Here is a 55,767-nt window from a genome sequence, read left to right as displayed (position 1 = left end):
CATGGACGTGATGATGGCGCGCGATCCGAACGTGGTCGTGATGGGCGAGGATGTCGGCTATTTCGGCGGCGTGTTCCGCGCGACTGCCGGGCTCCAGGCCAAATACGGCAAGACCCGCGCCTTCGACACGCCGATCACCGAGATCGGCATCATGGGCGTGGCGATCGGCATGGGCGCCTATGGCCTGCGCCCGGTGCCGGAGATCCAGTTCGCCGACTACATCTATCCGGCGCTCGACCAGCTCGTCTCCGAAGCGGCGCGGCTGCGCTATCGCTCGGCGGCGGACTTCACCGCGCCGATCACGATCCGCTCGCCCTATGGCGGCGGCATCTTCGGCGGCCAGACCCACAGCCAGTCGCCCGAGGGCATCTTCACGCACGTCTCGGGCATGAAGACGGTGATCCCCTCGACGCCGTACGACGCCAAGGGGCTCCTCATTGCGGCGATCGAGGACAATGATCCCGTCCTCTTCCTCGAGCCCAAGCGCATCTATAACGGCCCGTTCCACGGCCATTACGATCGCCCGGCCAAGACCTGGGCCGATCATCCCGGCGCGCAGGTGCCCGAGGGCCATTACCGCGTCGAGCTGGGCAAGGCCTCGGTCGTCCGCCCGGGCGAGGCGGTGACGATCCTCTGCTACGGTACGATGGTCCATGTCGTCGCCAACACGGTCGAGGAAATGGGCATCGATGCCGAGATCATCGACCTGCGCACGCTCGTGCCGCTCGACATCGAGACGATCGAGGAATCGGTGAAGAAGACCGGCCGCTGCCTGATCGTTCATGAAGCGACGCGCACCTCGGGCTTCGGCGCCGAGCTTTCGGCCCAGGTCCAGGAGCGCTGCTTCTACCATCTCGAAGCGCCGATCGAGCGCGTCACCGGCTTCGACACGCCCTACCCGCACAGCCTGGAATGGGCCTATTTCCCCGGCCCGGTCCGCATCGGCACCGCCCTCAAGAAGATCCTGAAGGACTGATCCGCATGGCACGCTTCACGTTCCGCCTGCCCGACATCGGCGAAGGCATTGCCGAGGCCGAGATCGTCGCCTGGCACGTCAAGGTCGGCGACAAGGTGTCGGAGGACCAGCAGGTTGCCGACATGATGACCGACAAGGCGACGGTCGAGATGGAATCGCCGGTCACCGGCGTGGTCGTCGAACTGGCCGGTGAAGTCGGCGAGATGGTCGCGATCGGCTCAGGCCTGATGGTGATCGAAGTCGAGGGCGATGCCGAAGTGGTGGCGCCTGCGGCTGACGAGTCCCCGGTCGAGGAGCAGGTCGAGGCCGAGACGCCCGGCGTCGAGGAAGTCGTGGAAGCTGCTCCGGCACCTACGCCCGCTCCCGAGCCGGCACCGGTCGCGGTGCCCGAGCCCGTCGCGCACAAGCAGGTCCTCGCGTCCCCCGCGGTCCGCGCGCGCGCCAAGGATCTCGGCATCGATCTCTCCACTGTGAAGGCGGACGGCAACCATGTCCGCCACGCCGATCTCGACGCGTATCTGCGGTACGGCAGCGCCCAGGGCTATCACGCCCCCCATGCCAGCCGAGCGCGCGAAGACCAGCCGATCAAGGTCATCGGCATGCGTCGCCGCATCGCGGAGAACATGGCCGCGTCGAAGCGTGCCATCCCGCACTTCACCTATGTCGACGAGATCGACGTCACCGCGCTGGAAGCGATGCGCGGCGACCTCAACGACAATCGCGGCCAGCGCCCCAAGCTGACCATGCTGCCCTTCCTGATCGTCGCGATCTGCCGGGCGCTGCCCGATTTCCCGATGATCAACGCGCGCTATGACGACGAGGCCGGCGTGGTCACGCGTCACGGCCGCGTCCATCTCGGCATGGCGGCGCAGACGGACGCGGGACTCATGGTCCCGGTGATCCGCGACGCGCAGGACCGCAATGTCTGGCAGCTCGCCACCGAGATCAGCCGCCTCGCCGAAGCCGCGCGCACCGGCAAGGCCAAGTCGGAGGAACTGTCCGGCTCCACCCTCACCGTCACGTCGCTCGGCCCGCTCGGCGGCATCGCCACCACGCCGGTGATCAACCGTCCGGAAGTGGCGATCATCGGCCCGAACAAGATCGTCGAGCGCCCGATCTTCCAGGGCGACGAGATCGTTCGCGCCAAGCTGATGAACCTGTCGATCTCGTGCGACCACCGCGTGGTCGACGGCTGGGATGCGGCGAGCTTCGTCCAGGCGGTGAAGAAGCTGCTCGAGACCCCCGTGCTGCTGTTCGCCGACTGATGCGCTGGCGGGCGATGGAAGCGGGGGATCTCGACGGCGTCGTCGCGGTCGCCCGCATCGCCTTTCCCGATCACCCGGAGAGCCGCACCTGTTTCGAGGAGCGGCTGGCGCTCGCGCCGGGCAGTTGCTTCGTGCTCGAAGGCGAACGGGGCGTGGCCGGCTATCTGATCGCCTATCCCTGGCCCCGCGGCGCGATTCCGCCGCTCGACACCTTGCTCGGCGGCCTGCCCGAGAACCGCGACAGCTGGTATCTCCACGACCTCGCCCTGCTTCCCGAGGCGCGCGGCGGCGGCAACGCCCGGGCGGGCCTGGCCCTGTTGTTCGGCCAGATCGACGCGCCGATCGCACTGGTCTCGGTCAACGAATCCGCCGCTTTCTGGCAGGCCCAGGGTTTTGTGCCCCAGGACAGCCCCGAACTCCGCGCCAAGCTTTCCAGTTATGGCCCGGATGCACGTTACATGGTGCGGGGCGTCACAAAACCGGGCTAGGAGGCGGCCATGCATTTCGATCTCCTCCAGTCGATCAGCCTCACCGGCGATATCTCCGTCCCCAATGACGACCGCACCGGCAATGCCCGCCATCATGGCTGGGTGATCGACGGCGCCACCGATCTCGGCCCGCCTGGACTGGTCGGGACCCAGGGCGGCGCAGCCTGGCTGGCGAGCGTCGCCCAGGCCGCTTTCACCGCCTCCACCGCCACCAGCATCGAGGCGCTGTACAACGACGTCGCGCTGCAGATCCTTACGGCCTGGGAGCGCGACCGCACCCGCGATCCCGAGGACCGCTGGGAATATCCGCTCGCCTCGTCGCTCGCCGTCCGGCTGGGCGAGCAGCTGGAAGTGGGCTGGCTCGGCGACTGCGCCGGCTTCCTCTGGTCGGCGGGCACGGTCACGCGGATCGGACCGGAAAAGGAGATCCGCAATTCCGAGGCCGAGCGCGCCGCCAGCCTGGCCGAGCATGGCCTGGGCAGCCCGAAGAAATCCGCCCCGATCCTCGCCAATCTCCGTGCCACCCGCGGCCGCACCGGCATGCGCGTGCTGAGCGTCGATCCCGAACACATGATGGCGGTCGACACCGCCCGCATTGCCTGCGCGCCCGGCGACGAGATCTTCCTGATGTCCGACGGCTATGCCGCGCTGATCGACAGCTACGGCGCCCATGACGACGCCTCGCTGGTCGAGGCGATCCGCGACAGGGGCCTCGCCGCCGTCGCCGAAGATCTGCGTGCGATCGAGCGCGAGGATGCGGCCTGCACCCGGTTCCCGCGGTTCAAGCGATCGGATGATGCCACTGCCCTGTGGCTGCGCATCGGAGGCTGAGATGCACTGGCTCCTGCGCTACACGACCACGCCCGACTATCTCGAGCGCCGCGCCGCTTTCCGCGAAGCGCATCTCGCGCTCGCCTGGGCGGCGGCGGACTCGGGTGACCTGATCCTGGGCGGCGCCGTCGGCGATCCGCCCGAAAGCGCGCTGTTGCTCTTCGCGAACGCGGCCGCGGCCCGCGCCTTCGCCGAAGCCGATCCCTATGTCGCGAACGGACTGGTCGCGCGATGGGAAGTGCTGCCGTGGAACACGGTGGTCGGCGCACAGGCGGCAAACCCGATCCGGCCCTGAGATCGTGTGGCAGGTCCACGCCGTGCACGCATTGCGGACCCCGTTCCCAAGCGTCTGAAATCGACGCCGCGGAATGACGATTGACTCTCGGTCAATAAGGAACAGAATAGGAACATTCTGTTTTCCGAGTCGTGCGCCCTATGGCCGATCCTGCCGTCCTGAAGCAATTGCGCGAGACGCTTCGCGGTCTCGAGACCGGTGGATTCCGCCGGCGCCCGTCGTTGCCATTCGGCATCGAGGCGCTCGATTCGCGCCTCGCTGACGGCGGCCTGAGGCTCGATGCGCTGCACGAGGTAGCGGCGGGCACCAGCGACATGGCCGATGATTGCGCGGCGACGCTGTTCCTCGCCGGCCTCGCCGCACGCGCCTGGGGCCCGGTGCTGTGGGTGGTGCGGCGGCGCGACCTGTTCGCCCCGGGGCTCGCCCAGTCGGGGCTCGATCCCAAGCGACTGATCTATGCCGAGGCGAAGGATGATGCCGAGCTGCTCGCGGTGATGGAGGAAGGGCTGCGCCATCGCGGGCTGGGCGCGGTGATCGGCGAGGCCAAGCGCGCGGACATGACCGCGACGCGGCGGCTGCAGCTGGCGGCCGAAGGCGGGAGGACGATCGCGCTGCTGATGAAGCGCGCGGCACGCGAAGGCAGCGATCCGATCTCGTCCCCTTCCGCGGCGGTGACGCGCTGGCGAGTGACTTCGGCCCCCTCGACGCCGCTGCCGGTGGAAGGCGTCGGGCGATCGCGCTGGAAGCTGGAGCTGGCGCGGCAAAAGGGGGGTGAGGGTTTCGAACTTATCGTGGAGGCATGCGATGCAACGGGTCGCTGCGCTCTTCCTCCCGTTATGGCCCATCGAAAGGCTGTGGCGGGCGGAACGGCGCCCCGCCGCGCGGCCTGACCCGCGCCGCCTCCCCGCGCCCCAGGCACCGCTGCGCAAGCCGGCCCAGCATGAGGGCCATTGGCGGCCGGGTGCGAAATGGGCGCGGGAGGATGACATCCAAATCCTCCCCGAGCTTGCTCGGGGAGGGGGACCGCGCCCGAAGGGCGTGGTGGAGGGGCGGCGACGTCAGTCGCCGGCTTCGCCGACGCCCCTCCACCACCGGCCTGCGGCCGGCGGTCCCCCTCCCCCAGACAAGCTGGGGGAGGAATTATATGCCCCCCTCGTCACTACCCTCCGCAACGGCAGCCGCATCGAGATCGCCGCCGCCTGCCCCGCCGCCCAGGCGCTGGGGCTCAGGCCCGGCATGGCGGTCACCCAGGCGCGGGCGCAGGTGCGCGGGCTCGATGTCCGGCCGGCCGATCCCGAGGGCGATCTCGCCGCGTTGAAGCGCCTCGCGATCCTCGCCGCACGGCGCTGGTCGCCGGTGGTCGCGCTGTCGGATGCGGACGGGCTGTTCCTCGACCTCTCCGGCACCGCGCATCTGTTCGGCGGCGAGGCGGCGATGGCACGGCACATCGTCCGCCTGCTCGCCCGCGCCGGCTTCACCGCGCGGATCGCGATCGCCGACACGCCGGGCGCCGCCTGGGCGCTCGCCCGCCATCACGGCCATTGCATCTGCCCGCCGGGCGAGCAGGCGGCCGCGCTCGCCGAGCTGGCCACGCCGGCGCTGCGCATCGGCGAGGCCGCGGTCGAGCTGCTCAAACGGCTCGGCATCGATCGCATCGGCCAGCTTTCCGCCCTGCCCCGCGCGCCCTTGGTCCGCCGCTTCGGCGCGGCGACGGTGCTGCGGCTCGACCAGGCGCTGGGGCGGATCGCCGAGCCGCTCGATCCGGTGATCCCGCCGGAGAGCATCGCCGTGCAGCAGCGCTTCGCCGAACCGATCGCCACCGCCGAGACGATCGAGCACTGGCTGGGCGAACTCACCCCCAGGCTCGCCGCCGCGCTCGAGGCCGAGGGGCTGGGCGTGCAGGCGCTGGAATGCGTGGCCGAGCGGATCGACGGGGTGCCGCAGCGCATCCGCATCGGCCTGGCGCGGCCCAATCGCGATCCCGCGCATCTGCTCCGCCTGCTCAGGCGCCGGATCGAGGATGTCGAGCCGGGCTATGGCATCGACGCGATCACGCTGCATGTCCGCCGCGCGGCGCTGCTCGGTCCCGAACCGGTGGTCGAGCGACTGGACGAGGAAGCGGCACCCGACATCGCCACCTTGGTCGATACGCTGGCGACGCGGATCGGCCTGCGCGCGATGTGGCGGATGCAGCCGGTGGAGAGCGACGTGCCCGAGCGTTCGGAGGCGCGCGGGCCGGTGCTCGATCCCCCGGCCCGCCCGGCGCAACGCGGCAAGCGCGACGATGTCCGCCAGCTCGACCGCAACCCGCCGCTGCCGCCCTGGCACCCCGGCTGGCCGCGTCCGGCTCGGCTGCTGCGCCGGCCCGAGCGGCTCGATCACGTCATCGCCGAGCTGCCCGACCAGCCGCCCCGCCGCTTCACCTGGCGCGGACAACCTCACCGCGTGATCCATGCCGACGGGCCCGAGCGCATCCAGGGCGAATGGTGGAAGCGCGACGCCGAGCGGCTGAGCGTGCGCGACTATTTCCGCGTCGAGGACGAGGCCGGCCGGCGCTACTGGCTGTTCCGCGCCGGCGACGGCGAGCGCGCGGCGACCGGCGATCTCAGCTGGTATCTCCACGGGGTGTTCGGATGACCTATTCCGAGCTCCAGGTGACCACGCATTTCTCGTTCCTGCGCGGCGCTTCCTCGCCCGAGGACCTGTTCCAACAGGCCGCACTGATCGGGCTGCCCGCCTTGGGGATCGTCGATCGCAATTCGGTCGGCGGCGTGGTTCGCGCGCTGGTCGCTGCCGAGAAGATCAGCGACCTTGGCCTGAAGATCCGGATGATCGCCGGCTGCCGGCTCGATCTGGTCGATGGCAGCTCGGTGCTGGTCTGGCCCGAGGACCGCGCCGCCTGGAGCCGACTCACGCGCCTGCTCACCCTCGGCAAGAGCCGCGCCGATGCGCAGAAGGGCGAGAAGGGCCAATGCTTCCTCCATTGGGACGACCTGGCCGGCGCGGCGGAGGGCATGGTCGGCGCGCTGGTGCCCGGTCTGGCGGACACCGGCGATCCGCAGGCGCTGCGCTGGATGGCGGATGTGTTCGGGACGCGCGGTCATGTCTGCCTCACCCAGCATCGCCGCCCGGGCGACGCGATGCGGCTGCACGAACTGGACCTTGCCGCCCGGCGCTTCGGGCTGACGGGACTGGCGACCGGCGACGTGCTCTACGACACGCCCGACCGGCGCATGCTGCAGGACGTGGTCACCGCGATCCGCGAATGCTGCACGATCGACGAACTCGGCTTCCGTCGCGAGCGCAGCGCCGACCGGCATTTGAAATCCCCGCAGGAAATGGCCCGCCGCTTCCGCGATTATCCCGAAGCGATCGCCGCATCCGCCGCCATCGCCGAGCGCTGCACCTTCTCGCTGCGCGAGCTGAAGCATCAATATCCCGAGGAGCATGTCATCCAGGGGCGGACCGCGCAGGAAGCACTCGCCGCGCTCGCCTGGAACGGGCTCAAGCAGAAGTTCGCCGGCAAGCCCTCCCAGGCGCATCAGGACTTGCTCGAACACGAGCTCTCGCTGGTCGAGCAGATGGACTACGCCCCCTATTTCCTCACGGTCAATTCGATCGTCCAGTTCGCGCTCAGCCAGCAGATCCTGTGCCAGGGGCGCGGAAGCGCCGCCAATTCGGTGATCTGCTTCGCGCTGGGCATCACCTCGATCGATCCGATCGTCCACCAGCTGCTGTTCGAACGCTTCATCTCGACCGAGCGCAAGGAACCGCCCGACATCGACGTCGATTTCGAGCATGAGCGGCGCGAGGAAGTGATCCAGTGGATCTATGACAGCTATGGCCGCGACCATGCCGCGCTGACCGCGGTGGTGATCCGCTTCCGCTCGCGCAGTGCGCTGCGCGAAGTCGGCAAGGCGATGGGGTTGCCCGAGGACATGACCTCTGCGCTCTCTTCGCAGGTCTGGGGCTGGTCGAACGATGTCGACGACAAGCATGCCGATGCGCTCAACCTGGACCGGACCGATCCACGCCTGGCGCTGACGCTCGAGCTGGCACGCCAGCTGGTCAACACGCCGCGGCACTTGTCCCAGCATCCCGGCGGTTTCGTGCTGACCCGCGACAAGCTGCACGACCTGATCCCGGTCGAGCCCGCGGCGATGGTCGAGCGGCATGTCGTCGAATGGGAGAAGCTCGACATCGAGGAGCTGGGCTTCATGAAGGTCGACATCCTCGGCCTCGGCATGCTCGGCTGCATGCGGCGCACCTTCGACCTGCTCGCCGAGCACAAGCAGACCTACCTGACGCTCGCCTCTCCGCTGATGCAGGACGAGGACACGCCGACCTTCGCGATGATCCAGCAGGCCGACACGCTCGGCGTGTTCCAGATCGAGAGCCGCGCGCAGATGTCGATGCTGCCGCGGATGAAACCCATCTGCTTCTATGACATCGCGATCCAGGTCGCGATCGTCCGCCCCGGGCCGATCCAGGGCAACATGGTCCACCCCTATCTGAAGCGCCGGCAGAATCCGGACCTGGTCGACTATCCCTCGCCCAAACTGAAAGCCGTACTGAAGAAGACGCTTGGCGTGCCGCTGTTCCAGGAACAGGCAATGCAGGTGGCAATCGTCGGTGCCGACTTCACCCCGAGCGAAGCCGACCGCCTGCGCCGGGCAATGGCGACGTTCAAGTCGAGCGGCGACATCGGCGAGTTCGGGCCCAAGCTGATCGAAGGCATGCGCAGGAACGGCATCAGCGAGACCTTCGCCGCGCAGATGGTCGAGCAGATCAAGGGCTTCAGCAATTACGGCTTTCCCGAAAGCCACGCCGCCAGCTTCGCCAAGATCGCCTACGCCTCGTCCTGGATGAAATGCCATCATCCGGACGTGTTCTGCACCGCGCTGCTCAACGCGCAGCCGATGGGCTTCTACGCGCCGGCGCAGCTGATCCGCGATGCGCGCAACCACGGGGTCGAGGCACGGCCGGTGTGCATCAACGACAGCGACTGGGATACGCGGATGGTGCCCGCGGGACCGAATTTGCGCGAGCAGGATGCGCGCTTCTGCGGCACCGAGGAGGACTGGAAAAGCCTGCAGCCGATCCGGCTCGGCATGCGGATCGTGCAGGGACTCTCCCAAGACGATGCCGAAGCGGTCCTGCGGGCACGCCGGCAAGCCCCCTTCACGTCGATCGAGGACATCTGGCGTCGTTCCAGGGTGAAGCCCGCCGCGCTCGAGCGGCTGGCGCGGGCGGATGCATTCCAGGCGCTGGGGCTCAACCGGCGCCAGGCGCTCTGGGCGATCAAGGGATTGAGCCAGGCGCCGCTCGACCTGTTCGCCGCCGCCGATGCCCGCGAAGGCGCGACCGTGGCCGAGGTTATCGAGCCCGAAGTGACGCTGCAGCCGCTCAGCGCCGGGCGCGAAGTGGTGGAGGACTATCGCGCCACCCAGCTCTCGCTGCGTGCACATCCCCTCATTTTCCTGCGCGACCGGCTGGCGGCACGGCGGATCGCGAAATGCTCGGACCTGCTGGACATGAAGGACGGGCAGCGCGTGGAAGTGGCCGGGCTGATCCTCGTCCGCCAGCGGCCGGGCAGCGCCAAGGGCGTGGTGTTCGTCACGCTGGAGGACGAGACCGGCATCGCCAATGCCGTGCTCTGGGCGGACCGGTTCGAGGAGAACCGGCGCACGGTGATGTCCGCCACGATGCTGGCCATCAAGGGCAAGGTGCAGCGCGAGGGGATCGTCATCCATCTCGTCGCCGAGCAGATCACCGATCTCACCCCCTGGCTGCGCGAAGTCGGCGAGCTCGAGCTGCCCGACATGACCATGCCGGGCGACGGCGCGCGGCATGGCGGCGAGATCGATCCGCGCGACCGGCTCCGGGTCCCCCGCCAGCGCGCGCTCGAAAGCTGGCCGCCCCGCCGCAGCCTCAAGGCGCCGGACCTGATTCCGGTGCGCTCAAGGGATTTCCACTGATGCCGAGGAACCGCTTCTTCTACGCACTTCGCCCCTCGCCGCTGGCCCGCAACCTGATCGGCGTGCAGCGCGACCAGCTGGGCCTTGCCGAAAGCGTGGTCGAGAATGACCGGCTGCACATCACGCTCGGCATCACCGAGGATTTCGCGCGCCAGCCCTATGCCGAGATGAAGCGGCTGATCGAGATCGGCGCACAGGTCTCGGCCGCGCCGGTCCCGGTGCGGCTCGACCGGATCTCCGGCGGGAACGAGACGATCGCGCTGCGCCCCAGCCGCAGGATCGATGCGCTGGCCGATCTCGGGCGCAAGCTGCAGCAGGGCCTGGCCCATGCCGGGCTGCTGCGCGGTGCATGGGATTTCCACCCGCACATCACCCTGCTCTATCGCAAGGGCCGCCCCTTCACCCGGACGATCCCGCCGATCGGATGGGACGCGACCGATTTCGTGCTGATCCACTCGATGCTCGGCGAGCACCGGCATGTCGAGCTGGGCCGCTGGCCGCTGATCGACCGGCAGGGCGGGTTCGGCTTCTAGAAGCCCAGCCCCAGCTGCGGCACGTTCCGGGTGACGACGCCATCGCGCACCTCGACGCCCTCGATCTCGAGCATGCGCGCCTTGGACAGCGATCCGCCGGGTGCCGAGAAGCCGCCGATCCGCCCGTTCGCCGCGGTCACGCGGTGGCAGGGGATGATCAGCGGCACCGGATTGGCCGCCATCGCCTGGCCGACATCGCGGGCGAATTCCGGACCGGCCGCGAGCTGCTTCGCGATCGCGCCATAGGTCGCCGTCTCACCCCAGCCGAGCGCGCGCACGGCGATGTAGACGCGATCGAAGAACGGCTCCTGCGCACCGAGATCGACCGGCACTCGCGCGAAATCGACACGCTCGCCGGCGAAATAGCGCAGCGCGTCGTCGATCACCGCCTGTACCTGGGGAGGGGCCGGCGATACCGGCCGGGCATCGGGCAGCCGCCGCAGCAGCGCGCGCTCGGCTTCCGCCGCAGTACCCGCCGGCAAGCGGAAGCTGATGACGCCCTTCGCACTCCAGCCGATCGCGGCGAAGCCCGCCACGGTCTCGAACAGGGTGTAGAAGCGCTCGCCCGTCATGCTGCAGAGATCGGTACGCGATCCACCATTCGCAACCGGCTCAGCGCTCGCTGCGACGCCAGGGCCGGCCGCGTCCGATCGCCTTCGCGTCACCAAAGGGCAAGCGCGTCTCGAACCGGTCGAGCTCCAAACCGGCGTCGTTATCGCCCAGCATCTGGGCACGCCGCAACCACAGACGGTAACCGTGCAAGTCCCCGATGTTGAACCGGCTCATCGCGAGGTTCTGCGCGGCAAGGCTCGCATAAGGGCCACCTCGCACCCACACGCGCCGATAGAACCATGCCGGCGTTCCCGCCCGGGACATCATGCCCAGATTCGCTGGATCATTGCCCCGGCTGAACAGCCCGGCCAGTTCCAGCATTGCATGCGCATGGCCACGCCGTGCGAGATGATCGAGGATCGGCATGTAGAAGCCATTGGTGCGCCGCTCCATGATCGCGCGGGCGCGCTCGAACAGCCGATCCTCTCGCGTCATTCAGCCCCCGACGGTCTGCTCGATCACCCCGAAGATCGGGTGGTGCCTGTCGTCCTCGGCCCAGATGCGCACCGTGTCGCCCGCCTTGAGGAAGGGGGTTTCGGGCTTGCCGGTACGGATCGTCTCGATCGTGCGGATCTCGGCGATGCACGAATAGCCGACGCCGCCTTCGCTCACCGGCTTGCCCGGGCCGCCATCCTCGCCACGGTTCGAGACGGTGCCCGAGCCGATGATCGTGCCGGCGCCGAGCTTGCGGGTCCTGGCGGCGTGGGCGACCAGCGTGCCGAAGTCGAAGGTCATGTCGACGCCCGCTTCCGCCCTGCCGAACGCCTTGCCGTTCACGTCGACCATCAGCTTGCGGTGCAGCTTGCCGTCCTTCCACCAGTCGCCGAGCGAATCGGGCGTGGCGAAGACCGGGGAAAAGGCGCTGGCCGGCTTGGACTGGAAGAAGCCGAAGCCCTTGGCCAGCTCACCCGGGATCAGGTTGCGCAAGCTCACGTCGTTGGTGAGGCCGACCAGCCGGATCGCGGCAAGCGCCTCTTCGCGGCTGGCGCCAAGCGGCACGTCGCCGGTGACCACCACCACTTCGCCCTCCAGGTCGCAGCCCCAGGCCTCGTCGGCGAGGGGGATCGCGTCGCGCGGCCCCAGGAACCCGTCGCTGCCGCCCTGGTACATCAGCGGATCGTGCCAGAAGCTGTCGGGCATCTCGGCATTCCGCGCCTGCCGGACCAGCGCGACATGGTTCACATAGGCCGAGCCGTCCGCCCATTGGAACGCGCGCGGCAGGGGCGCAGCGGCGAGGCGCTCGTGGAAGCGCTCGCGCGGGATAACCTCATGGTCGAGATCGGTCGCCAGGTTGCGCAGATCGGTCTCGACCCGGTCCCAATTGTCGAGCGCCGCCTGCAGCGTCGGCGCGATCATGTCGGCGCTGGCATACCAGGCCAGATCCGTGGAAACGACGACCAGCTTGCCGTCACGGCCGCTCTTCAGGCTTGCGAGCTTCATTCAAGTCTCTCCTTTACCCCATCCATAACCGCCCGGGCGGCCAAGTCGAGTTGACTCAGTTGGTTGACTCGGGAGGCCGTGCCCCGCATCGGTTGGCGCATGGGGGCTGCGCTGCGCTTTCTGGATCATGAAGGCGAGATGGCGGCGCGAATCCGCGATTTCGACTGGTCCGCGCATCCGCTCGGCCCGCCGGAACACTGGCCCGATGTGCTGAAGTTCGCGCTCGACGTGGCGCTGGGCTCGACCTTCCCCACCGCGGTCTATTGGGGGCCCGAGCTCTATCTGCTCTACAACGATGCCTGGGCCACGATCCCCGCCGATCGCCATCCCTGGGCGCTGGGCCGGCCGGGTGCGGAGGTGTGGGCGGACATCTGGGACGTGGTCGGCCCGCAGATCGTCGGCGTGCTGGAGAGCGGGCGTGGCTTCGCGATCTACGACCAGCAGCTGATGATGATGCGCGACGGACGTCGCCAGGAGACCTGGTGGAACTACAGCTTCACGCCGCTGCGAGGTAGCGAGGGCGAAGTCGCCGGCATGCTCAACCAGGGCAACGAGACCACGCGGATCGTCTTCGCCGAGCGCGCCCGCCTGGCCGAGGTGGCGCGGCTGCGTGACCTGTTCGAGCAGGCGCCGGGCGCCACGGCGCTGCTCCACGGGCCCGAGCACCGCTTCGAATTCGCCAATTCGGAATATCTGGCGCTGATCGGCGGCCGCCCGGTGCTGGGCATGACGGTGGCGGAGGCGCTGCCCGAAGTGGTCGAGCAGGGCTTCGTCGCCCTGCTCGACACGGTCTATGCCAGCGGCGAGACCTTCCGGGCGGACGGCGTGCCGGTGCTGCTCCAGCGCCGCGCCGACGGCCCGGCCGACACCCGCTTCCTCGATTTCGTCTACCAGCCGATCAAGGACGCGAACGGCAACACCACCGATATCTTCGTCGCCGCGAACGACGTGACCGAGCGCACCGCCGCCGAGGAGGCGCTGCGCCGGAGCGAGGAGCAGCTGCAACTTGCGCTCAACGCCTCGCTCGGCGTCGGCACCTGGGTGTGGGACGTCGCCGCCGATCGCGTCACCGCCGATGCGCGCTTCCTGCGCCTCTACGGCGTCGACGAGGCGCTGGCGGGCAAGGGCACGCCGATCGCCGACTTCTTCGTCAACGTGCATCCCGGCGACCGTGCCCGGCTCGAGGCGAGCATCGCCCGCACCCTCAACGAACGCGTGCCGTTCAACGAGGAATATCGGCTGGTCCAGAGCGACGGCACATCGCGCTGGGTGAGCGCGCAGGGCCGCGCAACCTTCGACGAGGAGGGCAGGCCTTCGCGCTTCCCGGGCGTCGCCTTCGACATCACCGAGCGCAAGCTCGCCGAGGAAGCCGCCCGCGACACGGCGGAGGAACTGCGCGAGGCGAACGAGGCGCAGGCGTTCCTCGGCGCGCTGTCCGACCAGCAGCGCGCGCTCGATTCGGCCGATGCGGTGATGCGCTTCACCGCCGCGGCACTGGGCGAGCAGATGGGGCTCGACCGGGTGGTCTTCTACCGGGTGCAGGGCGAGAACGTGCGCTTCGGCCCCTATTGGACCAGCGGCCGGCTCGCCCCGCTCGAAGGCACGCTGCCGATCGCGGCGCTGGGCGACAATGCCCGATCCTATCGCACCGGGCGCACCGTGGTGCTGGGCGACACCGCGCACGAGGCTCCGGGCCTCGCGCATCTCGCCGGCGCCGGGGTGGGCGTGCCGCTGCTGCGTGGCGGGCAATGGGTCGCGGTGATGTCGATCAACACCGCCGAGCCGCGCCGCTGGAGCGCCGAGGAAGTCGCCTTCATCGAGGCGGTGGCGGAGACGACCTGGGACGCGGTGGAGCGGATCGAGGCAGTGGCAGCGCTGCGGGAGAGCGAGGCCAAGTTCCGCGCCATCGCCAACTCGATCGACCAGATGGTCTGGTCGACCCTGCCCGACGGCTATCACGATTATTACAACGACCGCTGGTACGAATATACCGGCGTGCCGCACGGCAGCACCGATGGCGCAGCCTGGAACGGCATGTTCCATCCCGACGACCAGGAGCGCGCCTGGTCGGTGTGGCACCAGAGCCTGGCGACCGGCGAGCGCTACCGGATCGAATATCGCCTGCGCCACCGCTCGGGCCGTTATCGCTGGGTGCTCGGCAGCGCCCAGCCGGTGCGCGACGAGCGGGGCGAGATCACCCGCTGGTTCGGCACCTGCACCGACATCCAGGACATCGTCGACGCGCGCGAAGTGCTCGCCCGTTCGCGCGAGGCGCTGGAGGCGGCGGTGCGCGAGCGGACCGAGCAGCTGATGGCGGCGGAGGAACGGCTGCGCCAGGCGCACAAAATGGAGGCGGTCGGCCAGCTCACCGGCGGCATCGCGCACGACTTCAACAACATGCTGGCGGTCGTGATCGGCGCGCTCGACCTGCTCGAGCGGCGCGTGGCGCAGGGGCGGCTCGATCTCGACAGATACATCACCGCCGCACGCGACGGCGCGACCCGGGCGGCGGCGCTCACCCAGCGGCTGCTCGCCTTTTCGCGCCAGCAGCCGCTCGCGCCCGTGGCGATCGACGCCAACGAGATGGTCCGCGGGATGATCGAGCTGCTCGTCCGCACGCTGGGCGACGATGTGACGGTGGAGACGGTGCTGCCGGCCGGCGTCTCGCCGCTGCTCGCCGACCCCAACCAGCTCGAGAATGTGGTCCTGAACCTCTCGGTCAATGCGCGCGACGCGATGCCGCATGGCGGCAAGCTGGTGCTGACGACCGCCAATGCCCGGTTCGAGGCGGAGGAGGCCCGCGAGCTCGAGCTGCAGCCGGGCGACTATGTCGAGATCGCGGTGACGGATACCGGCATCGGCATGACCCCCGAGGTAGCCGCCCGCGCCTTCGATCCCTTCTTCACCACCAAGGGCGTGGGCAAGGGGACCGGTCTGGGGCTCAGCCAGGTGTTCGGCTTCATCCGCCAGTCGGGCGGGGCGGTCGGCATCGATACCGAGCCGGGCCAGGGCACCACCGTGCGGCTCTATCTGCCCGCCCATGAAGGCGCCACGCCGGCGCCGCGCGCCGATGCGCCGATCGCGGTCCCGATGGGCGCCCGCAGCGGCGAGACGGTGCTGGTGGTCGAGGACGAGGAGCGGGTGCGCAACTATTCGATCGAGGCGCTGCGCGAGCTTGGCTATCAGGTGACCGGCGCCCGCGACGGGCCCGAGGCGCTGCGGCTGATCGAGGGCCAGCTGCGCAATGGGCGCGCGCCCTTCTCGCTGCTGTTCAGCGATGTGGTGATGCCCGAGATGACCGGGCGCGAGCTCGCCGAACGCGCCCGGACCAGGCTGCCGGGCCTCAAGGTGCTGCTGACCAGCGGCTATGCCCCCGAAACCGCGCGGGTGGCGGGGGAGACGATCCTCGCCAAGCCCTTCGATCTCGATCGGCTGGCCGCGGCGGTGCGGGCTGCGCTCGACGCATAACCCCTTGACCGAATCACCCGCGCGGGCCATGCGCCCCGCGGCTCCGGCGCCTTGCGCCACCGCCCCCGTAAAGCCCAGCCGCCGAGTCCTGTCGAAGGGCGGCTTGTGGCCCGCCCCGGCAGGCGGAGACGTGTATCCATGGCAAATGTAGCGGTTATCGGCGCCCAATGGGGTGACGAAGGCAAGGGCAAGATCGTCGACTGGCTCGCCGAGCGGGCCGACATGGTCGTGCGCTTCCAGGGTGGCCACAATGCCGGCCACACGCTCGTCGTCGGCGAGAATGTCTACAAGCTCTCGCTGCTCCCCTCGGGCATCGTCCGCGGCACCCCTTCGGTGATCGGCAACGGCGTGGTGCTCGATCCCTGGCACCTCAAGGCCGAGGTCGAGAAGCTGCGCGGCCAGGGCGTCGAGATCACCCCCGACAAGCTGATGATCGCGGACAATTGCCCGCTGATCCTGCCCTTCCACCGCGACCTCGACGCGCTGCGCGAGGATGCCAGCGGCGCCGGCAAGATCGGCACCACCCGCCGCGGCATCGGCCCGGCCTATGAGGACAAGGTCGGCCGCCGCGCCATCCGCGTCTGCGACCTCGCCCATCTCGACGAGCTCGGCCCGCAGCTCGATCGCCTGACCGCGCATCACGACGCGCTGCGCGCCGGCTTCGACCAGCCGCCGATCGACCGCGAGGCACTGATTGCCGAGCTGCGCGAGATCGCCGGCTTCGTCCTGCCCTTCGCCCAGCCGGTATGGCGCGCGCTCAACGCTGCGCGCGAGCGTGGCCGCCGCATCCTGTTCGAAGGCGCGCAGGGCGTGCTGCTCGACATCGATCACGGCACCTATCCGTTCGTCACCTCGTCGAACACCGTGGCGGGCACCGCTTCGGCCGGTTCGGGCATCGGCCCGGGCGCGGTCGGCTTCGTGCTCGGCATCGCCAAGGCCTATACCACCCGCGTCGGCTCGGGCCCGTTCCCCAGCGAGCAGGACAATGACGTCGGCGAGCGGCTCGGCACGCGCGGCCATGAGTTCGGCACCGTCACCGGCCGCAAGCGCCGCTGCGGCTGGCTCGACGCGGTGCTGCTGCGCCAGTCGGCCGCCGTCTCCGGCATCACCGGCATCGCGCTGACCAAGCTCGACGTGCTCGACGGGTTCGACGAGATCCAGGTGTGCACCGGCTACCGGCTGCACGGCGAGGAGATCGACTATTATCCCTCGAACGCCGCCGACCAGGCCGCGGTCGAAGCGGTCTACGAGACGATGCCGGGCTGGCAGGAAACCACCGCCGGCGCGCGCAGCTGGGCCGAGCTGCCCGCCGCCGCGATCAAGTATATCCGCCGGGTGGAAGAGCTGATCCGCTGCCCGGTGGCGCTGGTTTCGACCAGCCCCGAGCGCGAGGACACGATCCTGGTCCGCGATCCCTTCGCGGACTGATTTCGGTCGGTCCGCGATCGCTTCGCGGACTGCAGACAGGGCAATGCGCTACCCGTCCGGCCAGGGCGGGCAGCGCATCTCCTGCGTCAGGAGCCCTTAATGGGGCTTCTTCTTGCCTTCCTTCTTGGCATCACGCTTGTCTTCGGACGAAGCCGCAGGATCCTGGCTGGGGGTTGCCGAATCGGGTGCGGGCGTGGCCGTGCTGGTATCCGGCGCAGGCGCCGGGTTGGCGCTGGGGTCGGGGGCCGGCGCAGGAGCGGTGGTTTCCGTCGGCGGAGTGGCAGACGGGTCCGTGGGCGTAGTGGTCTGGGCGAAGGCCGCCGGAGCGGCCAGCAGCGCCGCGGCGCCGATCAGGGTTTTAAGCAACATAACAGGGCAATCCTCCTTACGGTTTTTGCCGAGGTCCTTTCGAGCGGTTAGGCATGTCTGGATTGTTTCCAGACGTTTCAGCCAACCCTGCCTCGCGCACGGCTGAGCAATGAGGTGAGCCCCTCGAGGGGCGGGCCGAAACCGGCGCACATGCAAAAGGCAGCCACACCATCGGGTGCAGCCGCCTTTTTGCCTGGCCGGACGTACCCCGGCTCTCGGGAAACGACTCAGCCGATCTGGGCGCGGTGGAGCAGCTTCTGGTCGGCGAGGACCAGCGCGACCATCGCCTCGACCACCGGCACGCCGCGGATGCCGACACAGGGATCGTGGCGGCCCTTGGTCATGATCTCGGTCGCCTCACCTTCGCGGGTGACCGTCTCCACCGGGGTCAGGATCGAGCTGGTCGGCTTGAACGCCACCCGCACGCGCACCGGCTGGCCGGTCGAGATCCCGCCCGCGATGCCGCCCGCATGGTTGGCGAGGAAGACCGGCTTGCCGTCATTGCCCGGGCGCATCGCATCGGCATTCTCTTCGCCGGTCAGCGCCGCCGCCGCGAAGCCGTCGCCGATCTCGACGCCCTTCACCGCGTTGATCGACATGCACGCCGCCGCCAGCTCGCTGTCGAGCTTGGCATAGAGCGGCGCGCCCCAGCCCGGCGGCACGCCGGTCGCCTCGCAGGCGACCACCGCGCCCAGCGACGAGCCTGACTTGCGCGCGCCATCGACCAGCACCTCCCAGCGCTTCGCAGCCTCGGCATCGGGGCAGAAGAACGGGTTGTTGCCGATCTCGCCGGCATCGAAATTGGCATAGTCGATCGCGTCGCCGCCGATCGCCTCGACCCAGGCGAGGATCGACACTTCGGGGATCACTGCCCGCGCGACGGCCCCCGCCGCCACCCGCGCCGCGGTCTCGCGCGCCGAGCTGCGCCCGCCGCCGCGATAGTCGCGGAAGCCGTATTTCGCGTCATAGGCATAATCGGCATGCCCGGGGCGATAGGCCTTGGCGACTTCCGAATAGTCCTTGGAGCGCTGGTCGACATTGTCGATGTGCAGCGCGATCGGCGTGCCCGTGGTGCGCCCTTCGAAGGTGCCCGAGAGGATGCGGACCTGGTCCGGCTCCTGCCGCTGGGTGGTGAAGCGCGACTGGCCCGGACGGCGCTTGTCGAGAAAGGGCTGGATGTCGCCCTCGGACAGGGTCAGCCCCGGCGGGCAGCCATCGACCACGGCGCCGAGCGCCGGGCCATGGCTCTCGCCCCAGGTGGTGAACCGGAAGACTCGTCCGAAGGTGTTGTAGCTCATCGCCAGCCTCCTCGCCCAAGTCGCCGCGATTTGGAAGAAAGAAGCATCACCAGTCCGCCAAAGCCGGAGACACGGCGGCGGTCAGCCATCCTGGCCGAGCGCGGCGAACGCCGGTGCGTGCGTCGCGGCGCCGCGCATCCCGCACGGCATCGCGCCACCCTGGAGCGGCAGCGCCATCAGATATTCGCCGGCATAGGGCGAGGCAAATCCCTGCGCCCATTCCGCCGCGAAGCCGAAGCGCTCATAATAGCCGGGCTCGCCGAGCACGAAGGCGAGCATCGCGCCCGCCGCGCCCAGCTGGGCGATCCCGGCCTGGACCAGCGCCTCGCCGACGCCCTGCTGGCGCCAGGCCTTGTCCACCGCCAGCGGCGCGAGCGCGACCGCGGCAATCGCCTTGTCGGCGATCGTGACGTCCATCCGGCTGAACGCGATCATCCCGGCGAGCGCGCCGGTCTCCTCGTCGTCCGCGACCAGGGTCAGCACCATGTCGCCATCGATGCACAGCCGCTGGACCAGCCGCGCTTCGTCCTCCGCCGGAAAGGACCGGCGCAGCAGCGCGTCGATTGCCGCAACATCCCCGCCATTGGCCGGGCGCACCACGATGCTCACGCCAGGAACCTCAGGAAAGCGCGATGTCCGGCGCGTCCTCGGCCTTCATGCCGATCACGTTATAGCCCGAATCGACATGGTGGATCTCGCCGGTGACGCCCGACGACAGGTCCGAGAGCATGTAGAGCCCGGCACCGCCGACATCCTCGATCGTCACGGTGCGGCGGAGCGGCGAGTTCAGCTCGTTCCACTTGAGGATGTAGTTGAAGTCGCCGATGCCCCGGGCCGCGAGGGTCTGGATCGGGCCGGCCGAGATCGCATTCACGCGGATGTTCTCCGGGCCCATGTCGACCGCGAGATACTTCACGCTGGTCTCCAGTGCGGCCTTGGCGACGCCCATCACGTTATAGTGCGGGATCACCTTCTCGGCACCGTAATAGGTGAGCGTGAGGATCGAACCGCCGTTCGGCATCATCTCGCGCGCACGCTTGGCGACGGCAACCAGGCTGTAGGCCGAGATGTTCATCGTCATCAGGAAATTGTCGAGCGTGGTGTCGTAGAACTTCCCGCGCAGCTGCGACTTGTCCGAGAAGCCGATGGCGTGGACGAGGAAGTCGATCGTCGGCCATTTGGCCTTGAGCGTGTCGAACGCGACATCGAGCGCGTCCATGTCGGCCACGTCGCAATCGATCAGCGTGTCCGAGCCCAGCTGGTCGGCCAGCGGCTTCACGCGCTTGAGCAACGCGTCGCCCTGATAGCTGAATGCCAGCTCGGCACCCTGTTCGGCGAGCTTCTTCGCGATGCCCCAGGCGAGGCTCTTGTCATTGGCGAGGCCCATGATCAGCCCACGCTTGCCCTGCATCAATCCGGTCACGACGCGCTATTCTCCATTCTTACCCGGTTCCTCTAGACTCGTTTCGGGCGTTTCCGCCAGAGCCGCATTCAACTCGGCGCCGACTACCAGACCGAGGCCGACGAGGAAGAAGAAGATCAGTGCGATCATCACGCCTGCAAGGCTTCCATAGGTCAGATCGTAATTTCCCAGCGTACCGAGGATTTTGGGCAACAGGGCGGTAACCAGCAGCCACCACGCCGCGGTGAACAGCGCGCCGGGCCATTTCGGGCATTTGCTCTTCCGGTAGCGACTGGGAGTCAGCGAGTAGAACAGGATGTAGAGCGCGCCGAACAGCGCCACCGCCGGCGCGATCTTGCTGAGCGAGACGATGCGCTGCGCCTCGGATGCCCAGGGGAAGATGTTGTAGAGAAACTGCTCGACGCCGGTCAGGATCACCTGGAAGCTGAATGCCGCCATGGTGATGATCACCGAGGCGATGATCATCCCGATCGCGCCCAGCCGATATTGCCAGAACGGCGTGTTCGAGCGGACGCCGTACGCCTGGCGCAGGATGCCGCGAATCGTCTCGATGAAGCCGGCCACGGTCCACAGGCCGACGATCGCGCCGAACCACAGCAGATTGCCGGTCCGCGCCATCAGCACGTCCGACACCGGCTTGCGCAGCAGCGTCGCGACATCGGGCGGCACGGTGCGGAGGAACGCCTCCAGCGTGTGGATCCCCTCCGAGCTGCGGCCGAACAGCTGGGCGATCGCGGCAGCGACGATGAAGAAGGGGAACAGGGTGACCAGGCTCAGATAGGCAAGGTTGCCGGCATAGGTGAAGCCGTCCTGGAAGGTGCCGACCACCACCCGCTTGACCACGTGCCAGAATCGGGGGCCGAGGCCGATCCGGGCAAGCAGGCCGAGAATGCGGGAGCCAAGCCCCGGCCTCGCTTCCGCGGCGCCCGTATCTTCCCCTGTCGTCACAAAGCGTTAGACGCCCATGCGGCCACGCGGGTTCCCCTTGTCGTTCCAGCCCTTGGCGAACTCGATCAGCGCATCGTCGTCGACCGGCAGATCGACCATCAGCGTGACGAGCAGGTCGCCCCGCCCACTCGGCTTCTTGTGGAAGCCGCGGCCCTTGAGGCGCAGGGTCTTTCCGGACGAGGAGCCCTTGGGAACCTTGAGCATCACCGCGCCGTCCGGCGTCGGCACGCGTATTTCGGCGCCGAGCACGGCTTCCGAGAGCGTCACCGGCAGCTCGAGGCGGATGTCGTCGCCGCTGCGCTCGAAGAAGCGGTGCGGCTGGATCTCGATCGTCACGATCGCGTCGCCGGGGCCGCCCGGGCCTTCCTCGCCCTTGCCGGCCAGGCGCATCTGGGTGCCGGTCTCGACACCGGCGGGCAGCTTGAGGTCGATCGTCTTGCCGTCGCGCAGCGTGACGCGCTGGGGCGCCAGCTTCGCTGCATCCTCGAAGCTCACGGCCAGACGATAGGGGACATTGGCGCCCTTGGCCGCGCCGCGCCGGCCGAAATCGCCGAAGCCGCCCGAAAAGCCACCACCGCCGCCTGCGCCGCGCCGGCCGCCCATGCCACCGAACAGCCCTTCAAAGATGTCGCCGAAGCCGCCGCCGTCACCGCCGCCGAAATCGGCGCGGAAGCCGCCCTGGCCGCCGCCCATGCCACCCATCCCGCCGGGGCTGAAGCCGCCGAACGGATTGGTCGGGTTGCCCTCGCCGTCGATCTCGCCGCGGTCGAAGCGGGCGCGCTTGTCCTTGTCGGTCAGCAGGTCATAGGCCTGGGTGACCTGGCTGAACTTCTCCGCCGCCTTGGGATTGTCCTGGTTGCGGTCGGGATGCAGCTCCTTGGCGAGCTTGCGATAGGCCTTCTTGATGTCGGCCTCGCTCGCGCCACGCGCAACGTTCAGAACGGAATACGGATCAGCAGCCATCAAAACCCCTTTGGACGCGCCGTATTTCGGCGCGTCCGCCCGCTAACGCAAGGGTCCGGCACAAACTCGCGGTTCCGGCCCCTGCACAGCGGAAAGGGAAGGGCGCTCAGCGCACGAAGGTCAGCGTCGAGATGTGCATCACGCTCGCCACGTCCTGCCCGCCCAGCTTCGCCGGCGCGGTTTCGGTGTGCGAGGCGCTGAGCAGATAGCGCCCCTTGCCGAGCTGCGGCGCGTCGATCCGGCCCTGGGCATCGGTGGCGAAGGCCTTTTGCCAGCGATCGGGCGTGATGATCGTGACCTTGGCATCGGCCAGCGGCTGGCCGCGGAAGAACAGGGTGAACTTGTCCGCGTTCGCCGCCACCGGCACCAGCTCCAGGTCGAGCTTGTGGCTGGTCTCGCTACGGCCGGCGCGGGCGTAGAAGATCGCGCCCTGCTTCGCGTCGCCCGACTGCCAGGGCTCGAACACCGCATCGTCGCGCACGCGCACGTCGCCGGCGCCCGGGATCGCCGCCTCGATATGGTTGGCGCGGCGAGTCAGTATGGCCGTCGCGCCGACCAGCTGCGGCTTCTGCAGCTTGGGGAATTCGGGGTCGCCATTGGCCGGCACCGCCTCGTGCGGCTCGCCCAGATAGATGCGCGCCGGTCCCTTGCCGTCATGCTCCACCCAGATCTCGTGCGCGGCGACCGGCGCGGCGATCAGCATCGCGGCGGCGGCAAGCAGAAGCGTCTTCATCGATCTCTCTCCTCTCAGAAGCGATAGCTGGCGCTCACCGTGAAGTTGCGCGGCGCGCCGTAGCGATACTGGCTGAACGTGCCCATCTGGCTGTAATAGGTCTTGTCGAGCAGGTTCTCGACATTGGCCTGGAACGACAGGGCGTCGCTCAGCGCATAGCGGGCCATCAGGTTGACCAGCGCGAAGCCGCCCTGCTCGAAGCGGAACGGTGCGGCGGTGACCGGGTTCGGCGCGATGGTGAAGGCCTCGCTGCGATAATTGACGCCGCCACCGAAGGTCAGGCGATCGACCGTGTAGGTGGTGAACAGCTTGAGCAGGCGCCGCGGCTGATCGGTGTTCGCCGCCACCCCGTCGCGGTCCTCGGCCTTGAACTGGCTATAGCCGAAATTGATGTTCCAGCCGGGCAGCAGCTTGCCCGTCGCCTCGATCTCGAAGCCCTTGCTCGTCACGCCCTGCGCCGCGACATAGGTCTGCTGGGGCAGGCCGCCGCCCGGCGGCACGACCATGATGTCGGGCTGGCCGACATTGTCCTGCTCGATGCGGAACAGCGCGACCGAGGTCTGCAGCGCGTCGTTGAAGAAGGCGCTCTTCAGGCCGACCTCATAGGCCTTGCCGTCGAGCGGCGCGATCAGATCGAGCGTGCGGGTGCGCAGGTTCTGCGGCTGGAAGATCCGGGTGTAGCTCGCATAGAGCCGGTGGTTCGGCGTGATGTCGAGCAGCGCGCCGACATAGGGGATGAACTCGTCGCTCGCGCCATAGTCGCTCGCCCCGCTCCAGGCGAAGCCGCGCTGGTGCCAGCTGGCGAGGCGGCCGCCCGCAATGATCTTCAGCGGATCGGCGATGTTGAGGCGGACCGCGCCGTAATAGCCGGTCTGCTCGATCCGCTCCTGCTCGTTGCGCACCGCGGTGGTGCCGAACACCGGCTCGGGGAACGCCGCGCCCTCGCGGCCGAGGACCGGCACGTTCGATGCCCAGGAATTCAGCCCGGTGCCCCAGGCCGGATTGTTCTCCGTATAGGGCGCCACGAAATTGTCGGTGTAGCGGTTGAGCACGCTGTGCAGCGCGCCGAGCACGACTTCGTGGTCGCGGCCGAACAGCTTGACGCTGCCCTTGATCTGCCCGTCGAAGCTCTCCTGCTCGCTCACGCCCTTCGACTTGTAGGGGTTGCTGCTCTGGATCGTGCCGGTCGCCCGGTCGGCGGTGCCGTACAGATAGAGCAGCTGGGTATCGCCGGTGTTGCGCAGCTGGTTGTAGTTGACCGTCACGCTCCAGCGATCGCCGATCTCCTGGCGGATCGTGCCGAAGATGTTCCGGTTGGTGGAGTTCCAATAGGTCCAGTCGGCCGCCGTGGTCTGCGAGCGCTTCAGGTCGGTGGTGACCGATCCGTCGCTGTAGAAGGTCGGCAGCGCACCCCAGGTCGCGCCCTTCGGCTTGGTGTCCTGATAGCTGATGCCGGCACGGACCAGCGTCGTGTCCGTCACATCCGCGTCGACCACGCCGTAGAGCACGTACTTCTTGGTGTGCAGCAGGTCGGTGAAGTTCTTGCCGTTCTCGTAGCGGCCGACCGCACGGACGCGGACCCGGCCGTCGGAGGTGAGCGCGCCGCCGACATCGGCTGAGACCCGATAGGTATCCCAGCTGCCGGCGCTGGCGTTGACGTAACCGCCCCAGTCCCTGGCATCGGCATGCTTGCGGACGAGGTTGACCGAGGCCGAGGGATCGCCCGCGCCGGAGAGCAGGCCCGTCGCGCCGCGCACGATCTCGACGCGCTCATAGATCGACACGTCGATGCTGGTCTCGCCATTGCCGCCGGCCAGCGTCCAGGCTGCCGGCACGCCGTCCACCTGGGTGTTGCGGATCTCGAAGCCGCGGGCGAAGAAGGTGTTGCGGACATCGTCGACTTCATTGACCGACACGCCCACGCCATTGTTGATGACATCGGCGACGCTGATCAGATTCTGGTCGAGGATGCGCTGCGCGGTGACGATACTCACCGACTGCGGCGTCTCGCGCACCGTGAGGCCCAGGCCCGTCGCCGTGTCGATCTTGTCCGGGATGGTATAGCGACCACTGACGACGATCTCCTCGCCCTCCGGCTTCTGCGCACCCTCGGTCTGGGCGAAGGCGGGCGTGGCGGCGAGCGCGGCAAGTGCCACGCCCAGGCGGAGAGAAAGCTTCAACGTCACTATGGGAGACCCCCGATGGTTCGAGCGGATTGATGCGCGGCGCTGCAGGTCGCTTGCGCGGGCCTTAAATCTATTGAGAATGAGTTGCAACTAAGAAGCGTGCATCTGGGGATTGCCCGGCACGCAAGCCGGGTCGTGACGGGGAAACCCTTGGATGATTGGGCCGGGGCGATCCCCGGTGCATAGTCGCCAGCATCCCGTCATCCGATCCGGAGATGCGTCATGTCGCTCGACCGTCGCAGCTTTTCCCGTGCCGCGCTCGCCTCGCTGGCCGTCGCACTGTCCCCCACGGCCCTCGCCCGCCCGGCCGGGCCGAAGACCCGCAACATCGTGCTGGTCCATGGCCTGTTCGCCGACGGCTCCTGCTGGTCCGAAGTGATCCCCCTGCTCCAGGACCACGGGCTCAACGTCACCTCGGTGCAGAACCCGCTCACCACCCTGCCCGATGCGGTGGCCGAGGCGACCCGCGTGCTCGATCGGCAGGACGGCCCGACCGTGCTCGTCGGCCACAGCTTCTCGGGCATGATCGTCACCGAGGCGGGCATGCACCCCAAGGTGTCGTCGCTGGTCTATGTCGCGGCCCGCGCGCCCGATGCGGGCGAGGATTATGCCGCGCTCGCCACGAAATATCCGACGCCACCGGCGACGGCAGGCATCGTCTTCGACGGCGACGAGGGGCGGCTGAGCGAAGCGGCCTTCCTGCGCGATTTCGCCGGCGACCTGCCGGTGCGCAAGGCGCGGGCGCTGTTCGCGGTGCAACAGCCCTTCCACAAGCCGCTGCTCACCGGCCGCGTGACCAACGCCGCCTGGCGCAGCAAGCCGAGCTGGTACGCGGTCTCGACCGAGGACCGGACGATCAACCCCGATCTCGAGCGCTTCATGGCGAAGCGGATGGGTGCGACCACGATCGAGCTCAAATCGAGCCATGTCTCGATGATTTCACACCCCCACGAGATCGCACGGCTGATCCTGGATGCGGCGGGGCAGGCCTAAGGCCGAGAGCATCTGAACCGGTTCCGTCATCCCCGCGAAAGCGGGGATGACGATGGAAAAGGGAAGCCCTCCTCCGAGCCCGCTTGACTCATTTAGACATTTAGCTAAATATCATCACCATGAACGCCGTCTTCAAAGCCCTAGCAGACCCCACGCGCCGCAAGGTGCTCGAGCTGCTGCGCCAGGGCCCGATGACTGCGGGCGAACTGAGCGACCGGTTCCCGGTTTCGCGCCCGACCATGTCCGCGCATTTCACCATACTCAGGGAAGCCGGGCTGGTCGCCACCCACAAGGACGGCAAGTCGGTCGTCTATCGCCTCCAGCTCTCGGTGCTGGAGGATGCGCTGCTCAGCTTCGGTCAGTTGTTCGGTATCGGCGGCACCGCGCCCGCCCCTCGGGAAGGATCGTCCACATGAAGATCGGTATCGCCACTTCGATCGCCGCCGCCCTGTTCATCCTGGTCGCAACGCTGGTGCTGCGCGAGCTGGTCCATGCCGGCACGCTCGACGGCAGCGTCGGCACGCGCGCGATGATGGTGGCCAATGGCGTGATCGTCGCCTTGTGCGGCAATCTCGTCCCCAAGACGCTCGCCGCGCCGCGCGCCTCGTTCGCCGCCGAGCGCCGCATGCAGGCCGCCCTGCGCAGCGCCGGGCTGGTGATGACGCTGGCCGGGGTGACCTATGCCCTGCTGTGGCTGGCCGCACCCGAGGCCATCGCCCAGCCGCTCTCGCTCGGCGCGCTCGGGCTGGCGTTCCTCTACACCGTCTACCGCATCCTGCGCTGCAAATGGGGCCGCGCCGACCTGACCGCCTGACCGGTTCGGGCTTGCGGTTTCCGCCCGGGCCCGACACCACGCCGCGCAAACAGGGCGGAGAGGCCAGTGACGGAAATCGCAGGGACGCAGGCGACGGCGCCCGACCGGACGACCACCGGCAAGGAGCATTTCGAGGTCCTGGACGGCCTGCGCGGCACCGCGGCGCTGATCGTGGTGATCTTCCACATCCAGGGCATCACCGTGATGTGGGACGGCGCCAAGGTGGTGCTCCACCACGCCCCGCTCGCGGTCGATTTCTTCTTCGCGCTGTCCGGCTTCGTGATCGGCTATGCCTATGACGATCGCTGGGGGCGGATGGGCACCGGCCGCTTCCTCGCACTGCGGCTGGTCCGGCTGCACCCGCTGGTGATCCTCGGCGCGCTGCTCGGGCTGGCGAGCTATCTGCTCGATCCCTTTGCCGGCCGGGCCCAGGCGGTCCCGCTTTCCTCGGTGCTCGGCGCCTTCGCGCTGTGCCTGTTCGCGCTGCCCAGCTGGTCGCTGCCCAATCGCTGGACCGACACCCATCCGCTGAACGGGCCGATCTGGACGCTCTTCCAGGAATATGTCGGCAACCTCGCCTATGCGCTGGTCCTGCGCCGGTTGCGCACCCGCTGGCTCGCGGTGCTAGCCGTGCTGAGCGGCGCGGTGCTGGCGGTCGGCGCAGCGATGGCGGGCACGCTCGACCAGGGCTCCTATTGGGAGACCTTCTGGATGGCGCCGGTGCGGCTGTTCTTCCCGTTCCTCACCGGGCTGTGGCTGTACCGGGTGCGCGATCGGCTGCCGAATATCCGGCTCGGCTGGCTGCCGCTATCACTGGCGATGCTCGCCGCGATCGCCGCGCCGACGATGCCGGTGGTCGGCGGGGTGAAGCTCAACGGGATTTACGAGGCCGCGGTCGTCATCCTGCTGTTCCCCGCGATCCTGGTCGCCGGGCGCCATTCCGAGCCCGGCCGCGGCATGCTCTGGCTGTGCAAGGCGAGCGGGCGCATCTCCTACCCGATCTACATCACCCATTTCCCCTTCCTCTATGTCTGGATGAACTTCGTCGCGGGCGGCAAGGCGTCACAGGCCGAGCTGCTCGCGATCGGCACGGCGCTGGTGCCGTTCCTGCTGCTGGTCGCCTGGGCCGCCTATGCCTGGTGGGACCTGCCGATCCGCGCGCGCCTCGGCGCCTGGCTGCGCCGGGATCAGACGTCGGGCAAGGTCTGATCGGCCACGCCCCAGCCCTGCAGCGCGCGGCTGGTGGCACGTTCGAGCAGCGCGGCGGCGTCGCGGATGGTGAAATGCCTGGGGCTGTCGATGTCGCGCAGCTCGGTCCAGGTGACCGGCGCCGCCACCGGCGCGCCTTCGCGGGCGCGGGCGACATAGGGCAGCACCGCCGTGGATCCGCGCTGGTTGCGCAGATAGTCGATGAAGATCTTGCCCTTGCGGCTCGCCTTTTTGAGGTTGGCAGTGAACCGCTCGGGCTCGGCCTCCGATAGCGCGCGGGCGAAGCGCTCGCAGAAGCTCCTCGCCTCGGGCCATTCGGCTCGGGGCGCCAGCGGCACCACGACATGCACGCCCTTGCCGCCCGACAGCAGCGGCCAACTGGTCAGCCCGATATCGGCGAGATGGTCCTTCAGGTCGGCAGCGGCCTTCTTCACCGCCTCGAAATCGAGCCCCTCGTCGGGATCGAGGTCGAACACCAGCCGGTCGGGCTTCTCGATATCGGCGACCAGGCTGCCCCAGCCATGGAACTCGATCGTGCCCATCTGGACGCAGGCCATGATCCCGTCGGCATCGTCGATGTAGAGATAGGGCTCGAGCGACCCGTCCTTCTCGCGGACGTCGACATGGTGGACCTGCTCGCCGAACGACCCGGCATCGTGCTTCTGGAAGAAGCAGGCGCGGGCGCGGCCCTGGGGGCAGCGCACCAGGCTGATCGGCCGGTTGGCGAGCCAGGGCAGCGCGATCGGCGCGACGGCGAGATAATAGTCGGCCAGGTCGCCCTTGGTCAGGTCGTCGCCGGGGAAGATCACCCGCTCGCGGCTGCTGATCCTGATCGCCGACTGGGCCGGTTCGGGCGCCGCGACCGGCTTCTCGGCGACCACCTCCCTCGCCTGCTTGTCCTCGCGCAGGCCGAGGAAGCTGGCATGGCGCACGACATTGTCGGCGGTGAACTCGCTGAACGCCACCTCGGCGACCAGCTGGGGCTTAACCCAGTGCGCGCCCCGCGCCTCGGCCCGGGGCACCTCGGCGGCGGGCTGTTTCGCGGCGATCTTGTCGAACCGCTCGCGCAGGTCCTGCAGCGTCTCCATGCTGAACCCGGTGCCGACCCTGCCGGCATAGACCAGCCCCTCTGGCCCGTTGAGCCCGAGCAGCAGCGATTTGAAGCCCCGTCCCTTGGCGCTGGAGGGCGACCAGCCGAGGATCACGAACTCCTGGCGGCGGATGCACTTGGTCTTGAGCCAGGCCCTGGTCCGCGTCCCGCGATAGGGCGCATCGGCGCGCTTCGAGACCACGCCCTCATAGCCTTCGCGGCACATCGTCTCGAACAGCTTCTCTCCGGCGCCCAGCACATGCTCGGAGAACTGGATTCGCGCATCGACGCCGTCGAGAAGCGCGCGCAGCCGTTCCTTGCGGGCGAGCTGGGGCAGCTTCGACAGGTCCTCGCCATCCGCTTCGAGCAGGTCGAAGGCGAACATCGTCAGCCCCTCGCCGCCGCCGGAAAGTGCGTCCTGCAGCGTCGAGAAATCGGGCTTCCCGTCCTTGAACGCGACGATCTCGCCGTCGATCAGCGCCGGGCCGGGCAGGTTCGCGGCGGCTTCGGCGATGCCCGGGAAGCGATCGGTCCAGTCGAGCCCGGTGCGGGTATAGATCTTCGGCCCGCCCGCACCCAGGCTGAGCAGCGCGCGGTAGCCGTCATACTTCACTTCGTGCAGCCACTGGTTGCCGGTGGGCACCGTATCGACCAGCGTGGCGAGCTGGGGCTTTCGGAACTCCGGATTTTTCCCGTCACCCCGGCGAACGCCGGGGTCTCGCGCAGTGGCGCGAGCCGCCTGAGATCCCGGCTTCCGCCGGGATGACGGTTTGGAGGCCGGCTTCACCCCCTCCGCGATCTCCTGCATCGTCCGCCCGGTCTTCACGCTGGTCAGCGCGGTCTCGACCAGCGCGTCGGTCGCGCCGGCATATTGATCGTCGATCTTGCGCAGCAGCCAGTTCTCGTTCTTCTCCCTGCCCCGCGGCTTCAGCCGGATCAGCAGCCACTCGCCCTTCATCCGCTCGCCATCGAGAGTGAAATGGAGGTGCCCCTTCTCCAGGTCCTTCGCGCTCTTGCCTTCGATCGGCGCCCAGCTGCCATCGTCCCACAGCATCACCGTGCCGCCGCCATATTGGCCCTTGGGGATCGTGCCTTCGAAATCGGCGTAGGAGAGCGGATGATCCTCGGTACGCACCGCCAGGCGCTTCTCGTCCGGATCGAGGCTCGGCCCGCGTGTCACCGCCCAGCTCTTGAGCACCCCGTCGATCTCCAGCCGGAAATCCCAGTGGAGCCGCGTCGCGTCGTGCTTCTGCACCATGAAGCGATGGCCCTTGCCGGGGGCGACCTTGCCGGCCGGCTCCGCGGTCTTCGCGAAGTCGCGCTTGGCATTGTACTTCTCGAGCGGATCGGGGGACTTGGCCATCAATCCATCACGCCCGCTTCTTCGCCGGTGCCTTGGCCGCCAGCTTGGTCTTCACCGCCCGGCTCGCCTTCGCCTCGGGCTTTTCCAGCGACTTCTTGAGCGCCGCCATCAGGTCGACCACGTTCGCGCCGCGGCTTTCCTTGCCGTCATCCTTGTCCTCGATGATCTTCCTGCCCTTGGCCTTCTTCTTCCGCTCGATCAGGTCGTGCAGCGCATCGACATAGCGATCGTGGAACCCCTTGGGATCGAACTTGGCGACCTTCTTCTCGATCAGGCTCTCCGCCAGCCCGAGCAGCTCGGGATCGGGCGCGGCGTCGGGGATGTCGCGGAAATAGCCCTGGGCCTTGTTGACCTCGTCGGCATAGCGCAGCGTCTCCAGCACCATGCCGCGCCCGCACGGCTTCAGGCTCACCACATATTCCCGCCCGCGCATCGCCAGCTGGCCCAGCCCGACCTTGCGCGTCCTCTTGAGGGCCTCGCGCAGCACGATGAACGCTTCCTCGGCCAGGTCGTCCGCCGGCACCACGAAATAGGGCCGCTCGAAATAGAGCACGTCGATCTCGTCCATGTCGACGAACTGGGTGAGCTCGAGCGTCTTCTTCGATTCGAGCTTCACCGCGTCGATCTCATCCTGTTCGAGCAGGACATATTCGCCCTTCTCGACCTCATAGCCCTTGACGATCTCGTCCGGCTCGACCGGCCCCACGCCCGGCGCGACCTTCTCGTACTTGATGCGCTGGCCGCTAGGCTCGTGGATCTGGTGGAAGCTGATCTGCGCGCCCGATTTGGTCGCGGTGTAGATCTCGACCGGGATCGACACGAGCGCCAGCCGTATCTGTCCCTGCCAATAGGCGCGCGCCGCCATCTCGCTCTCCTCGTTGCGAAGCCGATTCAAAGCGCGAATCCGAGAGTCGTTCCACCATCCCGAAGGATAGGCTAGGGCGCACCCATGAGCACCGATCCGTTCGCCCTGTTCGACAGCTGGTACCGCGAAGCGCGCGAAACCGAACCCAACGACTCCAACGCGATGACGCTCGCCACGGTGAGTGTCGAAGGCCAGCCCTCCGCCCGGATGGTGCTGCTCAAGGGCCATGGCCCCGATGGCTTCGTCTTCTACACCAACCGCGAGAGCCGCAAGGCGCAGGACCTGCACGAAGGGGCGAAGGTCGCCCTGCTCTTCCACTGGAAGTCGCTCCGCCGCCAGATCCGCATCGAGGGCAGCGTCACCCTGGCCACCGACGCCGAGAGCGACGCCTATTTCGCGACGCGTGCCCGCGATTCGCAGCTCGGCGCCTGGGCATCGGACCAGTCCCGCCCGCTCGACAGCCGTGAGACCTTCGAGGCCCGCTTCGAGGAAGCGAAGGCCCACTTCGAGGGCCAGGACGTGCCCCGTCCGCCGCACTGGGGCGGCTACCGCGTCACCCCCGGCCGCATCGAGTTCTGGCAGGATCGCGCCCACCGGCTGCACGAGCGCCGGCTGTTCACCCGCACCGGCCAGGGCTGGAGCGAAGGCCTGCTGTACCCGTGATCAACCTCGCCCGGCGCGCCGCGCTCGCCAGCGTCTGCTCCGCGATCCTGCTCGGCCTGCTCAAGGCCTGGGCGGCCTGGACGACCGGATCGGTCGCGGTGCTCGCCAGCCTGGCCGATTCGGTCCTCGACCTGTTCGCCTCGCTGGTGACGCTTGGCGGCGTGCATTGGGCGTCGCAGCCGGCCGACGAGAATCACCGCTTCGGGCACGGCAAGGCCGAGGCGCTCGCGGCACTGTTCCAGGTCGTGGTGATCGCCGTTTCGGCGCTCGCCATCCTGGTCCGCGCGATCGAGCGGCTGCGCGGCGGCGACATCTCCGCCTCGCCCGAATCGGGCATCGCGGTGAGCATGATCGCGATCGTCGTGACGCTCGCGCTCACCCGCTACCAGGCACATGTCATCGCCAAGACCGGCTCGGTCGCGATCGGCGCCGACCGGATCCACTACACCTCGGACCTGATGCTCAACGCCGCGGTGATCGCCGCGCTCGCGCTCGATGCCTGGGGCCTGCGCGGTGCCGATCCGGTGTCCGGCATCGCCATCGCCTTCTGGCTCCTCTTCGGCGCGTGGCGCGCCAGCGAAGCGGCGATCGACCAGCTGATGGACAAGGAATGGCCCGAGGAGAAGCGCCGCGCATTCGTCGAGGTCGCCGCGCGCAATCCCGCGCTCAAGAGCCTGCACGACCTGCGCACGCGAAGCAGCGGCAACAATGACTTCGTCCAGTTCCACATCGCGATGAACCCGGCGATGACGATCCAGCAGGCACACGACGTGGTCGAGGCGCTGGAGAAGGAACTGGGTGACGCTTTTCCCGGCACCGAGATCCTGATCCATGTCGATCCCGACGGCCATGTCGACGAGCCGCAGAACCCGATGATCGAAGCCAATCTGCTGAAGGACCCCGAGTGAAGCTGCCATTCGCCCAGATCGACGCCTTTGCCGACCGTCCCTTCACCGGCAATCCGGCGGCGGTGATCCCGCTCGAAGCGTGGCTGGACGACGCGCTGCTCCAGCAGATCGCCGAGGAGAACAATCTCTCCGAAACCGCCTTCCTACTCCCGGATGCGAGCGGCGAGGCGGATTTCGAGCTGCGCTGGTTCACGCCCGCGGTCGAGGTCGCGCTGTGCGGCCATGCCACGCTGGCGAGCGGGCATTTCGTCCTCTCGGCCGACCCGGCGCGTGACCGCGTCACCTTCCGCACCCGCAAGGCCGGCATCCTCGAGGTGCGCCGCGACGGAGACGGCTATGCGATGGCATTGCCTTCCTATCCGCCAGAGCCCGCCGAAGTGCCCGGGCTGCTCGATGCGCTCGGCGTCGGCCTGGCCGAGACGCTGCGCCATCCGAACGGATACGACCTGACCGTGCTGGAAAGCGCCGAGGCGGTGCTGGCGCTACGCCCCGATTTCAAGGCGCTCGCCGCGATCGGCCACACGCTCAACATCGTCACCGCGCCGGGCCAGGGCACCGACGTGATCAGCCGCGTCTTCGCGCCCGCCGCCGGGATCGACGAGGATCCGGTCACCGGCTCGGCCCATTCGGTGCTGACGCCCTATTGGGCGAAGCGCCTCGGCCACGACACGTTCAGCGCCTTCCAGGCCTCGAAGCGCGGCGGCCACATCGCCTGCGGTCTCGCCGGCGACCGCGTGATTCTGGGCGGCAAGTGCGTGACGGTGATCGTCGGGGAGTTCGCGCTGTAATCGATTCTCCCTCTCCCCTTGTGGGAGAGGGAGGGAGCCGACTTTAGTCAGCGGAAGGGTGAGGGGGAGTGGGACTCAGTCCCCCTCATCCTTCCCACTCGCTGCGCGAGCGGGCCCCTTCCTTCTCCCACAAGGGGAGAAGGAGTTTAATCACTCCACCGCCTGATGCGCATAGCTGAGGATGCGCGCCGCCTGCCAGCCGTCCGGCGTCTTCTTCCACAGATGGACGAAATGCGCCTTGCCGACGAGCTTCTCGGGGCCGTCGCCCTTGCGCTCGTAGAAGACATGGTCGCCTTCCTCGATCGCGCCATAGCCGGGCACCGGATCGACGTGCAGCATCTCGGGCAGCAGGGCGCGGCGGCTGCGCCAGGCATCGGGCGCCTTTCGCCGCTCGCATTCCTTGGCATAGATGCCGACGAACCCCGCGCCGCTGGTCGCCACCACGCCGCCCTTGTCGTGGTACATCTCGAAATCGGGGGTCACCATCGCCGTCATGCGCGCCGGCTCGCAGCGCTCGAAGAAGGTCTCGAACAAGGCCGTGTCGGCGGCCTTCACTTCGGCGAGCAGGGCGGGATCGGGCGCGGACTGGAGCAGGGCAATCGAGAATGCGGCGGCCAGAAACATGAACGGCTCCCTATGTGTGTTACTTACACAATACACATAGGGAGCATCGACGCAATGCCGGGCCGCGTCACCCCGATCCGATCGGCACTGGCAATGTAGGATTTCGTCTGATCTATGCTGGTGGATGCAGCATCAGCCCGCTTCCTCCGATCCCCTTTGCACGCAGCCATGCCTCGCCGCGCATTGGCCCGGCGTACGAGGCGGGACTCCCGCGCGCGTGGATGTCGAGACTTTTGTGACTTTCCGCGCCGTTCGCGCCGGCGCGCCGGCACCAACCGGAAAGGGCGAAACCGGGGCGACGTGGCATGAACTTCGTAAACTTCCGCGCCGTGCCCGGCGCCCCGAATCAGGCCGGCAGCAGCTCCGCCCGCTCGGTCTCGGCGATCCAGCCGCCGCCCAGCACGCGCTCGCCGGCATAGAGCACCGCGGCCTGGCCCGGCGCCACGCCATATTCGGGCGTCTCGAACACCACCCGGTCGCCGTCCAGCCGCGCCGGCACCGGCTTGGCGAGGCTGCGCACCTTCGCGGTGATCGGGCCGGCATGATCGCCGCCCAGCCAGTTGATCCCCTCGATCCGCGCCGCGCGCACCGCGAGCGCGCGCTTGGGGCCGACCACGACCTGCTTGGTCTCGGGATCGAGCCGCAGGACATAATAGGGCTCGGGCGCGCCGCCGATCTCGAGCCCGCGGCGCTGGCCGACGGTGAAGTGGATCAGGCCGCGATGCTGGCCCAGCACCTTGCCCGATTCGTCGACGATCGCGCCCCTCGTCTCCGCCTCGGGGCGCAGCTTCTTGACCAGGCTGGCATAATCGCCGTCGGGGACGAAGCAGATGTCCTGGCTGTCGGGCTTGCCGGCGACGCCCAGTCCCAGCTCGGCGGCGAGTTCGCGCACCTGCGGCTTGGGCATGCCGCCCAGCGGGAAGCGCAGGAAATCGAGCTGCGCGCTGGTCGTGGCGAACAGGAAATAGCTCTGGTCGCGCGCCGGATCGTGCGCGCGGTGCAGCTCGGCGCCCTGCCGCCCCATCACCCGCTGCACATAATGGCCGGTCGCCAGGCAATCGGCGCCCAGGTCGCGGGCAAGCGCGAACAGGTCGGTGAATTTCGGCCCCATGTTGCACTTCACGCAGGGGATCGGCGTGCGGCCGGCCAGATATTCGTCGGCGAAATCGTCGATCACTTCGCTCTTGAAGCTGGAGGCATGGTCGAAGACGTAATGCGCGATGCCCAGCCTGTCGCAGACGGCGCGGGCGTCGCGGATGTCGCGGCCGGCGCAGCACGAGCCGGCGCGGCCCACCGCCTCGCCATGGTCGTAGAGCTGCAGCGTCACCCCGATCGTCTCGGCGCCGGTGGCGGCGGCGAGCGCGGCGACGACCGAGGAATCGACCCCGCCCGACATGGCGACGACGATGCGGCGCGCCTTGAGCGGCGCTTCGAGCTGGAAGTCTCCTGCGATCATGATCGCGCGCATTTAGGCACTCGTAGTTCCCCGCGCCACCCCGGTTTGATTCCGGTAATGCTGGTTAAGTTCGCGTTTTCACCTGCTTTACGGACCCTTCAAGACTTTTGGGTAGAAAGGCACATCCGAGTTCAACCTGTCGGATGGGTAAGAGAGCGTGGACCTGAGTTTTGCCAGACTGGAACGCGACGTGGCGATCACCGCCATGCCGACCGAGCTGGCGGTGCTGCTGGTCGGCGTGGCGGCACGCCAGGCAGCGAGTCCCACGGCGCGCGCGCAGGCGCGGCTGGCACTGGCCGCGCCGGTCGAGCAGCTGCTCGCGCCGGTGCACGGAGCGTTTCATCGCGCCGCGGCACTCGCTCTGGCCCGTCGACGGGAAGAATGAAGGGTCTGTTTACCGAGGCGTTTTAGTCGATGTTCAAGGTCCGCCGAATATCGATTGGTCGTTGAGTTTGCGTAGCGGGGGCCCCCCGCCCCGAAAGGCGAGTAGATGATTGAGAACCAGAAGATCCGTCCCGCGAAAGTGATTGGCCCGCTCGGTGAGCCGCTTACGCTCGAGACGCTTCCGCCGCCCGAGACGACCCGCTGGGTCGTGCGCCGCAAGGCCGAAGTGGTGGCCGCCGTCAATGGCGGGCTGCTCAGCGTCGACGAGGTGTGCGAGCGCTATGGCCTCACCGTCGAGGAATTCGCCGGCTGGCAGCGCGCGATCGACCGCTCGGGCATGCCGGGGCTGCGCGTCACGCGCATCCAGCACTATCGCTCGCTCTACGAGCGCCAGCAGAAGTTCTGAACTCCTCCCTCAAGGAGCAATATCGGCCCGTCCCCGGCACCCCGGGGCGGGCCGTTTTCTTTGGTGTCGTCGGGAAAAGTTCCCGTTTCCGTGCAAAATATCGGTACGGAACCAACATGACCGCCCGCTCATTTTCCTTCCGTCGCCCGGTCCGCGGGCCTGAAACAACGGAGGGACTTATGGTGAGTCTTATCGTTTGGCTGGTCATCGGCGGTGTCGTCGGCTGGCTCGCCAGCATTGTGATGCGCACCGATGCCCAGCAGGGCATCTTCCTGAACGTGATCGTCGGCATCGTCGGCGCCTTTATCGGCGGCTGGCTGTTCGGCGGTGGCAACATCAACAGCGGCGTGATCACCCCGACCACCTTCCTGGTGTCGCTGGTCGGCGCGATCATCCTGCTCGCCCTGGTCAATCTGGTCCGCCGCGGCTCGCTGCGCTGACCTGAACGACCCACGCAAAAGGGGCCGCCCCGCAAGGGACGGCCCCTTTTCATTGTGCGTGCCGCTTATTTGAGCAGGAAGCGGACGGTGATCGACACGTTGAGCTCCTGCTCGCCGGCCGAAACCATCGTATCGGCCTCAGGCGCCGCCGCAGCGCGCATCATCACCACCGGCATCGGCGGATGCGGCAGCGCGCCTCCCTCGGCGATCGCCAGGATGCGATCGACCTTGAGGCCGGCCGCCCGGGCATAGAGCTCGGCCCGCGCCCGCGCCTTCTTCACCGCATCCACCCGCGCCTCGTCGAGTGCGCCTTCGGGCTTGTCGACCGTCAGGTTGGGGCCGGAGATGTTGTTGGCGCCCTCGCGGACCAGGGTGTCGAGGATCGTGCCGCTCTTGGCCACGTCGCGGAAACGGACCGAGACCTGGTTCGACGCCTGGTAGCCGGTGATCACCGGCGGCTCGTTCTGGGCGTAGCGATATTGCGGCGAGAGGTTGATCGTCGCGGTCTGGATATCGCGCTCGGCAATCCCCGCCTTGCGCAACGCCGCCAGCACGCGCGTCATCTGCGCGGCGTTCTGCTGCATCGCCTCGGCGGCGGTGCCGGCCTGGGTCACGACCCCCGCCTGGATCACCGCCAGATCGGGCACCCGCGTGCTGACGCCGGTCGCGCTCACGTCCAGCACGGTGCCGTCGAGCAGCACCGGGCGCGCCTCCTGCTGCGCGGCGGCGGGCAGCGCCACCGTGGTCAGCAGAACGGCAGAGGCGGCAATGGCAACACGAATCATCGATACGCTCCTAGAATGACTTGTCCTGCGCACGGCTTGCCGCACGCAGGACAAATGCAAGCTGAACGGAATTCGCGAATTCAGATCCGGCGGGCCATCACCAGCCGATAGAGTGCCAGCAGCACCACCGAGCCGGCCGTGGCGGCGGCATAGGCCTGCCAGGTACTGTCGCGCACCTCGAGGCCGAGCATCGGCGTGAGATAGAAAGCGAGCAGCGCGCCGGCGATGCCGATCAGGATCGTCACGATGATGCCGCCGGGATCCTTGCCCGGCATGATCAGCTTACCCAGCGCACCGGCAACGAGGCCAATGAGCAGCCACCCAATAATACCGTGCGGCATTGAATCCCTCCTCGATTCGGCCCGTCTCCCCCGGACCGCGCGGGAAACTCGCGCCGGTGCGACTCTATTGCAACTGTTTCTTGTCGGAAACGGTTCGCGAACATTCCGGATACTTGCGGAAAATGGCCGAAACGGGCATTTGCCCGGCCCACGCGAAACGGCCTTGTGGCCGGTGCCTTATTCATCTAATACAGTGCGATCAACTTGGGGGCAGCGGCCATTTCGGCCGGATCGGAATGTCGCACATGAATTACGAGGCAGGGATGTTCGGACGACAGGAGCGGCTGGAGTATACGGGTGAAGACGCGCCGAAGTCGCGGCGTTGGCTTTGGATCACCCTGGTCGTGGTGGCCCTGATCGCCGTCGCCGCCTTCTTCATGGTCGGCAAGCAGGACGGTGGGGCGACCAAGGGCGCCGCCGCCGCCAAGTCCGCGGGCAAGGGCAATCCGTCGCAGATCCCGACCGTGACGGTCTCGGTCCCCGGCCGCCAGTCGGTCCAGACCGTGATCAGCGGCACCGGCAGCCTCGCCGCCAAGCGCGAGATGCCGGTCGGCGTGGTCGGCGAAGGCGGGCTTGTCACCCGCGTGCTGGTCGAGCCGGGCACCTGGGTCGCCAAGGGCCAGGTCCTCGCCACCGTCGATCGCTCGGTCCAGGTGCAGACCGCCGATTCGCTCGCCGCCTCGGTGCGCGTCGCCGAAGCCGATGCCAAGCTCGCCCAGGCCAATCTGGACCGTGCGCAGAGCCTCGTCTCGAACGGCTTCGTCTCCAAGGCCGATATCGACCGGCTGACCGCGGCCCGCGACCAGGCTTCGGCCCGTGTCCGCGTCGCCCGCGCCCAGCTCGCCGAAACCCAGGCACGCAACCACCGCCTCGACATCCGCGCGCCGGAAGCGGGCCTGGTGCTCACCCGCCAGGTCGAGCCGGGCCAGATCGTCAGCGGCGGCTCGGGCGTGCTGTTCCGCATGGCGATGGGCGGCCAGATGGAGCTGCGCGCGCAGCTCGCCGAAGCCGATCTGCTGCGCACCCGGCCCGGCTCGACCGCGCAGGTGACGCCGACCGGCAGCACCCAGGTGTTCAGCGGCACGGTGTGGCAGGTCTCGCCGGTGATCGATCCGAACACCCGCCAGGGCATCGCCCGCATCCAGCTCGCCTATAATCCGGCGCTGCGCCCCGGCGGCTTCGCCAGCGCGCAGATCATCACCGGTTCCAGCAATGCCGTGATCCTGCCCCAGTCGGCGATTCAGAGCGACGCGCAGGGCAATTACGTCTATACACTGGACGCCCAGGACAAGGCTGTCCGCACCCCCGTCGTCACGGGCGAGGTGACCGATGCGGGCGTCTCGATCGCGAGCGGCCTGACCGGCAGCGAGCGTGTCGTGATGACCGCCGGCGCCTTCCTGAACCCGGGGCAGAAGGTCATCCCCCAGCTCCTCAAGAAGCAGTAAGGGACGCGCGCCATGAGCTTCCGGAACATTTCGGCCTGGTCGATCCGGAATCCGATTCCGCCGATCGTCCTGTTCCTGTTCCTCACCGTGGCGGGGCTGGTCAGCTTCTCGCGGATGGACGTGAACAACAATCCGGACATCGATTTCCCGATCGTCTGGATCGCGATCAGCCAGCCGGGCGCGGCGCCCAGCGAACTTGAGACGCAGATCACCCAGCAGGTGGAAAGCGCCGTGCGCAGCCTGCAGGGCATCGACGAGATCAACTCGACGGTGACCGAGGGCCAGTCGCAGACCGTCGTCCAGCTGGCGATCGGCACCCCGATCGACCGCGCGGTGGAGGACGTGCGCAGCGCCGTCCAGCAGATCCGCGGCAACCTGCCCGACGGCATCCTCGAGCCGCAGATCGGCCGCGTCGATTCGGCCAGCGACAACGACATCGCCAGCTTCACCGCGATCGCGCCCGACATGACCGTCGAGCAGCTCAGCTGGTACATCGACAACACCGTCGCCAAGAGCCTGCTCTCGATCGAGGGCATGGCCGCGGTGAACCGCAATGGCGGCGTCAGCCGCGAGATCCGCGTCCAGCTCGATCCGGCCCGACTGCAATCCTATGGCCTCACCGCCAGCCAGGTGAACCAGCAGCTGCGTCAGGTGAACATGAACGCGGCCGGCGGCCGCGCCGAGATTTCCGGCTATGAGCAGTCGGTCCGCGTTCTCGGCAACGCCAAGGACGCCTATGCGCTGGGCCAGACCCAGATCTCGGTCGGCAATGGCCGTACCGTGCGCCTTGCCGACATGGCGACCGTGACCGACAGCTATGCCGAGCTGCGCAGCACCGCGCGCTTCAACGGCAACGCCGTGATCTCGTTCGACATCCAGCGTGCCAAGGGCGCGTCGGACGTCACGATCTTCCACGAAGCCGACAAGAAGCTGAAGCAGCTCGAGAAGAACAACGACAAGGTCCATTTCGAGCTGCTCTCGAACTGGAGCAAATACGCCGAGCAGCAATATGATTCGGCGATGGAAGCGATGATCGAGGGCGCGATCCTCGCCGTCATCGTGGTGTTCATCTTCCTGCGCGACTGGCGCGCGACGATCATCTCGGCGCTCGCCATTCCACTCTCGTCGATCCCGGCCTTCTGGTTCATGGACCTGCTGGGCTTCACGCTGAACCAGATGACGCTGCTCGCGCTCAGCCTGGTGGCCGGCGTGCTGGTCGATGACGCGATCGTGGAGATCGAGAACATCGTGCGCCACATGCGCATGGGCAAATCCGCCTATCAGGCGGCGATCGACGCGGCCGACGAGATCGGCATCGCGGTGCTCGCCACCACCATGTCGATCGTCGCGGTGTTCCTGCCGGTTGGCCTGATGCCGGGCATCTCCGGTCAGTTCTTCAAGAATTTCGGCCTCACCGTCGTCGCCTCGGTGCTGATGAGCCTTGCCGTGGCCCGTCTCGTCACGCCGATGATCGCGGCCTATTTCCTCAAGGCGCACGGCCACGCCTCGCATGGCGAGGGCCGGATCATGGACGCCTATGTGAAGCTGCTGCGCTGGACGCTGCACCATCGCTGGTCGGCCATTCTCGGCTTCTTCCTGTCGCTCGTGATCACGGTGGCGATGTTCTTCGTCCTGCCGATGACCTTCCAGCCGACCCAGGACGAGGATCAGGTGACCGCGACGGTCGAGATGGTGCCCGGCACCACGCTCGAACAGACCGACCGCGTCGTCCATCAGGTCGCCGAGCGGCTGAAGAACGAGCCGAACGTCGAGAGCCTCTACGAGCGTGCCGGCGTCGGCAACGGCCGCGTGCTGGTCAAGCTCAAGGACAAGCGCACCGAGACGAGCGACGAGTTCACCCGCCGCCTCGCGCCGGACCTGCTCAAGTTCGCCGATGCCCGCGTGGGCTTCCGTGCCCAGGGCGGCTGGGGCTCGAGCGGCCGTGCGCTGACGATCACGCTGGGCGGCGAGGATCCCGAGCTGCTCACCAAGACGGCGCTGACGCTGGTCGAGCAGATGTCGAAGCTTCCCGAGGTGGTGGCCCCGCGCATCGCCGGCGACCTCAACCGGCCGGAGATCGTGATCAAGCCGCGCCTCGACCTGGCCGCCAATCTCGGCGTGACCACCGCGGCGCTGTCGAACGCGATCCGCATCGCGACTTTGGGTGACATCGACCAGAACAGCGCGAAATTCTCGCTGTCCGATCGCCAGATCCCGATCCGCGTCGCGCTGCAGGAAGATGCCCGCGCCCGGCTCGACACGATCAAGAACCTGCCGGTGCAGACGCAGAATGGCGGTTCGGTCCAGCTCGGCACCGTGGCGGACATCGCCTTCGGCACCGGCCCGACCAAGATCGAGCGCCTGAACCTGCAGCGCCGCGTCGTGGTGGGTGCCGATCTCGCGACCGATCCCAAGACGGGCAAGGCCGTGGTGTCGGGCGTGGCGCTCCAGAAGATCCACGAGCTGCCGATCATGAAGAACCTGCCGATCGGCGTGGCGGAGATGACCGTCGGCAACGCCAAGTGGCAGGCGGAGATGGTCAAGAACTTCGTCATCGCGCTGATGTCGGGCGTGTTCCTGGTCTTCGCGGTGCTGGTGCTGCTCTATCGCCGCTTCATGTCGCCGCTGGTCAACATGGGCTCGCTGCTCAACGCGCCGCTGGGTGGCCTGCTCGCCCTGTGGATCGCCGGCCAGCCGATCTCGATGCCGGTGCTGATCGGCGCGCTGATGCTGTTCGGCATCGTCGCCAAGAACTCGATCCTGCTCGTCGACTTCGCGCTGGAGGAGATGGCCAAGGGCGTCGACAAGTTCACCGCGATCGTCGACGCCGGGCACAAGCGCGCGCAGCCGATCGTGATGACCACGGTGGCGATGGTCGCGGGCATGGTCCCGACCGCGCTCTCGATCAGCGGCGACAGCTCGTGGCGCGCGCCGATGGGCATCACCGTGATCGGCGGCCTGATCCTGTCGACCGTGCTGACGCTGGTGATGGTGCCCGCGCTGTTCAGCCTCGCCGTCGGCCTCGAGCAGTGGCTCGGACCGAAGCTGTCGCGCCGCCTGCTCACCTTCAAGCCGGGCGACGATGGCAGCCGCGTGATCGGCCAGGGCCATGGCGGCGGCACGATCGAACACAAGCCCGGGGACGATTCGCCGCAGCCCGCGGAGTGAACTTGATCCCGTCTGATGTATTGGGGAGTGCGTGACCATGTTGCGCACTCCCCTTTCTTCATCCGAGGCCGTCGCCCCCGGCCTCAGGCAGATGCGGCTGGTGGCGACCGGCCTGCTGGTGGCGATGGCCGCCCTCTTCCTGCTGGCACGCGCCTTCGACCCTCTCCACCCCGCGATCGGCTATGTCCGCGCCTTTGCCGAGGCGGCGATGGTCGGCGGCCTGGCCGACTGGTTCGCGGTGACCGCGCTGTTCCGCCACCCGCTCCACCTCCCGATCCCCCACACCGCGATCATCCCGCGCAACAAGGACCGGATCGCCTCCACCCTCGCCCAGTTCCTGCGCGACAATTTCCTCACCCCCAAGGTCGTCGCCCGCCGGATGCAGCGGCTCGACGTCGCCGGCGCCGCCGGCCGCTGGCTCGCCGATCCCGGCCCCGGGCGCGGCCGGCTGCGCGCGGGCCTCGGCCGGCTCGGCGCGGATGTGCTGGAGGCGCTCGACCAGGAGCGGCTGGGCGGCATGGTCAAGCACACCATCGCCGGACGCCTCCGCGCGCTCGAGATCGCCCCGCTGCTCGGCCGCGCGCTCGAGGCCGCGATCCAGGAGGACCGCCACCGCCCCCTGCTCGACGGCATCGTCCGCTGGGCGGCGAAGATACTCGACGCCAACGAGCATCTGATCCGCCAGATGGTGCACGAGCGCTCGGGCGCGGTGATGCGCTGGACCGGCCTGGACGAGACGCTGGCCAACAAGATCATCGAGGGCCTCGCCAAGCTGATCGGCGACATGGCCGAGGATCCCGGCCACCCGCTGCGCGCCAAGGCAGAGGAGGGCATCGCCCAGCTCGCCCGCGACCTGCAGACCGATCCCGCGCGCCGCGCGCAGGTCGAGGCGTTCAAGAACGAGCTGCTCGACAATCCGGCGCTGGCCGACTGGTGGATGGGCATCTGGGAGACCGGCCGCGCGTCCCTGCTCCGCGTCGCGCGGAGCCCCGACGCGCTGCTGACCGGCGCGTTCGGCGACGCGATGCGCCAGCTCGGGCAGACGCTGCAAACCGACCGCCGCCTCGCCCATATGATCAATCGCTTCGCCCGCCGCACCGCCGTGGGCGCGGCGACCGATTATGGCGACGGCATCGTCCGGCTGGTCTCGGACACGATCAAGGGCTGGGACGCGCAGACGATCACCGGCCGGCTGGAAAATGCGGTCGGCCGCGACCTGCAATATATCCGCATCAACGGCACCCTGGTCGGCGGGCTGGTCGGCGTCGCGATCCACACGGTGGACACGCTGCTCTGACGCCTCTCTAGACCGCCACCTCCCGCGCCAGCACGATCTCGCCCTGATCCTCGCCGTCCCAGTAATGCGCGCGGACCCCGTGCACCTTGATCAGCACCAGCCCCGGCGTGTCGACGCCCTGCTTGAACCACAGGCTCAGCCCCTTGGTCCAATGTTCCTCGAACGCCGCCTTGTCGCGGATCAGCTCGGCCATGCCTTCGACATGGACGAACACCGGCTTCATGCCGAGCAGCCCGGCCTTGGCCTGGAAGCCGAGCCCGACCTGCGCATTCGCCAGCAGGTCGGCGATCAGCCGCGTATCCTCACAGGCGAAGAACCAGTTGTCGCCGTCATAGTCGACGTCGCGGTTGTTGCTCATCGGGCGCGCCGCGATGGTGCCGCCCTCGCTATGCGTCGAGAGCATCGCGAAATCGACATCCTTCATCATTTCCGCCAGTTGTTTCAGCGTCTTGGCCATGATCCTCTCCGCATCTTGTCGTGCGGGGAAGAACGAACGCCGCGGCGATTATCTCCAGTCGAGGATCGGCCAGCCCTTTTCGGCGGCAAGCGCACGGAGCGGGCCGTGGGCATTGACCGCATAGCCTTCGTCCGCCCAGTCGAGCATCGGCGCGTCGGAGACATGGTCCGAATAGGCGCGGACATGCGCATCGCCCCGCGGAATCGCCTGCTCCGCCATCCAGCGCTCGATTCTGTGGAGCTTTACGGGCCCGTAACAGTTATCGCCTTCAATCAGGGAGAGAATCCGGCCTTGAGCATCGCGCCTAGCCTCTGTTGCGATCACGTCGACAATGCCCAGGCGACGGGCGATCGCGGCGGCATAATAACCGTGCGAGGCCGTCGCCATCACGATCCGGTAGCCGCCGGCGCGATCCGCCTCGATCTGCGCGCGCGCGCCGTGGAGCACGCCATGCGCCACCTCGTGCGCGGCGAAGCCTTCGGCGACCTTGGCCATCTCCTCGGGCGTCAGCGCCCCGCCGAGCAGCAGGCGCTGCGAGAATTGCTTGAGGCCGGCACGGTCGACCAGCTTGAGGAAATAGCCGATCCCGGCCACGCCCACCGCCGGGAACAGCGCCAGCCGCCACGGCGCGTGCGCCTTCGCAGCGGCGATCAGGAACCGCGTCCAGGTCGGCGCGGCGGTGATCGTCTTGTCCATGTCGTAGATTGCGAGACAGTGCATTGACGCATCTACGAGCGGGGACGCTTGCCGATCCAGTCCGAATCGCCGAAAGGTGCGCGCGATGAGCGCTTTGACCGATTTCGAACGGGTTGATTCCGGCAGCGGCGGCGCAGTCCTCCGCTTCACCGGCAATTTGTCGCTCGCCAGCCTGGGCGATCTGCCCGACCGGCTCGATACCGTCGATGGCGCGATCGCCAGCATCGACCTGTCGCAGGTCGAGCGGATCGACACGGTCGGCGCCTGGGTGGTCCACCGCTTCGCCCGGGAGAAGGACGCGAAGGTCGAGGGGCTCGAGCCCGCCAGCCAGCATCTGTTCGACCAGGTCGTCGCCGCCGAGCACCCGATCGCGCTGCCGCCCAAGCCGGAGAGCGCCTTCGTCCATCTGCTCGCCGAGATCGGCGACGCGGTGTTCACCGCGGCACACACGCTCTACGGCCTGCTCGGCTTCATGGGCGCCACGGTGATCGCCTTCTGGAACGTCGCCACGCATCCGCGCCGCTTCCGCTTCCATGCCACCGTCCACCGCTTCGAAGTGGTCGGCGTTTCGGCGCTGGGCATCATCGGCCTGATGAGCTTCCTGATCGGCGTGGTGATCGCCCAGCAGGGCGCGGTGCAGCTCCGCCAGTTCGGCGCGGAGGTCTACACGATCAACCTGGTCGGCCGCATCACCCTGCGCGAGCTCGGCGTGCTGATGACCGCGATCATGGTCGCCGGGCGTTCCGGTTCCGCTTTCGCCGCGCAGATCGGCACGATGAAGCTCACCGAGGAGATCGACGCGATGCGCACGATCGGCGTCTCGCCGATGGAGGCGCTGGTGGTGCCGCGCACCATCGCGGTGGTGACGATGCTGCCCCTGCTCGGCTTCTATTCGGCGCTGATCGCGATCATCGGCGGCGGCCTGCTCTGCTGGGTGCAGCTCGACATCCCGCCGATCACCTTCGTCCAGCGCATCCGCGAGGTCGTGCCGCTCAACGATCTGTGGGTCGGCCTGATCAAGGCGCCGGTGTTCGGCGCGATCATCGCCATCGCCGGCTGCTTCCAGGGCATGCAGGTGGAAGGCGACGCCGAGCAGGTCGGCCGGCGCACCACCACCGCGGTGGTCCAGGCGATCTTCCTGGTGATCGTGCTCGACGCCTTCTTCGCCGTGTTCTTCAGCCAGATCGGGTGGATATGACCGACACCCGCGACACCGAAGCGCAGGACGACCTCGTCATCCAGGTCCGCCACCTCCGGAACGGGTTCGGCGATCAGATCGTCCATGACGGGCTCGATCTCGACGTGCGCCGGGGCGAGATCCTCGGCGTGGTCGGCGGCTCGGGCACCGGCAAGTCGGTGCTGATGCGCTCGATCATCGGGCTGCAGACGCCGATCGAGGGCGAGATCGAAGTGTTCGGCGAGAACACGATCGGCCGCGAGGAAACCGAGGCGACGGCGATCCGCAAGCGCTGGGGCATCCTGTTCCAGGGCGGCGCGCTCTTCTCCACGCTCACCGTTTCGGAGAACGTCCAGGTCCCGCTCAAGGAATATTATCCGCTGCTCGACCAGGCGCTGCTCGACGAGATCGCCGCCTACAAGGTGGTGATGACCGGCCTGCCGCCCGAGGCCGCGCCCAAATATCCGTCCGAGCTGTCGGGCGGCATGAAGAAGCGCGCCGGCCTCGCCCGCGCGCTGGCGCTCGATCCGGAGCTGCTGTTCCTCGACGAGCCCACCGCCGGGCTCGATCCGATCGGCGCGGCGGCGTTCGACGAGCTCACCGCCTCGCTCCAGAAGACTTTGGGGCTCACCGTGTTCCTGATCACGCACGATCTCGACACGCTCTACGCCATCTGCGACCGCGTCGCGGTGCTGGCGGACAAGAAGGTCATCGCAGTGGGAACGATTCCCGAACTGCTCGCCTTGGATCACCCGTGGATCCAGGAATATTTCAACGGACCGCGCGGGCGCGCAGCGGTCGGCAGCGCCAAGGCACATGCCGAGGCTGAGGACAGGGGCTGATGGAAACTCGATCGAATCACGTGCTCGTCGGCGCCGTCGTGCTGATCCTGCTCGCGGTGCTGGCGCTGTTCATCGTCTGGCTCGCCCGCCTCTCGGGCGGCAATGAGCGCGAATACGACATCTTCTTCCGCCAGGCGGTCGACGGGCTCAATCCGGGTTCGGCCGTGGCATTCTCCGGCGTGCCATCGGGCCAGGTCAAGGCGATCGAGTTCTGGAAGCCCGATCCCCAGCTGGTCCGCGTCCGCATCACGGTGAAGGACGAAGTGCCGATCCTCGAGGGCACCACCGCGACGATCCAGAGCAGCTTCACCGGCCCCAGCACGGTGCAGCTCGAAGGCGCGGTGAAGGGCGCCCCGCCGATCAAGTGCCCGCGCGAGCATCCCGAGGCGGCCTGCCCGCTCGGCGTGCCGGTGATCCCCACCAAGCCCGGCGGCCTCGGCGCGATCTTCTCCTCGGCGCCGAAGCTGCTCGAGCGGCTGACCACGCTCACCGAACGGCTGACCGAGCTGATCAGCGACAAGAACCAGGCGTCGATCGCCGGCATCCTGGCGAACACCAATCGCCTGACCGACGCGCTCGCCGATCGCGGGCCGGAGATCGCCGCGACGCTGGCCGAGACGCGCAAGGCTATCCAGAAGTTCGGCGAGGCCACCGAGCAGATCGGCGAGCTGGCCAAGACGACCAACGGCGTCGTCGCCGAGGACGTCAAGCCGACCATCGCCAATCTCAACAAGACGATCGCCTCGGCGAAGAAGAGCATGGAAACGCTCGATGCGATGCTCGGCGATGCCCGCCCCGGCGTGCAGGCCTTCTCGAAGAAGACCGTGCCCGAGATCGGCCAGCTGATCCAGGATCTGCGCCAGATGGCCCAGTCGCTCTCCTCGGTCGCCGACAAGATCGATCAGGGTGGCGCGTCCAGCCTGGTCGGCAGCTCCAAGCTCCCTGACTACAAGCCCAAGAAGTGAGAGACGCGATGAAGAAGTTCGCCCCGCTCCTGCTGGCCGCACCGCTCGCCGCCATGCTCTCCGGCTGCATCTCGTTCGGGGGCAAGCCGCCCAAGACGCCGTTCCTCAGCCTGCAGGCCGCCGAGCAGATCAAGCCCGGCGACGTGCAGACCGCCGCTTCGGGCACCACCGTCACCGTGCTGTTCCCGACGGTGCCGCACGAGCTGGCGACGGTGCGCGTGCCGGTCCATCAGGGCGAGAATGCCGTCGCCTATGTGAAGGACGCGCAATGGGTGGAGGCGCCGCCGCGCCTGTTCGCCCGGCTGGTCGGCGACACCATCTCGGCGCGCACCGGCCGGCCGGTGCTCAGCTATCGCCAGTCCCAGATCGATCCGGGCGCCGTGCTCTCGGGCGAGCTGCGCCGCTTCGGCGTCGATGCCGACACCAACCAGGCGGTGGTCGTGTTCGATGCGCTGCTGGTCCAGGGCGACGACGCCACCAAGTTCCAGAAGCGCCGCTTCGAAGCCCGCGCGCCGCTGGCCGAAGTGAAGCCCGAGCTGGTCGCCGCCGCGCTCAACACCGCGGCCAACCAGGTCGCGGTGGAAGTCGCGGACTGGGTGGGGAAGTAAGGCAAGCCGTCACCCCCAAACCCGTCATCCCGCCCCCCAACCGTCATCCCGGCGAAAGCCGGGATCTCAGGCGAAGGCGCGATACGGCACGAGATCCCGGCTTTCGCCGGGATGACGATACCCGCCGTTACTGCGCCCGCCGCACCGCCGGCAGCGCGTTGCACACGTCCACCCCGCCCATCGGCACGGTGAAGAACGCCCCGTCGCGATTCTCGCGCGCCTTGATCCAGGCGGCGAAGCGCGGATTGTCGGTGGCGCGGTACTGGAAGTGCGGGCGCTCGTCCTCGGGCAGCTGGCTGGCGAGGCGCACCGACAGGATCGGCGTGGGCACCTGGTCCTTGGCATAGACGCCCAGCTGGGCGGTGCCGCGCGGCAGGCTGGAGAGCCACTGCATCCCCTCGACCACTCGGCCGACGATCGCGATGTTGCGGTCGAGCGGGCGCGGGGCGTGGCCGATCACCGTGTAGAGCTCGGCGCCGCTGCCTGTGGAGGGGGCAAGGTCGCGGGCGACGCCGACCATCGAATAGCAATGGGTGAGCGAGCTGACCGCGCCGTAATTGGCGAGCGGCCAGCCATCGGCGCTGAGGCCGGTCCTGGCGGCATAGCTGTCGGGCTTGGCGAAGGTGACGCTCTTCACGGCGTCGAAGCCGGGCCACTCATATTCCGCGGGCGGGTTCTCGATCACGCCGGGCGGGAGCGTCGTCTTGTCGTCGCCGCCGCCCCACTGGGTGACGTAATTGTCCTGGACGCGGTAGACGCTGGTGCCGTCCCACCAATGCGCCTCGGCGAGCTTGCGGATATTGGCGACGTGCGCGGGGGCGTAGCGCGGGGCGAGGCGGATATGGACCTGGTGGCCGCCCTGCAGCGTCATCACCAGGATCTCGTTGTCGGGGATCGCCTTCCAGTCTTCGGGAGCGGGGTCCGAGGGGACGGTCTGGGCGAGCGCGGCGAACGCGAGGAGCAGCTTGAGCATGGCTGCGGAGACTGCTGCTTGCCTAGCCCTTCGTCAACGTTTAGGGCACGCAACTTCCAGAGCATGCGGAGCGGTGGCCGAGTGGTCGAAGGCGCTCGCCTGGAAAGTGAGTATACGGCAAAACCGTATCGAGGGTTCGAATCCCTCCCGCTCCGCCACCCCTCTAAGGGCTCGCCACCCCCCTAAAAACCGCTAGAAAACCCCAGAAATCAGCGGTTTTCTCGTTCCGCTGCATTTCACTCAATCCGACACGATCTCACATCAAGTGTGGGGAAAAGTGTGGGAAAGAAAGAGGCGAGATGCCATGGGAAAGCTCACTGCCGTCAAAATTCGGTCGCTGACCGAACCCGGCCGATACTCGGACGGCGACGGCCTGTTCCTCGAGATCGATGGCAAAGGAGCCGCCAGCTGGATTCTACGCGTACAGAATAACGGCAAGCGACAGGATATCGGGCTGGGCTCGACAAAGTCCGTGTCGCTGAAGGACGCACGCGATGCAGCCTTCGCTACGCGGCAAAAGATCGCGCAAGGAATCAATCCCGTCGCTGAGCGAAAGCAGGAACGCCAGGCGATCCCGACATTCCGCGAGGCTGCCAAGCTGGTTCACGAAGAGCACGAAAAGGCGTGGAAGAACGGCAAGCATCAGAACCAGTGGATTGCGACCCTAACGACCTACGCCTTCCCCAAAATTGGCGACCTGACCGTCGATAAGATCGAGGGGCCAGCCATTCGGGACGTGCTAATCTCGATCTGGCTGTCCAAGCCGGAGACCGCGAGGCGGGTACGGCAACGTATTGGGACTGTTCTCGATTGGGCTTGCGCCAAAGGGTTTCGGGCCACCGAAGCGCCCATGCGGTCGGTCTCCAAAGGGTCGCCTCGTCAGCCCAAGAAGGACGGGCACTTCGCCGCGATGCCCTACGCGGACGTTCCGGCTTTCGTCGAAAAGCTTGGAGAACGTGAATCCGTAGGGCGGCTTGCGGTGGAAGCGCTCATTTTGACCGCTACGCGATCCGGAGAGATCGCGGTGCCACTTGGGCGGAGCTTGATCTGAAAGCCGCGCTGTGGACCATCCCCGCCGCCCGCATGAAGATGGGCAAAGTCCATATCGTGCCACTGTCACCGAAGGTCGTCGCCGTGTTCGAACGCGCCCAGCGGTATAGAGCCGGTGTCGGCGACCTCGTGTTTCCCGTTCAGGATGTGAAGAAACCCCTTTCCGACATGACCCTGCTCAAGATCCTGCGGGACATGGAGCTTATGGTGACCGTGCACGGATTCCGATCCGCTTTCCGGGATTGGGTGGCAGAGCAGACGGACTATTCGGGCGAAGTGGCAGAGGCAGCGCTCGCCCACACCGTGTCGAACAAGGTCGAAGCAGCCTACCGCCGGACCGACTTCCTCGACAAACGCCGTCTTCTCATGCGTGACTGGGCAACCTTCTGTAAGAAGGTACCCGCTCCATCGAAGGAGGAGCGGGTAGAGGAATCAAGCGTCGCGCTTCCGCCGCACTAGGTGGCAGCCGTTCGACTGCTGTTCGAACACCCAGCGTTGACCGGTGAAGCGCTCGATGATGTCGCGTGCGGTAAGCGCATGCTGGCTCGGCTTCACCGTAGTGAAGCTGCCACCGCCCGCCAGTGCGAAAGGCAGCAGAAGCTGATCCGCCAAGTAAGGCCCGGCGAATGCATCGGAAGCGAGAAACCCGGCCATGCGATGCGCCGCCGTCTTGGCAAGCGACTCCGCCGACAGGCCCAGCTTGCCGAAACCCGTGACGACCTCCGTCGCATGCTCGAACACCGCCTCGAGCAACAAGACGTTGCCCGGACCTTGCTCGTCCGGAAGCTGCCGTACGGCAAACGCGCCGTCCGGCCAATCCGGCAGCAACTTGCGCGCCGTCGCGATCTCACGCTCAGCGATGTTGGGCGCCAGCGCCGCGAACAATGCCGCACCCGAGACGGACAGGAGCGCGCCGCGATCGATGCAATCGATCGGCGCCAGCGTGCCAGGTACGATATCCACCTCTATCCGCCCTCCGCCGCGCGGATAGAAGCCGTGGCGGACCAGCCGCATCTCGATCTGGGCGCCCAAGCGACGCACCACCGGTACGAACGCCTTCGCCATGAAGTCGAACGGTGGCGCAAGCATGTTGTGCGTGCCGCCCTCGAGGACGAGCCGCGAGGGTCCGCCGGCCAGTAGCAGCGGCATCAGCAGCGTCTGGAAGACCAGCCCGGTGCTTCCCGCGGTACCCACCGCGAAGTGATATTCGCCGGGTGTGACGCGGCCAGGCGTAAAGGTGAAGTCGGACGCGCCGACCGCCACGCCCTCGCAGGTCGCGCTGCCGATCGCGCACGCGGCCTCGATCGCAGTGACGTGCTGACGCATCAGCCCCGGCTTCTCGCGCTTGCCGCGCGCATTGGTGATGCGGAAGGGTTGCCCGGTGACGAGCGACAGCGCGCAGCTGTTGCGCACCACCTGTCCGCCGCCTTCTCCCTCTGATCCGTCAATGATGATCATGTGTTTGTCAGTTCAAGAAAGAGTTGATCCGCGCGATCGACGAAGCGATCGCGCAGCTTGCGTGCCGGCAGCTCGCTCGCCAGATCGAGCTCGCCGCGGATCAGCGCATCGATCTCAGGCAGCCGGGCACCGTTCGCACGTTCGTTGGTGCGCGCCTTGGCCTCAACCAGCGCATTGATCTGCTCGACGAGCGCCGACGACAGGTCGCTGGCGGCAACCAGCGCCTGCAGGTTCATCGGCAGGCGCGATGCCGGGTTCAGCCGAATTGCACGGATCGCCAACGCCGGGCGCAGTGCGTAGAAATACTTCTTCACCGGCACTGCATCCCCATCATCGAGCCACCGATCCGCAGCCAGCTTGCCCGATCGCGCATAGTGATACGCAATCGCGCGCGGATTGAGCAGATCGTCCGCGAGGCTCCTCAACCGGTCGACAAAGGGATCGCCGGGCCGGTAGCGAATCGGCGATTCGATCCACTCGCTCACCACGGCATTCGACTTGAGCAGAAGGGTAAGGGCCTTGCGCACGTCCCAGCCATTCAGATCGATCTCGTCCTCGATGGGCGTCTCGATCACGTCGCGGCCAGGCGCGAGCGACAGATACCAGTCGCGTGGACGGACATAGAGGAAGCGAACGTCGTAATCGCTGTCGGGCGAGGGGAAGCCCCAGGCACGTGAACCGGATTCGATCGCGAGCAGCAGGCGCACGCCATTGTCCGCCTCGATCCGGTCGAGGCGGGTTTCGATCTCGCGCCGCACGGTGGGAGGGATGGTCTTGTCAGCCTGCGTCATCTTTCTTCTCATCAAACCTGCAGGTGCGCCGCACGCCCGTTTTCGGGCGGCGACGCATCCTTTTCGGCCCTTTCGGGAAAATCGGCGGTGTGCGTGTCGGGCTGACGAGAGCTTTAGCCCTTCACGCACACCACCTGCTTGAGCGTATGGACGATCTCGACCAGGTCGGCCTGCGCCGCCATCACAGCCTCGATCGGCTTGTACGCCTTGGGCGTCTCATCGATCACGCCTTCGTCCTTGCGGCACTCGACGCCCGCAGTGTCGCGGATGTGCTCGTCGAGCGTCACCAGCTTCTTCGCCGCGGTTCGGGACATGATGCGTCCAGCTCCGTGCGAGCAGCTGTCGAACGACTCCGCGTTGCCCAGCCCTCGGACAATGAACGACTTGGCGCCCATCGAGCCGGGGATGATACCCAGCACGCCCTTCGCCGCGCGGACCGCGCCCTTGCGGGTGACCAGCACGTTTTCACCGAAGTGGTTCTCGCGCTGGACATAGTTGTGGTGACAGTTGACTGCCTCCAACTCCGCATCGAACGGCTTGGCGATCTGTCCCCGCAGCGCGCGGATGACATTGGTCATCATCATCCGCCGGTTCAGCGCCGCAAAGTCCTGCGCCCAGCCGACCGCCTCGACATAGTCGTCGAAATGGTCGGTCCCTTCCGGGAAATAGGCCAGGTTCTCGTCGGGCAGGTTGATGTGCCACTTGCGCATATCCTGCTTCGCCAGCTCGATAAAATAGCTGCCGATCGCGTTGCCGATGCCGCGCGAACCCGAATGAAGCATCACCCACACGCGCTGGTCCTGGTCGAGGCACAGCTCGATGAAGTGATTGCCTGTGCCGAGCGTGCCCAGATGCACCAGATTGTTGGTGTTCTTGAGCTTCGGATATTTCTCGACGATCCGCTCGAAGCGCTGGGCAAGCGTAGCCCAGGCCTCGACGATCGCCACGGGCGGATCACCCCATGAGCCCTTGTCACGCTTGCCCCGTCCCACGTCGCGTCCGTGCGGCACCGCCTGCTCGATCGCGGAACGGATGCCCTCGAGATTGTCGGGCAGGTCGCTCGCCACCAGCGACGTGCGCGCCGCCATCATGCCGCAGCCGATATCGACGCCCACCGCCGCCGGGATCACCGCGCCCTTAGTCGGAATCACCGAGCCGACGGTCGCCCCGATACCGATATGGACATCGGGCATCGCCGCGACGTGCTTGAACACGAACGGCATCTGCGCCGCGCGTGCAAGCTGGGCGCGCGCACCGTCCTCGACCGGCACGCCGCGGGTCCACATCTTGATCGGCACGCCACCTTCGACGTGCTGGAAATCATACAAAGCCTCGGTCATCCCGACCTCCCTCAAACGCGATCATGGTGCCGGCGACGACAATTGGCGAGACATCCCGGGCGAGCCCGGGGGCGGGGTCGAACCGCCTCAGCCTTTCGGCCTTACCGATGTAGTCCCACCGGCATTCGCCAGCGTTTCACTTGTCCTGTGCCGGCGACGATCGATGGCGAGACATTTTTTGCTGAGCTATCCGGTTGCCCGGAGGCGGAGTTGAACCGCCGACCTCCCGCCTCTCAGCGGGTGCTCTACCCTGTAGTCCCGCCGGCATTCGCCAGCTTGAAATGGGTCACGGCGACGAGAATGAGAAACACACCCCTAAGGGCCGGTGCTCTACCAGACTGAGCTACTGCCCTTGCGGGCAGGCGGGATTCGAACCCGCGACAGCCGCATTACCAATGTAGTCCTTCCCGGCATTCGCCGTGATGTTCGTGTCGGGCCGTGGCGACAAGAGTGACGAGAACGTCCTTGAGCTACCGCTGCAACGGGGGGACTCGAACCCCATCTCCCGTTCGGCATTGCTGCTTCGCGGGCGCTCTACTCTGGACTTTCGGGTTTCCCCTTGGAGCAATGTAATCCCGTCGGCATTCGCCACGGCCCTATTCGTTAGACCTCCGTCTGCTTGACGATGTCCACCCAGTCGCGCGTCTCGCCGGAGACGAAGCGCGCGATGGTGTCGAACACCGCGTCGGAGAAGCCTCCGACATTGAGTATGTCCGCCCGGCCCTGCGGCGCCTGGCTGGTGCCGTAGGGCTGGATGTCGACGCACACGAGCTTGGCGTTCGGGTTGCGGTTCTTCAGCCGCTCCCATTCGCGCATCGTCGCGGTCGCGCCGGCCCGGGTGGCATCCATCCAGGACTCGTTGTCCGAAACGATCACGACCAGGTCGACCTGCGCCCGCTCAGCATTGAGCAGGGCGAGCGGCGCCGAGACCGTGGTCCCGCCCCCGCCGACCGCCGCCAGCTTCGCCGCATTGACGGCGACGCGGGCATTGCGATCCAGCTTCAGCTTCACCACCGCCTGCTCGAACGGCAGGACGCGGGTGTCACGGTTGGTGCGCAGCATCGCCGCCGCGACCAGGGCCGCGACATCGATGCACCGAACCTTCGACGAGGCGCCTTTGCGGTAACCCGTCGCCGG

At 67.7% G+C, this 55,767-nt stretch carries 54 protein-coding genes and 1 tRNA gene (2 of these 55 running past the window's edge); 31 read left to right on the top strand and 24 right to left on the bottom strand.

Annotation, left to right across the window (positions count from 1 at the left end; genetic code table 11):
* The 9 genes from GGR46_RS17825 to GGR46_RS17785 all read left to right on the top strand — a co-directional run.
* Nucleotides 1–976 carry the 3' portion of an alpha-ketoacid dehydrogenase subunit beta gene (locus GGR46_RS17825; protein ID WP_184000086.1) on the top strand. The gene continues 29 nt to the left of window position 1, outside the view, so the window shows 976 of its 1,005 coding nt (coding positions 30–1,005); its start codon lies off the left edge, out of view; the stop codon is at nucleotides 974–976.
* A 5-nt stretch (nucleotides 977–981) separates the two neighbouring features.
* Entirely contained in the window at nucleotides 982–2,241 is a 1,260-nt protein-coding gene (locus GGR46_RS17820; protein WP_183999358.1) for a dihydrolipoamide acetyltransferase family protein, read from the top strand.
* The gene (locus GGR46_RS17815; protein ID WP_221262845.1) at nucleotides 2,241–2,729 is read left to right on the top strand and encodes a GNAT family N-acetyltransferase; all 489 of its coding nucleotides are present in this window, start codon (nucleotides 2,241–2,243) and stop codon (nucleotides 2,727–2,729) included. The genes GGR46_RS17820 and GGR46_RS17815 overlap by 1 nt, the downstream gene beginning before the upstream one ends.
* A 9-nt stretch (nucleotides 2,730–2,738) precedes the next feature.
* Complete coding sequence (locus GGR46_RS17810) at nucleotides 2,739–3,560, top strand: PP2C family serine/threonine-protein phosphatase (RefSeq protein ID WP_183999357.1); 822 nt, start codon at nucleotides 2,739–2,741, stop codon at nucleotides 3,558–3,560.
* A gap of 1 nt (nucleotide 3,561) precedes the next feature.
* Entirely contained in the window at nucleotides 3,562–3,855 is a 294-nt protein-coding gene (locus tag GGR46_RS17805) for a YciI-like protein (protein WP_183999356.1), read from the top strand.
* 140 nt (nucleotides 3,856–3,995) lie between these two features.
* A complete protein-coding gene (locus GGR46_RS17800) occupies nucleotides 3,996–4,745 on the top strand; it encodes an ImuA family protein (RefSeq protein ID WP_183999355.1) in 750 nt (249 codons plus the stop codon).
* Nucleotides 4,746–4,896: 151 nt separating this feature from the next.
* A complete protein-coding gene (locus GGR46_RS17795) occupies nucleotides 4,897–6,492 on the top strand; it encodes a DUF6504 family protein (RefSeq protein ID WP_343058231.1) in 1,596 nt (531 codons plus the stop codon).
* Nucleotides 6,489–9,833 (top strand): error-prone DNA polymerase, encoded by a 3,345-nt coding sequence (locus GGR46_RS17790; protein ID WP_183999353.1) that lies wholly within the window; start codon nucleotides 6,489–6,491, stop codon nucleotides 9,831–9,833. The genes GGR46_RS17795 and GGR46_RS17790 overlap by 4 nt, the downstream gene beginning before the upstream one ends.
* Complete coding sequence (locus GGR46_RS17785; RefSeq protein ID WP_183999352.1) at nucleotides 9,833–10,366, top strand: 2'-5' RNA ligase family protein; 534 nt, start codon at nucleotides 9,833–9,835, stop codon at nucleotides 10,364–10,366. Before GGR46_RS17790 ends, GGR46_RS17785 begins: the two co-directional genes overlap by 1 nt.
* Here the strand turns inward: GGR46_RS17785 and GGR46_RS17780 are convergent.
* From GGR46_RS17780 to GGR46_RS17770, 3 genes are read right to left on the bottom strand one after another with little or no spacing between them, the layout of a single operon-like run.
* Complete coding sequence (locus tag GGR46_RS17780; RefSeq protein WP_183999351.1) at nucleotides 10,363–10,938, bottom strand: methylated-DNA--[protein]-cysteine S-methyltransferase; 576 nt, start codon at nucleotides 10,936–10,938, stop codon at nucleotides 10,363–10,365. The genes GGR46_RS17785 and GGR46_RS17780 overlap by 4 nt on opposite strands.
* A gap of 40 nt (nucleotides 10,939–10,978) precedes the next feature.
* Complete coding sequence (locus GGR46_RS17775) at nucleotides 10,979–11,413, bottom strand: hypothetical protein (protein WP_183999350.1); 435 nt, start codon at nucleotides 11,411–11,413, stop codon at nucleotides 10,979–10,981.
* Entirely contained in the window at nucleotides 11,414–12,418 is a 1,005-nt protein-coding gene (locus tag GGR46_RS17770; RefSeq protein ID WP_183999349.1) for a fumarylacetoacetate hydrolase family protein, read from the bottom strand. It abuts the gene before it with no gap.
* A gap of 99 nt (nucleotides 12,419–12,517) precedes the next feature.
* Between GGR46_RS17770 and GGR46_RS17765 the strand changes: the two genes are divergently transcribed.
* Complete coding sequence (locus tag GGR46_RS17765) at nucleotides 12,518–15,886, top strand: PAS domain-containing protein (protein ID WP_246426206.1); 3,369 nt, start codon at nucleotides 12,518–12,520, stop codon at nucleotides 15,884–15,886.
* A gap of 138 nt (nucleotides 15,887–16,024) precedes the next feature.
* Nucleotides 16,025–17,314 (top strand): adenylosuccinate synthase, encoded by a 1,290-nt coding sequence (locus GGR46_RS17760; protein ID WP_183999348.1) that lies wholly within the window; start codon nucleotides 16,025–16,027, stop codon nucleotides 17,312–17,314.
* A 96-nt stretch (nucleotides 17,315–17,410) separates the two neighbouring features.
* On the opposite strand, the gene GGR46_RS17755 is transcribed toward GGR46_RS17760, so the two are convergent.
* From GGR46_RS17755 to GGR46_RS17720, 8 genes are all read right to left on the bottom strand, one after another.
* Complete coding sequence (locus GGR46_RS17755) at nucleotides 17,411–17,683, bottom strand: hypothetical protein (RefSeq protein WP_183999347.1); 273 nt, start codon at nucleotides 17,681–17,683, stop codon at nucleotides 17,411–17,413.
* A gap of 227 nt (nucleotides 17,684–17,910) precedes the next feature.
* A complete protein-coding gene (gene aroC / locus GGR46_RS17750; RefSeq protein ID WP_183999346.1) occupies nucleotides 17,911–18,981 on the bottom strand; it encodes a chorismate synthase in 1,071 nt (356 codons plus the stop codon).
* A gap of 81 nt (nucleotides 18,982–19,062) precedes the next feature.
* The gene (locus GGR46_RS17745) at nucleotides 19,063–19,590 is read right to left on the bottom strand and encodes a GNAT family N-acetyltransferase (protein ID WP_183999345.1); all 528 of its coding nucleotides are present in this window, start codon (nucleotides 19,588–19,590) and stop codon (nucleotides 19,063–19,065) included.
* Between the two features lie 10 nt (nucleotides 19,591–19,600).
* On the bottom strand, nucleotides 19,601–20,404 hold the full coding sequence (fabI, locus tag GGR46_RS17740) for an enoyl-ACP reductase FabI (RefSeq protein ID WP_343058230.1): 804 nt from the start codon (nucleotides 20,402–20,404) through the stop codon (nucleotides 19,601–19,603).
* A gap of 6 nt (nucleotides 20,405–20,410) precedes the next feature.
* Nucleotides 20,411–21,247 (bottom strand): YihY/virulence factor BrkB family protein, encoded by an 837-nt coding sequence (locus GGR46_RS17735; protein WP_343058229.1) that lies wholly within the window; start codon nucleotides 21,245–21,247, stop codon nucleotides 20,411–20,413.
* Between the two features lie 111 nt (nucleotides 21,248–21,358).
* Nucleotides 21,359–22,315, bottom strand: a complete 957-nt coding sequence (locus GGR46_RS17730) for a DnaJ C-terminal domain-containing protein (protein WP_183999343.1) — start codon at nucleotides 22,313–22,315, stop codon at nucleotides 21,359–21,361.
* A gap of 106 nt (nucleotides 22,316–22,421) precedes the next feature.
* Nucleotides 22,422–23,048 carry a DUF4198 domain-containing protein gene (locus GGR46_RS17725; RefSeq protein ID WP_183999342.1) on the bottom strand — a complete coding sequence of 209 codons (627 nt, stop codon included), beginning with the start codon at nucleotides 23,046–23,048 and terminating at the stop codon, nucleotides 22,422–22,424.
* A 14-nt stretch (nucleotides 23,049–23,062) separates the two neighbouring features.
* Nucleotides 23,063–25,228, bottom strand: a complete 2,166-nt coding sequence (locus GGR46_RS17720) for a TonB-dependent siderophore receptor (protein WP_183999341.1) — start codon at nucleotides 25,226–25,228, stop codon at nucleotides 23,063–23,065.
* Nucleotides 25,229–25,456: 228 nt separating this feature from the next.
* On the opposite strand from GGR46_RS17720, the gene GGR46_RS17715 reads away from it, so the two are divergent.
* The 4 genes from GGR46_RS17715 (at nucleotide 25,457) to GGR46_RS17700 (ending at nucleotide 28,250) form a co-directional block, all read left to right on the top strand.
* Complete coding sequence (locus GGR46_RS17715) at nucleotides 25,457–26,227, top strand: alpha/beta fold hydrolase (RefSeq protein WP_183999340.1); 771 nt, start codon at nucleotides 25,457–25,459, stop codon at nucleotides 26,225–26,227.
* A gap of 119 nt (nucleotides 26,228–26,346) precedes the next feature.
* The gene (locus GGR46_RS17710; protein ID WP_183999339.1) at nucleotides 26,347–26,643 is read left to right on the top strand and encodes an autorepressor SdpR family transcription factor; all 297 of its coding nucleotides are present in this window, start codon (nucleotides 26,347–26,349) and stop codon (nucleotides 26,641–26,643) included.
* Nucleotides 26,640–27,041 (top strand): hypothetical protein, encoded by a 402-nt coding sequence (locus GGR46_RS17705; protein WP_183999338.1) that lies wholly within the window; start codon nucleotides 26,640–26,642, stop codon nucleotides 27,039–27,041. The genes GGR46_RS17710 and GGR46_RS17705 overlap by 4 nt, the downstream gene beginning before the upstream one ends.
* 66 nt (nucleotides 27,042–27,107) lie before the next feature.
* Entirely contained in the window at nucleotides 27,108–28,250 is a 1,143-nt protein-coding gene (locus GGR46_RS17700) for an acyltransferase family protein (protein WP_183999337.1), read from the top strand.
* Here GGR46_RS17700 and ligD read toward each other — a convergent pair.
* On the bottom strand, nucleotides 28,229–30,703 hold the full coding sequence (gene ligD, locus GGR46_RS17695; protein WP_183999336.1) for a DNA ligase D: 2,475 nt from the start codon (nucleotides 30,701–30,703) through the stop codon (nucleotides 28,229–28,231). The genes GGR46_RS17700 and ligD overlap by 22 nt on opposite strands.
* A gap of 7 nt (nucleotides 30,704–30,710) precedes the next feature.
* A complete protein-coding gene (gene ku, locus GGR46_RS17690; protein ID WP_183999335.1) occupies nucleotides 30,711–31,568 on the bottom strand; it encodes a non-homologous end joining protein Ku in 858 nt (285 codons plus the stop codon).
* 84 nt (nucleotides 31,569–31,652) lie between these two features.
* Here ku and pdxH point away from each other — a divergent pair, with 84 nt between their 5' ends.
* The 3 genes from pdxH to GGR46_RS17675 are packed head-to-tail and all read left to right on the top strand — an operon-like array spanning nucleotide 31,653 to nucleotide 33,927.
* The gene (gene pdxH, locus GGR46_RS17685) at nucleotides 31,653–32,231 is read left to right on the top strand and encodes a pyridoxamine 5'-phosphate oxidase (RefSeq protein ID WP_183999334.1); all 579 of its coding nucleotides are present in this window, start codon (nucleotides 31,653–31,655) and stop codon (nucleotides 32,229–32,231) included.
* Nucleotides 32,228–33,139 (top strand): cation diffusion facilitator family transporter, encoded by a 912-nt coding sequence (locus GGR46_RS17680; RefSeq protein WP_183999333.1) that lies wholly within the window; start codon nucleotides 32,228–32,230, stop codon nucleotides 33,137–33,139. Before pdxH ends, GGR46_RS17680 begins: the two co-directional genes overlap by 4 nt.
* Nucleotides 33,136–33,927, top strand: a complete 792-nt coding sequence (locus GGR46_RS17675) for a PhzF family phenazine biosynthesis isomerase (RefSeq protein ID WP_183999332.1) — start codon at nucleotides 33,136–33,138, stop codon at nucleotides 33,925–33,927. Before GGR46_RS17680 ends, GGR46_RS17675 begins: the two co-directional genes overlap by 4 nt.
* A 150-nt stretch (nucleotides 33,928–34,077) precedes the next feature.
* Here GGR46_RS17675 and GGR46_RS17670 read toward each other — a convergent pair whose 3' ends face one another.
* Entirely contained in the window at nucleotides 34,078–34,551 is a 474-nt protein-coding gene (locus tag GGR46_RS17670; RefSeq protein ID WP_183999331.1) for a nuclear transport factor 2 family protein, read from the bottom strand.
* Nucleotides 34,552–34,897: 346 nt separating this feature from the next.
* Nucleotides 34,898–36,007, bottom strand: coding sequence for a tRNA 2-thiouridine(34) synthase MnmA (gene mnmA, locus GGR46_RS17665; RefSeq protein ID WP_184000082.1), 1,110 nt, complete (start codon nucleotides 36,005–36,007; stop codon nucleotides 34,898–34,900).
* A 157-nt stretch (nucleotides 36,008–36,164) separates the two neighbouring features.
* Between mnmA and GGR46_RS17660 the strand changes: the two genes are divergently transcribed.
* From GGR46_RS17660 to GGR46_RS17650, 3 genes are all read left to right on the top strand, one after another.
* Nucleotides 36,165–36,392 carry a hypothetical protein gene (locus GGR46_RS17660; protein WP_343058228.1) on the top strand — a complete coding sequence of 76 codons (228 nt, stop codon included), beginning with the start codon at nucleotides 36,165–36,167 and terminating at the stop codon, nucleotides 36,390–36,392.
* 105 nt (nucleotides 36,393–36,497) lie between these two features.
* A complete protein-coding gene (gene sciP, locus GGR46_RS17655) occupies nucleotides 36,498–36,797 on the top strand; it encodes a CtrA inhibitor SciP (RefSeq protein ID WP_183999330.1) in 300 nt (99 codons plus the stop codon).
* Between the two features lie 182 nt (nucleotides 36,798–36,979).
* Nucleotides 36,980–37,237 (top strand): GlsB/YeaQ/YmgE family stress response membrane protein, encoded by a 258-nt coding sequence (locus tag GGR46_RS17650; protein ID WP_183999329.1) that lies wholly within the window; start codon nucleotides 36,980–36,982, stop codon nucleotides 37,235–37,237.
* 65 nt (nucleotides 37,238–37,302) lie between these two features.
* On the opposite strand, the gene GGR46_RS17645 is transcribed toward GGR46_RS17650, so the two are convergent.
* Entirely contained in the window at nucleotides 37,303–38,022 is a 720-nt protein-coding gene (locus tag GGR46_RS17645; RefSeq protein ID WP_183999328.1) for an SIMPL domain-containing protein, read from the bottom strand.
* 80 nt (nucleotides 38,023–38,102) lie between these two features.
* Nucleotides 38,103–38,363: a GlsB/YeaQ/YmgE family stress response membrane protein gene (locus GGR46_RS17640; RefSeq protein ID WP_183999327.1), complete on the bottom strand. Its 261-nt coding sequence runs from the start codon at nucleotides 38,361–38,363 to the stop codon at nucleotides 38,103–38,105.
* Nucleotides 38,364–38,608: 245 nt separating this feature from the next.
* Between GGR46_RS17640 and GGR46_RS17635 the strand changes: the two genes are divergently transcribed.
* Genes GGR46_RS17635 through GGR46_RS17625 form a run of 3 tightly spaced genes read left to right on the top strand, consistent with a single transcriptional unit; the run spans nucleotide 38,609 to nucleotide 44,273 of the window.
* Nucleotides 38,609–39,808: an efflux RND transporter periplasmic adaptor subunit gene (locus tag GGR46_RS17635; protein WP_184000080.1), complete on the top strand. Its 1,200-nt coding sequence runs from the start codon at nucleotides 38,609–38,611 to the stop codon at nucleotides 39,806–39,808.
* Nucleotides 39,809–39,820: 12 nt separating this feature from the next.
* A complete protein-coding gene (locus GGR46_RS17630) occupies nucleotides 39,821–42,976 on the top strand; it encodes an efflux RND transporter permease subunit (protein WP_183999326.1) in 3,156 nt (1,051 codons plus the stop codon).
* Between the two features lie 37 nt (nucleotides 42,977–43,013).
* The gene (locus tag GGR46_RS17625; RefSeq protein WP_246426205.1) at nucleotides 43,014–44,273 is read left to right on the top strand and encodes a DUF445 domain-containing protein; all 1,260 of its coding nucleotides are present in this window, start codon (nucleotides 43,014–43,016) and stop codon (nucleotides 44,271–44,273) included.
* 7 nt (nucleotides 44,274–44,280) lie between these two features.
* Here GGR46_RS17625 and GGR46_RS17620 read toward each other — a convergent pair whose 3' ends face one another.
* Complete coding sequence (locus tag GGR46_RS17620) at nucleotides 44,281–44,730, bottom strand: pyridoxamine 5'-phosphate oxidase family protein (protein WP_183999325.1); 450 nt, start codon at nucleotides 44,728–44,730, stop codon at nucleotides 44,281–44,283.
* Between the two features lie 48 nt (nucleotides 44,731–44,778).
* Complete coding sequence (locus GGR46_RS17615; RefSeq protein ID WP_183999324.1) at nucleotides 44,779–45,450, bottom strand: HAD family hydrolase; 672 nt, start codon at nucleotides 45,448–45,450, stop codon at nucleotides 44,779–44,781.
* A 61-nt stretch (nucleotides 45,451–45,511) separates the two neighbouring features.
* Between GGR46_RS17615 and GGR46_RS17610 the strand changes: the two genes are divergently transcribed.
* Genes GGR46_RS17610 through GGR46_RS17595 form a run of 4 tightly spaced genes read left to right on the top strand, consistent with a single transcriptional unit; the run spans nucleotide 45,512 to nucleotide 49,018 of the window.
* On the top strand, nucleotides 45,512–46,624 hold the full coding sequence (locus GGR46_RS17610; RefSeq protein ID WP_183999323.1) for an ABC transporter permease: 1,113 nt from the start codon (nucleotides 45,512–45,514) through the stop codon (nucleotides 46,622–46,624).
* Nucleotides 46,621–47,445, top strand: coding sequence for an ABC transporter ATP-binding protein (locus GGR46_RS17605; protein WP_183999322.1), 825 nt, complete (start codon nucleotides 46,621–46,623; stop codon nucleotides 47,443–47,445). Before GGR46_RS17610 ends, GGR46_RS17605 begins: the two co-directional genes overlap by 4 nt.
* Complete coding sequence (locus GGR46_RS17600; RefSeq protein ID WP_183999321.1) at nucleotides 47,445–48,410, top strand: MlaD family protein; 966 nt, start codon at nucleotides 47,445–47,447, stop codon at nucleotides 48,408–48,410. The genes GGR46_RS17605 and GGR46_RS17600 overlap by 1 nt, the downstream gene beginning before the upstream one ends.
* 8 nt (nucleotides 48,411–48,418) lie before the next feature.
* Nucleotides 48,419–49,018, top strand: a complete 600-nt coding sequence (locus GGR46_RS17595; RefSeq protein ID WP_183999320.1) for an ABC-type transport auxiliary lipoprotein family protein — start codon at nucleotides 48,419–48,421, stop codon at nucleotides 49,016–49,018.
* A gap of 127 nt (nucleotides 49,019–49,145) precedes the next feature.
* Here GGR46_RS17595 and GGR46_RS17590 read toward each other — a convergent pair whose 3' ends face one another.
* Nucleotides 49,146–49,991, bottom strand: coding sequence for a peptidylprolyl isomerase (locus GGR46_RS17590; protein WP_183999319.1), 846 nt, complete (start codon nucleotides 49,989–49,991; stop codon nucleotides 49,146–49,148).
* 67 nt (nucleotides 49,992–50,058) lie between these two features.
* Here GGR46_RS17590 and GGR46_RS17585 point away from each other — a divergent pair.
* The 3 genes from GGR46_RS17585 (at nucleotide 50,059) to GGR46_RS25520 (ending at nucleotide 51,500) form a co-directional block, all read left to right on the top strand.
* Nucleotides 50,059–50,149: transfer RNA gene (locus tag GGR46_RS17585), tRNA-Ser, on the top strand.
* A gap of 146 nt (nucleotides 50,150–50,295) precedes the next feature.
* Nucleotides 50,296–51,042 (top strand): tyrosine-type recombinase/integrase, encoded by a 747-nt coding sequence (locus GGR46_RS25525; RefSeq protein WP_246426204.1) that lies wholly within the window; start codon nucleotides 50,296–50,298, stop codon nucleotides 51,040–51,042.
* 32 nt (nucleotides 51,043–51,074) lie between these two features.
* Entirely contained in the window at nucleotides 51,075–51,500 is a 426-nt protein-coding gene (locus GGR46_RS25520; protein ID WP_246426203.1) for a tyrosine-type recombinase/integrase, read from the top strand.
* Here the strand turns inward: GGR46_RS25520 and rtcA are convergent.
* The 4 genes from rtcA to GGR46_RS17560 all read right to left on the bottom strand — a co-directional run.
* Nucleotides 51,474–52,499 (bottom strand): RNA 3'-terminal phosphate cyclase, encoded by a 1,026-nt coding sequence (gene rtcA / locus GGR46_RS17575; RefSeq protein WP_183999318.1) that lies wholly within the window; start codon nucleotides 52,497–52,499, stop codon nucleotides 51,474–51,476. The genes GGR46_RS25520 and rtcA overlap by 27 nt on opposite strands.
* Nucleotides 52,496–53,290, bottom strand: a complete 795-nt coding sequence (locus GGR46_RS17570; protein WP_183999317.1) for a nucleotidyltransferase domain-containing protein — start codon at nucleotides 53,288–53,290, stop codon at nucleotides 52,496–52,498. Before GGR46_RS17570 ends, rtcA begins: the two co-directional genes overlap by 4 nt.
* A gap of 113 nt (nucleotides 53,291–53,403) precedes the next feature.
* Nucleotides 53,404–54,630 (bottom strand): RtcB family protein, encoded by a 1,227-nt coding sequence (locus GGR46_RS17565; protein WP_183999316.1) that lies wholly within the window; start codon nucleotides 54,628–54,630, stop codon nucleotides 53,404–53,406.
* Nucleotides 54,631–55,233: 603 nt separating this feature from the next.
* A protein-coding gene (locus GGR46_RS17560) for an RNA-binding protein (RefSeq protein WP_183999315.1) crosses the window boundary here: on the bottom strand, nucleotides 55,234–55,767 show its final stretch. The gene runs 1,017 nt beyond the window's last position; only the last 534 of its 1,551 coding nucleotides appear in the window; its start codon lies beyond the right edge, outside the window; its stop codon occupies nucleotides 55,234–55,236.

It is taken from the genome of Sphingomonas kyeonggiensis, from assembly GCF_014196745.1.
Taxonomy (GTDB): Bacteria; Pseudomonadota; Alphaproteobacteria; order Sphingomonadales; family Sphingomonadaceae; genus Sphingomonas; species Sphingomonas kyeonggiensis.
This window is presented reverse-complemented; position numbering and strand designations above follow the sequence as displayed.

Bases quoted from the DNA above. Each gene is read 5' to 3' on its own strand.
- GGR46_RS25525 (WP_246426204.1), top strand. From the start codon at position 50,296: ATGGGAAAGCTCACTGCCGTCAAAATTCGGTCGCTGACCGAACCCGGC.
- GGR46_RS17760 (WP_183999348.1), top strand. From the start codon at position 16,025: ATGGCAAATGTAGCGGTTATCGGCGCCCAATGGGGTGACGAAGGCAAG.
- GGR46_RS17615 (WP_183999324.1), bottom strand. From the start codon at position 45,450: ATGCACTGTCTCGCAATCTACGACATGGACAAGACGATCACCGCCGCG.
- GGR46_RS17565 (WP_183999316.1), bottom strand. From the start codon at position 54,630: ATGACCGAGGCTTTGTATGATTTCCAGCACGTCGAAGGTGGCGTGCCG.
- GGR46_RS17800 (WP_183999355.1), top strand. From the start codon at position 3,996: ATGGCCGATCCTGCCGTCCTGAAGCAATTGCGCGAGACGCTTCGCGGT.
- GGR46_RS17610 (WP_183999323.1), top strand. From the start codon at position 45,512: ATGAGCGCTTTGACCGATTTCGAACGGGTTGATTCCGGCAGCGGCGGC.
- GGR46_RS17790 (WP_183999353.1), top strand. From the start codon at position 6,489: ATGACCTATTCCGAGCTCCAGGTGACCACGCATTTCTCGTTCCTGCGC.
- aroC (WP_183999346.1), bottom strand. From the start codon at position 18,981: ATGAGCTACAACACCTTCGGACGAGTCTTCCGGTTCACCACCTGGGGC.
- GGR46_RS17570 (WP_183999317.1), bottom strand. From the start codon at position 53,290: ATGACGCAGGCTGACAAGACCATCCCTCCCACCGTGCGGCGCGAGATC.
- GGR46_RS17635 (WP_184000080.1), top strand. From the start codon at position 38,609: ATGAATTACGAGGCAGGGATGTTCGGACGACAGGAGCGGCTGGAGTAT.
- rtcA (WP_183999318.1), bottom strand. From the start codon at position 52,499: ATGATCATCATTGACGGATCAGAGGGAGAAGGCGGCGGACAGGTGGTG.
- GGR46_RS17600 (WP_183999321.1), top strand. From the start codon at position 47,445: ATGGAAACTCGATCGAATCACGTGCTCGTCGGCGCCGTCGTGCTGATC.
- GGR46_RS17810 (WP_183999357.1), top strand. From the start codon at position 2,739: ATGCATTTCGATCTCCTCCAGTCGATCAGCCTCACCGGCGATATCTCC.
- GGR46_RS17620 (WP_183999325.1), bottom strand. From the start codon at position 44,730: ATGGCCAAGACGCTGAAACAACTGGCGGAAATGATGAAGGATGTCGAT.
- ligD (WP_183999336.1), bottom strand. From the start codon at position 30,703: ATGGCCAAGTCCCCCGATCCGCTCGAGAAGTACAATGCCAAGCGCGAC.
- GGR46_RS25520 (WP_246426203.1), top strand. From the start codon at position 51,075: ATGAAGATGGGCAAAGTCCATATCGTGCCACTGTCACCGAAGGTCGTC.
- GGR46_RS17645 (WP_183999328.1), bottom strand. From the start codon at position 38,022: ATGATTCGTGTTGCCATTGCCGCCTCTGCCGTTCTGCTGACCACGGTG.
- GGR46_RS17595 (WP_183999320.1), top strand. From the start codon at position 48,419: ATGAAGAAGTTCGCCCCGCTCCTGCTGGCCGCACCGCTCGCCGCCATG.
- GGR46_RS17775 (WP_183999350.1), bottom strand. From the start codon at position 11,413: ATGACGCGAGAGGATCGGCTGTTCGAGCGCGCCCGCGCGATCATGGAG.
- GGR46_RS17625 (WP_246426205.1), top strand. From the start codon at position 43,014: ATGTTGCGCACTCCCCTTTCTTCATCCGAGGCCGTCGCCCCCGGCCTC.
- pdxH (WP_183999334.1), top strand. From the start codon at position 31,653: ATGAGCACCGATCCGTTCGCCCTGTTCGACAGCTGGTACCGCGAAGCG.
- ku (WP_183999335.1), bottom strand. From the start codon at position 31,568: ATGGCGGCGCGCGCCTATTGGCAGGGACAGATACGGCTGGCGCTCGTG.
- GGR46_RS17590 (WP_183999319.1), bottom strand. From the start codon at position 49,991: ATGCTCAAGCTGCTCCTCGCGTTCGCCGCGCTCGCCCAGACCGTCCCC.
- GGR46_RS17605 (WP_183999322.1), top strand. From the start codon at position 46,621: ATGACCGACACCCGCGACACCGAAGCGCAGGACGACCTCGTCATCCAG.
- GGR46_RS17710 (WP_183999339.1), top strand. From the start codon at position 26,347: ATGAACGCCGTCTTCAAAGCCCTAGCAGACCCCACGCGCCGCAAGGTG.
- GGR46_RS17765 (WP_246426206.1), top strand. From the start codon at position 12,518: ATGGGGGCTGCGCTGCGCTTTCTGGATCATGAAGGCGAGATGGCGGCG.
- GGR46_RS17815 (WP_221262845.1), top strand. From the start codon at position 2,241: ATGCGCTGGCGGGCGATGGAAGCGGGGGATCTCGACGGCGTCGTCGCG.
- GGR46_RS17670 (WP_183999331.1), bottom strand. From the start codon at position 34,551: ATGTTTCTGGCCGCCGCATTCTCGATTGCCCTGCTCCAGTCCGCGCCC.
- sciP (WP_183999330.1), top strand. From the start codon at position 36,498: ATGATTGAGAACCAGAAGATCCGTCCCGCGAAAGTGATTGGCCCGCTC.
- GGR46_RS17780 (WP_183999351.1), bottom strand. From the start codon at position 10,938: ATGACGGGCGAGCGCTTCTACACCCTGTTCGAGACCGTGGCGGGCTTC.
- GGR46_RS17715 (WP_183999340.1), top strand. From the start codon at position 25,457: ATGTCGCTCGACCGTCGCAGCTTTTCCCGTGCCGCGCTCGCCTCGCTG.
- GGR46_RS17640 (WP_183999327.1), bottom strand. From the start codon at position 38,363: ATGCCGCACGGTATTATTGGGTGGCTGCTCATTGGCCTCGTTGCCGGT.
- GGR46_RS17630 (WP_183999326.1), top strand. From the start codon at position 39,821: ATGAGCTTCCGGAACATTTCGGCCTGGTCGATCCGGAATCCGATTCCG.
- mnmA (WP_184000082.1), bottom strand. From the start codon at position 36,007: ATGATCGCAGGAGACTTCCAGCTCGAAGCGCCGCTCAAGGCGCGCCGC.
- GGR46_RS17755 (WP_183999347.1), bottom strand. From the start codon at position 17,683: ATGTTGCTTAAAACCCTGATCGGCGCCGCGGCGCTGCTGGCCGCTCCG.
- GGR46_RS17725 (WP_183999342.1), bottom strand. From the start codon at position 23,048: ATGAAGACGCTTCTGCTTGCCGCCGCCGCGATGCTGATCGCCGCGCCG.
- GGR46_RS17805 (WP_183999356.1), top strand. From the start codon at position 3,562: ATGCACTGGCTCCTGCGCTACACGACCACGCCCGACTATCTCGAGCGC.
- GGR46_RS17770 (WP_183999349.1), bottom strand. From the start codon at position 12,418: ATGAAGCTCGCAAGCCTGAAGAGCGGCCGTGACGGCAAGCTGGTCGTC.
- GGR46_RS17730 (WP_183999343.1), bottom strand. From the start codon at position 22,315: ATGGCTGCTGATCCGTATTCCGTTCTGAACGTTGCGCGTGGCGCGAGC.
- GGR46_RS17705 (WP_183999338.1), top strand. From the start codon at position 26,640: ATGAAGATCGGTATCGCCACTTCGATCGCCGCCGCCCTGTTCATCCTG.
- GGR46_RS17820 (WP_183999358.1), top strand. From the start codon at position 982: ATGGCACGCTTCACGTTCCGCCTGCCCGACATCGGCGAAGGCATTGCC.
- GGR46_RS17785 (WP_183999352.1), top strand. From the start codon at position 9,833: ATGCCGAGGAACCGCTTCTTCTACGCACTTCGCCCCTCGCCGCTGGCC.